Source organism: Pantoea sp. OXWO6B1 (assembly GCF_001641135.1).
Taxonomy (GTDB): Bacteria; Pseudomonadota; Gammaproteobacteria; order Enterobacterales; family Enterobacteriaceae; genus Pantoea; species Pantoea allii.
This window is the reverse complement of the sequence record NZ_LWLR01000001.1, coordinates 2,324,143-2,381,615: the sequence shown is the minus strand read 5'-3', so window position 1 is coordinate 2,381,615 and position 57,473 is coordinate 2,324,143. Positions and strand designations below refer to the sequence as shown.

Sequence of the window (57,473 nt, the reverse complement as noted above, 5' to 3'; positions counted from 1 at the left end):
CTGCCAGCGGTTGTACGCGCGGGTCGCGCCGTGGTTCCCGAATGGTCCATCATCGATGCTTCGGGCCGCGTGCGCACTTATCTCCCACAGCCAGTCATGTGCCTGTCGACGCCCTTTATGGCGCGCGATGCGGTACTTGCTGGCGCTGGCGTGGCCGTATTACCTCGCTCTGCCGTTGCTGACGCGTTAGCCTCGGGCCGGTTGGTCGAGTGGGGCACGGCGCAGGTGCCTGCTATCGAAGGTTGGGTACTGCACGCGTCGCGCCGACTGGTGAGTCCTAAGGTGAGCGCGTTCGTGACGTTCCTGTGCGAGCACTTCGCCTGATGCGCGCATCGACGCCGGTGACTGTGTCCACCCAGCCCAGCCATACCAGACTCAAGGCAGCCACGTCCCGATGGCGCCGCGTTGACGTCCGCAACCTTTTGCGCACGTCAACGCAGAAGTCACGCGTGCAGAAGCTGCCCTGAAACAGGCCGCCGCGGCATGTGTTCCGCCTACTGATCGGGAGGGATACGACGTCAGGCACTCTCCAGATGCACCGCGAGCCAGCGTCCGTGTTCATAGCGCAGCAAGCCGGATGCCTCAAAGCGCCAGAGGTGAAGCCAGCCATTATCCAGCAGTTGCCGGATGACCTCATGCTTTGCGATTACCGCTTCAATGGCAGTTTGCGGAGCATCGATGACCACGGTCAGGCGCAGCGGCTCGTGCATCCAACGCTTGCCGTCATGGAGCGACTGCAGTGCCAGACCGATGCGCAGATCGCCACCGTTGCCCTCGAAGACGCCAATGCGTCCACCCACGACGTTATGCAACACCTTGTTGCCGCTGCCCAGCCTCTGCGGATCGCAAGTGGACGCGTGATACTGCCAGTTGATCCAGTGTGTGACCAGCATCGGGGCGGTCATCAGACCTTCCAGCAGGCTACCGTCAACATCCTGACTGGCATCGTAGTCATGCAGGAAACTGCGCCCGCTCAGGACTACGCCACGGCTGCGCTGACGAGGCGCGATCAGAAAGGCGGCGTTGCCAGCAAGCCCCCATTCAGGCCGGGTTTGTGCACCGTCGTTAGCGCGACGACGTAACTGCCCCAGTAACTCATCTTTAGGCGCTCGCGGGTCCAGTTGAAGATCGGGCGCGCGGGCGCGGCGAACCTGGTCACAGGCTTGATTAAAAATGGGTTGCAACCATGCACAGCGCGCACGCGCACCTTGTGGCAACAGGTCGAGATCAAACCACTCGATTTCATCGGTGGTGGTATTGTGCAGCGCCGCCACAAACGCCGTGGAATCCGGGACGTTCACCCCCTGCAATTTCAGCCCCTGGCGAACCGCTGGTTCGTTGAGCAACTGCGCCAGGCTGCGCGCATTCACTTCGCCGGTCTGGCCACAGCATGCACCGCAGTCCAGTGCCGCTGCGTGGGCATTGTTGGCTGACTGGCTGCCATGCCCAACGAGAAGCACTATCGGTGCCAGACGTTGTGTCAGTCCCATGGCATGGAGAATGCCTGCCGCCAGCTTAACTTTGGCCGCTGTATCCAGCCCAACCAGTTGAGGACGGCAGATCTCGCGGTAGCGCGCGGGCAAGCCATCCAGGTCGTCCCGGGGACGTGCTTTTTTGCCTGGCAGTAACCTGTTCATCAGCTTGACGGAGTAGCTTAACCCGGCCGCTTCCACAAAAGAGAAAGCGGCACCCGGCCAGTGGCTAATGGCATGCCACTGATCGGCCATGGCAAACCGGGTCTGACGCGATCTGCTGGCTGCGTTTTGCCGTGCGGTATCGGCTTCGCACTGCGACGAATCAGCACAGACAATACGGTCGTTGACCTCTATGGAAGGCGCAAGTAAGCCAGGTAACTGGGGACGCCGGGCTTGCGTAGCCAGCGGCGTGTAGGCAATCGGAAGGCCGAAGAATCCTGCACAGCCGATGGTCTGCACGCCAGGACTGGCGGCCTCCAGGGCGCGGCGCAGCGGTTCACTACGCACATCAATGCAGAAGGCGGCCTGGACGTCGACAGCCTGCGCGCCCACCTCCTGGCCCTTTATCGAAGTCAGCCGATGCGCCAACTCACGCTGATAGCCGGTTTCCAGAGCCAGCTGCCAGACTTCGTCAATCAGCATGGCCTGTTCGGCCTCTTCCAGCACCTGAGGGGCTTGTGTCCAGGCGTGCTGAAGCGAGATAAATGCCTGCCGGGTAGCCGCATCATCTTTGCATTCTAAAAGGATCATGCCCCAGGCTAAACGAATAGCCAGCAAGTCGCGCAGGTGCGTATCCTTGCCGCCCGCCAACTCAGCCTGCCAGCCCAGATAAGCGCACCAGGATGCCCACCCATTGACGGTAAGTAACACCGATTCCAGATAATCTGCCCACACCGCTTCAGGCAGGCCCAAACGCTCGATGACCCAGCGCCCGGCATCCATGGCGTTATCCGGCAACGTCTTGATAGCCTTGTGGATGTTCGGTAAGCCCATTAACAAACCAATACCATGGTCATGCTTCAGAGTATCTCGCCAGAAGGTGTACAACCCCTGGTGGCGATCGGGCTGCCAGCTCGCCTGATGTTCGTCGAAGTAAGCGGCGCAGGTCTGGCTAACCTGATGCGTGATCGCTTGCCGCCAGGATAACCTTTTGTGGCGATGGGGATCGTTGTCGAGCATATCGATGAGTAGCGGTAATTGTCCCTGCCGGGCGCTTGCGTGCAGCGCCTGGGTGCACTGTTCAGCCGTCAGGCCGGCCGCTTGCGCCTCAGGTAGCTGACGCAGCGCCTGGGTCAGATCGGCCATGCTAATGCGACCTTCGCGCCAGGCCAGGCTCTGCCGATCTCGCGGTGGGAAGACCTGAATACCGCCGAGCACCGCCATCCGGGCAGCCACCTTGCGCACCGGCATGCCGATACGCGACCAATGCGGATTGACAGCGATAGCGCGATCCAGTGGCCATGCAGGTGCAATCGCATGGCAGGCCTGCTGGCAGGCTTGCTCGATCGCAACCTGCCGTGAATCTGCATTGGCTGCGGATTGCGCCAGGCTCGCCGAAACGGGTTTCTCTTTGTGGGTCAGTGTATCCATCAGGAAACTCTCCAGTTTAATGGTGTTAGTCAGCGCGGCCTGTCGACAACAGGTGCATCAGGGACGTCAGACTCAGCGGGCGTGGACGTTGTGGAAACCCCGTGCGCGGGCCATATGAGCAGCGTCAGACGCGTATAGGCTTCGTCCAGGTAAAAACCCGCGTAGCTCCACCGACGCCAGCGCGACAAGCGTTGTGGCTGCTTTTGCAGTAACACCTGACAGACATACAGTGCTGCCATACCTGCCAGCGCGATCAGGCCCAGACGATCATCAGGAGCGTCCTGCAAACCGAGCGGCAGCGTATGCAAAGCCAGGGCAATCATCGTCAGGCCGATAACCGTGAAGAGTCCGAAAAGAGATTGCAGCGTACGTGTCGAACCGTCTTGCGCGTCAGGCAACCACAGCAAGGGCGCCCACGCCATGCTCAGCACAACACTCCACCACCAGGGCCAGGCGGCAAGACCTGCCAGCGTCAGCACCAGAAATACCGCTGAAATCGTTAATACCGGGGCAAGAAGCACGCTCACCGTGCCGGGCAAGGAAACCCGGTGCAGCGCCTGCTGGCGAGTGTGTCTTACGCCCTCTGACGCGGACAGAAAAGCATGTGCTTTGTAGAGCGAATGACCTATGAGATGCAGAGCCGCCAGGGTAGTCAGGCCAAGTGCGCACTCAAGCAGCATAAAGCCCATTTGCGCGACGGTAGACCAGGCCAGGCGTACTTTTATGCTGATGCGCGTCAACATGACCATGCCTGCCAGCACCGCGGTCGTCAGCCCAAAAACCAGTAACAAGACTCGCGCAGCACTGGCCTGTTCTATCATCGGTGCGAAGCGAATCAGCACAAAGCCACCAAGATTGACGACGCCGGCATGCAGCAGCGCAGATACCGGCGTTGGGGCTTCCATCACCTGTATCAGCCAGCCATGCACGGGCAGTAAGGCTGTGCGGAGAATAACTGCCATCACCAGTAATACGGCGCTCGCCTGCAAAGACACAGACGCACCCTGCTGGGCGATGTGCATCCACAGGGCTGACAGCGAGAAACTGCCGACATCCCACCAGGCCAGCGCGGAAGCGCCGAGCAACATCACGTCAGCCATCCGATCGGCAATGTACTTTTTGTGTGCCGCAAACAGGGCAAAGGGGCGATCCGGATAAAAGCAAAGCAGGTGCTGCAGCGCTATGCCTACAGCGGCCCAGGCCGCGATGAGCAGCAGCCAGTTATCGGCCAGCAAGAGCAGATGGACACTGCCCAGAACAGCGGTCAGTGCGCCCATGTAGCGTCGCTGGTTGGCTTCCCCTTCAAGATAACGCGCAGAAAACGACGCGATGACGTTGCCGAGCAGTTGCACCAGCAAAGCCAACACCAGGCCAAACGTCGTGGCTTTGACTATGCCGGGCCATTGCACGACACGGATGTCCGCGGTAAGAGACAGTCCGGTGAAGACAATGGAGCCATACGACAGAATCTGCAAAACACGCCAAAGCGTCGGTGTAGGCACCCCGCCCCACCGCGTCAGTGCCGTTAACCCGAACATTAAAATTGCCGGTGCTAAAAAACAAACCAGGTAAAAAGCTTCAAGGATATTCATCGCCTAGCCCTTATGAATGTGACTGAGGGTATGTTCCTTGACGCAAACTATTCTGTAAAATATATTTATTTGAATAATTCGATACTTAAAAACGAACGATGAACCTTAACCAGTTAAATTTCCATCACCTTTTTTATTTTTGGCGCGTCGCCAAACTCGGGCACCTGACGCGGGCTGCCGAAGAGTTGGCGACCTCTCAATCGGCCGTTTCGGTGCAAATCCGACAGCTTGAGGAACGGCTTGGCGAAAGTTTGTTAATCCGCAAAGGCCGCCGCCTGATCCTCACGGACACAGGTCAGCTGGTCATGGCTTATGCCGACAATATTTTTGGACTTAGCCAGGAGATGCTGGGACGCTTAAAAGGCCGTTCAGCCGGTGTCACACGGTTACGTGTGGGCAGCGTGGCAACCCTGTCGCGCAATTATCAGGAAAACTGGATTCGGCCTGCGCTTACCGACCCTACTGTCTTGCTGACACTGGAGTCCGGATTGCTGGAAGGCCTGCTGGTCAGGTTGATGCAACATCAGCTCGATGTGGTGCTGGCCAATGAGACCGTTCCCGTGGACCCCGATCGTCCTTTGCACTTCGTGTATCTGGGCAGTCAGTCCATCTCTTTAGTCGGCCCGGCGAGCAAATGGGCATCGCGCCGTCTGCGCATCCCGGAAGATCTGGATAACGTGGAAATTGCCTTGCCCGGCCCACGTCATGCCTTGCGCGCGCAGTTTGATGTGCTGTGTTCTGCGGCGGGCGTAACGCCCAGAGTGCGCGCTGAAGTGGACGACATGGCTATGCTGCGTCTGATCGCTCGCGACAGCGGCTGGCTCACCGTATTGCCCGAGGTCGTGGTTCAGGATGAACTGCGTACCGGTATCCTTGTCACCGTAGGCCAATCGGCGGAGTTGCAGGAGCGCTTCTACGCCATTACCACGCCACACCGGCACCGTATCGACGTGCTGGAGCAACTCCTTACGGGGGCGCAAAAACGCCAGGCACAAGGCTAAGCATCGCGCCGAGACAGGCAGCCTGACAATGTGCAGATGGCAGGCAACCTGCGCGCGATGATCTCGCCCTTGTTTAGCGTGTTTCTCTGCCGGAAGCGGTCCGCTTCGTGAAAAAGGGTGATTTCATTTGGGATTCCCCCATTGCGTAACAGCTTGCTGTAATGCTTTTCGCAAAGCGGATCACAAATCGGCGCGTCAGATAACCCACTGCACAATTTAATATTGAATCTCCATTTTCACAGTGCCAGGATAAATCGGCATCACGCTTGTTACCGATTATCGGGCAAAACCTGAATGCAGGCTGGGGGATATTCCCTTCACCGCTGTATTTATGTTTTGCCCGATTTTGTTTCAGGAGTGAGCGATGCTGGTCAGACAAATACTGAATAATAATGTGGTCAGTGCGATTGATGATAACGGCCTTGAAGTTATTTTGACCGGACGCGGTCTGGGATTTAATACGCACAACGGTGCCAGTATTCATCCTCACGAGGCAGAAAAAATATTTCGTCTGGAAGATTCATCGATCTCTGCACGCTTTAAAGATCTGGTCAGTGAAGTCCCTATCGATATTCTCCAGCTTACCGCCGATATTGTCAGCCTGGCGCGCGAAAAGCTGAATCATAAATTAAGTGAAGGGCTGTATGTTACGCTGGCCGACCATCTTCATTTTGCCCTGGAACGTCATAAAAATAACGCGCTGCTCGCGAATCCACTGGAGTGGGAAGTGCGCCACTTTTACACCGCTGAGTATGCGATTGGCCGTCAGGCGCTGGGCATGGTGGTCGCCCGCACCGGCATGCTGTTACCGGACAGTGAAGCCTGTAGCATTGCACTGCATATCGTTAACGCCGGGCTTAACGACACGCTGGGAAAAACCGCAAAAATTACCCAACTCCTTTATCAGCTGCAACAAATCGTAAAATACTTTTTTACCCTTCATACCGATGAACACAGCCTGAATTACCAGCGTTTTATTACGCACCTGAAATTTTTTGCCCAGCGGGTCATCGATGGCGAGGTGTTAAATAATAACGATGACGAGTTTTTTGCGCTGGCGCAGCAGCGTTACGCGCGCACCCTTAAATGCGTTGACGCCATTAATGAGTTTGTTAAAAAACATTATCACCACAGCATGAGCAACTCTGAAAAACTCTATTTGACAGTGCACATCGAAAATATTGTGCAGCGCAGCGCGCCCGAGGTTTTACCCCCTAAAACGTAATGAAAAACCCATTCCGGCTTGTGACTGTTCAATCAGGCAAACCCCAGAAGCCTACCCACCCGGTTAACCCCGGTCATTGTGGATGACGTCATATTGACTTCAGTCTGGAGGGATTTATGAATTATCAGGACACCGCACAGCAAATCATTACACTGATTGGCGGGAAAGATAACGTACTGTCTTTATTTCACTGCATTACTCGCCTGCGTTTTTTACTTAAAGATAACAGCCTGGCCGACCGTCAGGCGCTTGAAGCGCTGGATGGCGTGATGGGCGTTAACCTTTCTGGCGATCAGTTTCAGCTAATCATTGGCAATGAGGTTGACCCCTTGTGCAAGGCGCTGCTGAGCCAGTTGCCATTACAGGACACCCCGCAGCGCGCCACGTCGCGCAGCCATCCCGTTTCGGCGCTGCTGGAGGGATTATCCAGCATCTTTTCGCCCATTATTCCCGCCATTGCCGGTGCCGGTATCCTCAAGGGAATACTGGCGCTGTTGGTGGCGTTTCACTGGCTTGAAGCGCATAACCAGAGCTATCAGGTGCTGTTAGCCATCAGCGACGGCGTGTTTTATTTCCTGCCGCTGGCGCTGGCGTTCAGTGCGGCCAGGCGGTTTGGTGCCAATCCTTACGTCGCCGTGGCGCTGGCGGCCTCGCTCTTTCACCCTGCCCTGCAAACCCTGTTCAACGCCGGTGAGCCGATCCACTTTCTGGGATTACCCGTGCCCGCGGTGAATTATGCCTCGACGGTGATTCCGGTGCTGCTGTCGATATGGCTGCTGAGCTATGTGGAACGCCTGATCGACAGCCTGATGCCCGCGGCGCTGAAAACCATGTTTGTTCCGCTCCTGAGCCTGCTGATTGTCACACCCATTACGCTTATCGCCATCGGCCCGTTGGGGATCTTTGCCGGTAATGCGCTGACCGGCGGTATTATCTGGCTGGTCGAAAACATGGGGATTGTCGCCGGCATTGTGGTGGGCGGGACATTATCGCTGATTATTATTACCGGTATGCACTATGTGCTGGTGCCCGTGATGATCCACAACATCAGCCAACTGGGCTTCGACCCGTTTAAAATCCTGTTTTATGTTGCCAATCTCGGTCAGGCAGGTGCGGCATTCGGCGTATTCCTGCGGGCCAAAGATAAAAAGCTCAAGTCACTGGCGCTCACCACCAGCTTCAGCGCCGCAATGGGCATTACCGAACCCGCGATGTACGGCATCAATATTCGTTACAAACGGCCGTTTGCCGCCGCCCTGCTCGGCGGGGCCTGCGGCGGCGCATTTGCGATGGCTATGGGGGTAAAAACCTATGCGTTTGCGCTCAGCGGACTGCCCGGCATTCCCGCGCTGGTCGGCCCGACCTTTATCTATGCCCTGTTCAGTCTGGCAATCGCCTTTGGCAGCGCCGCCCTGCTCACCGTGCTGCTGGGTTTTGATGAGTCGACCCAGCAGTCCGCCGCCGATGTGGCGTCCGCACCCGGTCTTCATCGTCACGATCCCGAAAAACTCTTTGCGCCCGTGAGTGGTGAGATTACGCCGCTGAGTGCGCTGGCCGATCCGGTTTTTGCCGACGAGATTTTTGGTAAAGGACTGGCTATCTACCCGACAGTTGGCGAACTGCGTTCTCCGGTGGACGGCCGAGTCGAGTCGCTGTTTGAAACCCACCATGCGCTGGGGCTGAAGAGCGACACCGGTGCGGAAATCCTGATCCACATTGGCATCGACACCGTCAAACTCGGCGGCCGCCACTTCACCAGCCATATTCAGCCCGGGCAGTTTATCGGCACGGGCGATCTGTTAGTCACGTTCGATCTGGCCGCGCTTCAGGCCGAAGGCATCGACCCGAGCGTAATTGTGATTGTGACTAACAGCGAGCGCTATGGCGCTATCCACCCGGTCAAAGCCACCGGGAACATCGCCTGTCGCGATGCCTTTCTGACACTCACCGCCGCAGCGGTTTAAGGAGCAAAATATGACGTATCCAACAGCCTTTCCTGAGGGATTTTTGTGGGGCGGAGCAACCGCCGCGAATCAGCTTGAAGGTGCCTGGGATGTCGGTGGCAAAGGATTATCGGTTTCCGATGTGTATACTTTTGACACGGCTACCCCGCAATCACAATGGCTGGATCAGTGGCTCAGCATGACGCATGCTCAGGTCGCAGAAGCCCAGAACCCAGACAGTAAAAAGTATTATCCCAAGCGCAAAGGCAACGGCTTTTACACCCATTTCAAAGAGGATATCGCGCTGTTCGCCGGTATGGGATTTAAATGCTTTCGTATGTCGATTGCCTGGACGCGCATCTTTCCGCGCGGCGATGAGGCGGAACCCAACGAGGCGGGCCTGCAGTTTTATGATCAGGTACTGGATGCCCTGCTCGCACAGGGTATTGAACCCATTGTCTCGCTGTCGCATTACGAGATGCCGCTGGCGCTGGTGACAGACTACGGTGGCTGGCCGAACCGCCAACTGGTGGACTTTTATGTCCGCTTTGCCACCACGGTATTCACCCGCTATCGCAAAAAAGTGAAGTACTGGATGACCTTTAACGAGATCAACTGCGTGAAGCACCATCCATATGTGAGCGTGGGCGTGATTGAAGAAGGTCATCCTCACCTGGAGCAAGATAAATATCAGGGCGCGCACCATCAGTTTGTCGCCAGCGCGCTGGCCACCAAAGCGTGCCACGCGATTATCCCCGGTTCTCAGGTGGGCTGTATGATCAGCTATCAGATCCTCTATCCGCACACCTGCCATCCGGATGACGTACAGGCCTGTGAAGAGATGCAGCGCGTGTCGTTATTTTTTAGCGATGTGCAGGCGCGCGGTTATTATCCGGCTTATGCCGACAGAATGCTGGCGGAGAAAGGCGTGCAGCTCATTAAGGCCGTGGGCGACGATGAGATCCTGCGGCAACATCCGGTGGACTTTGTTTCCTTCAGCTATTACATGTCCAGCACCGTCAGCGCCCAGCCGGAAAAACTGACCGGCGCGCAGGGCAACCTGATTACCGGCGGGATTCGTAACCCGCATCTGGCGACCAGTGAATGGGGTTGGCAAATCGATCCCAAAGGCCTGCGGCTGGCCCTGAATCAGCTTTATGACCGCTATCAAAAGCCGCTCTTTATCGCCGAAAACGGTCTGGGTGCGGTGGATACCGTCAAGGCTGACGGCAGCATTGATGATGATTACCGTATCGACTACCTGCGCCAGCATGTGGCGCAGATGAAAGAAGCGATTGCCGACGGCGTTGCACTGTTTGGCTATACCTGGTGGGGGCCGATCGACGTCGTCAGTGCCGGCACCGGGCAGATGTCCAAACGCTATGGTTTTATTTACGTGGATCAGGATGATATGGGCAACGGCACCCAGACGCGTTCATTGAAAAAGAGCTATCACTGGTATAAAAAGTTGATTGCCTCTAACGGTGAAGACACCGGCTGCTGATCCGGTTTATCGCCATGACCATGACCTGCAGGCAGGCGCTGTCGGCAGGTCATGTTATTTCAGCCTCTGCCATGCTGATGCGGCAGACAGACTGACTGCCATCTGAACCCCAAGGAGAAGGTTGATTTGAACACCCTGCATCTGGTCGATCCCGAACTGCTGCCCGCCCTGGCAAACAGCGCGCCGCTTGAGCTTACCCCGGAAACCATTGTGGCGCTGCGCCGCGAACGCCAGGACGCCGCCGTAAAACAGGTTCAGACCTACCGTGACGGCGGACTGTACATTGAAGAACACAGCATCGATTCCCCCGACCATCCGCCCGTCAGAGTCTGTGTGATTACCCCGGTCAGCGCGACCCCAAGGCGAATGGGCATTTTGCATATTCATGGCGGCGGTCATCTGTTTGGCAGCCCGGAGCAATCCCTTTCACTGACCAGCGTAACGGCACTGCGCCACAACTGCGTCGTGGTCTCAGTGGACTATCGCCTGTCACCGGAAACGGTTTTTCCAGGTTCGCTGGAGGACTGCTATGTGGTACTGAACTGGATGGTGCGTCAGGCCGACATGCTGGGCATCGATCCGGCACACATTGGTTTAATGGGCGACAGCGCCTGTGCCGGGTTGGCCGCCTCGCTGGCGCTGCTGGCAAGGGATCGCGATGGCCCCAAACTGGCCTTCCAGAATCTGATGTTCCCGATGCTGGATGACCGCACGGTGACGGAAACGCATCCCAATCCCGTGACCGGCGAGTTTGCCTGGACGCGCGAATATAATCGTATTGGCTGGACCGCACTGCTGGGCGAGGAACCCGGCAGCGAAACGATCTCGCCTTATGCCGCACCGGCACGCGCCAGCAACCTCGCCGGGCTTCCGCCCGTCTGGATAGGTGTAGGAACGCTGGACCTGTTTCTGGATGAGAACCTCGACTACGCACAACGGCTGATCCGTGCCGGTGTCGCCGTGGAGCTGCACGTCTGGCCCGGTGCCTTTCATGGCTTTCATGCCAGCGACACGGCGGCAGTGTCGCGACAGGCCAGGGAACTGCGCCAGCGCTGGCTGTCGCGCTTTAATCCCTGCCCATGACGCCAGAATCAGCCCGGTTGGGCGATTGGCCTGCCCGGATTTACGACAGCCGTTAACTTACCCGGAGTCATCAATGCAAACGCTGCACATCGTGCCCCGCCTGATGAAAGCGCTGCGGGCGGGGGAAAAACGTCATACGATACGCTGGCAGGAAGCCAACATCACCCCAGGACCGCTGCGCTATATCAGCAGCGAAGACCCGGAATCCGTCGTCATCGTTAACGTTGAACGCGTGGTCACTCTGCCGCTGTCCTCCGTGGCGCAGTATCTGGGTAAAGACGATGAGTGGCCCGATGCGGTGCTGTTAGCAGGAATGCAGGCGCATTATCCGGCGATTCAGCTCAGGTCAGAGGTTGAGGTTATCCATCACTCAGCGCCGCTTGAGGATGAAACCTGACGACGCTGTTTTCACCGGAGAACGTCATGTTAGATGTGCTTAAACAGCTGGAATGCAGCCTGCATCATGAAAAGCGCCACGATTTAGCGTGGCTTGAACAGACACTGCATCCTGAATTTAAAGAGATCACCCTTTCAGGCACGCTGCTGAACCGTGAGCAAATCATCGCGGCGCTCATGAATGAAGAGCGCGCGCAGGCCATTATCAGCAGCGACTTTCAACTGATGGAGGTCGGAACCCAGCATGCCATTTTGCTTTACCGCACCTCACAGCCGGACGGCAGCCGTGCCGCATTACGTTCGTCCCACTGGGTTTTATCCGCAGCGCATGGCTGGCAGATGATTTTTCATCAGGGCAGCACGGCAGCCGTCGGGTCATAGTTTGGGGTTTGGGAAAAAAGCGTGGGCTGTCCACGCAGCCGTAAAACAGACCCACAACCTGTGGCAATCATGGCCGACAGGCAGCCATGCGCGTTATTTCACCACAGGATTTTTCTGCAGCGACAGCGCATCCATAAATGCGTCATCTAACTGGAGATGCGCTTTTACCAGCTCACGCGGCGTACCGGCCAGCCACTGATTGAGTGAGATATCGGCGTAATAGTCACTTTTGAATAACTCCAGGAAACGCAGCGGCCCCTTGCCGGTGTTTTCAACATAGTGGCCCATGGCGAAGGGCACATAGCCGACATCCCCTGCCCGATAATCAAATGTTCTTGCCTGACCCGATGAGGCAAAAACGCCCATGCGTCCTTCCCCTTCCAGGTAGTATTGCCATTCATCGTTATTCGGGTGCCAGTGCAACTCGCGTAATCCACCGGGGGCGATTTCAACCAGGGCTGCCGCGATGGTTTTGGACACCTTAAAGGTTGAGGAGTCGGTGATTCTGACCGTGCCGCCTGGTGCCTTTATGGGTTCCTGTGCCAGCATGTGGTGGGTAAAGGTGCGTTTGGCTTTGGTTGCGCCTTTCACCGCCACTGACTCCAGGCTGCCGGGCACCTTCGCGGCAAAAATATATTCATCCGCTGGCGAAGGCAGGTGGTCGAAGGTGGATACCGGGACGTTGAAGTTTTTCGCCAGAATGTCCGGCGGGATATGTTTGAACCAGTCGGATAACAGAAACGTGCTGTCCTCATCAAATCCGCCATCGTCGAAGGCCAGCAGAAACTCGCATCCATCAGGCCCGATGCCCTGAATTGAGTGCGGGATGCCCGGCGGAAAATACCATAAGTCTCCCGGGCCAATATCATCGATAAACCAACTGCCATCAGTATCAAACGCGGTGACGCGGGCGTTGCCGTAGGTCATGTAGGCCCATTCGCCCTCTTTATGCCAGTGTAATTCGCGGATGCCGCCGGCATTCAGGCGCATGTCCACGCCGGCAATGGTGGTCGAAATGGCTAATTCACGCTTGGTGACCTGGCGCGTCCATCCGCCGCTGCTTTTGCGCACGTGCGCATCACTGAATGAAAAACGCAGGTTCGGTAACGTCCCGCTGTCGGTCGAAGGTGGATTAACAATATCCGGATTTTCTGCTTCGCGGATGGGATCGTGCGGCCCGGGATCGCGACCACCGGTCGGAAAGGACTGAATGCTGTCATGCGCATGAACCTGTCCAGCCGCCAGCGCCACCGTCCCGCCTGCGGCAAACGCCATAAAACTTCTTCGGGTTAATTTACTCATTAATAAAATACCTCATTCCTTGCTGATAAAATCGCCGACATGCGCTGCCATAAGTAATCTATAGCGGGATAAGTTAAATTTTATTAATGGTATATGTAAATTTTGATGACATCCGCACGCCCGATCTGGCGCAGAAATTATCAACCGGTGCTAACTCTTTTCAGCTGGTTGATGAAAGGTTAACTTTTCTTATCGATATCAGCCCGCAACTGGCACAAAAGGGTAATTTTCGCGCGTAATGTCAATATCGACGCCGATCATACTTCGTTACAGGCCCGCTCCGTTTTCGCCGCGCTTGCGGGTTGATTGCTGGCACGGCGCAGTGCCGCAGGAAAGCCTTAACCCGGTCAGGCTGACAACCGCGCACGGGAATGATTGGGGATATTCAGCCAGGCGTCAACATCGCCGGGGTGCGGGCTAATGCATGACCGGGAAGAGGTGAAAGCCGGGAATCATACGGCGGGATTGCTGGGCTACACAGGGGCGCTGTGCGTCCGGCCAGGCCACATCTGCGCCAGCCAGACGACAGGGACAGGCTGTCAGAACAGGACATCCTGACGCGGCGATGAGGCTGCGGACTGCGGCGCGCGGGCTGAGAATGCTGCACCTTCAGCCTGCTGCGGACAAATCGGGTAAGCGCGGTGGCGCTCTGGCAAATTCACAATAATGATGCTGTCTTCAGGTCCATCAAGCACATCATCCATCAGGCTCAAATATTCATAAGGATTTTGCATAAATCGTCTCTGTTCCGTTATCCATAGTGAAGCAGGTCATACAGCAAACACAGGCACGATATGATCATTGCCAGGGATCGATAATAGCTGCTGAGCACCATGTCACAAGCAGATTACGCTTATATGACAGCCCACAGGCGAAAACAGCGGCGTGCGCCAGGCACGCCGCCCCCGGTCAGAAGAAGCCCAGCGGCTGAATGCTGTAGCTCACCAACAGGTTTTTGGTCTGCTGATAGTGATCGAGCATCATCTTATGTGTCTCGCGCCCAATGCCTGATTTTTTATAGCCTCCAAAGGCGGCATGAGCGGGATAAAGGTGATAGCAGTTGGTCCAGACGCGACCGGCTTTAATCGCCCGTCCGACGCGATAGGCCCGGTTGATATCACGTGTCCAGACACCCGCGCCCAGGCCATAGATGGAGTCGTTAGCAATGGCGATGGCCTCCGCTTCGTCCTTAAAGGTGGTAATGCCCACCACCGGACCAAAGATCTCTTCCTGGAACACCCGCATGCTGTTGTTGCCTTTCAGCAACGTGGGCTGGATGTAGTAACCGCTGGCAAGCGAGTCATCGAGCTTCTCAACGCCCCCGCCGATCAGCACCTCGGCACCTTCCTGACGGGCGATTTCCAGATAAGAGAGGATTTTATCGAACTGCTGCTGAGAGGCCTGCGCGCCCACCATCGTCTCCGTATCCATGGGATCGCCGCGCTTGATGGTTTTGATACGTTTGAGCACCGCCGCCATAAAGGGTTCGTAAATCGACTCCTGCACCAGCGCCCGTGATGGACAGGTACAGACTTCGCCCTGATTGAGGAAGCCGAGCACAACGCCTTCCGCCGCTTTCTCAATAAAGCTCTCTTCGGCCTGCATAATGTCTTCGAAGAAGATGTTTGGCGATTTGCCGCCCAGCTCAACGGTAGACGGAATCAAGCTTTTCGCGGCCAGTTCCAGGATATGGCCGCCCGTGGCCGTCGATCCGGTAAAGGCCACTTTGGCAATGCCCGGATGTGAAGCCAGCGCCTCACCGGCTTCTTTACCATAACCGTGGACCACGTTAAGCACGCCCGGAGGAAGCAGATCTTTGATCAGGTCAACAAACAGGGTGATCGACAGCGGCGTCTGCTCTGCGGGCTTAAGCACTACGCAGTTGCCTGCCCCCAGTGCCGGTGCCAGCTTCCACGCCGCCATCAGCAGCGGAAAGTTCCACGGGATGATTTGCGCTACCACGCCCAGTGGCTCATGGAAGTGATAGGCGGCGGTAAATTCGTCGATCTCTGCGGCGCTGCCCTCCTGCGCTCTCACGCAACCGGCAAAATAGCGGAAGTGATCCACCGCCAGCGGCATATCAGCGGCCAGGGTTTCCCGCACCGGTTTACCGTTGTCCCAGGTTTCATTCACCGCCATATATTCAAGCTTCTCTTCCAGCCGGTCGGCAATCCTGAGCAGCACCAGCGCGCGCTGTTGAGGCGAGGTTTTCCCCCATGCGTCCGCCGCAGCCGCAGCGGCGGCGACCGCGTTATCGACATCGGCCTTGTCTGAGCGGGGAAAGGCGCCGGCGTCAGAGCCATTAACCGGCGAGGTATTGCTGAAGTAGTTGCCATTGACCGGCGCAACGAACTCACCGTTGATGAAATTGCCATAGTGCTTTTGCAACGTGATGAGAGAACCGGGTTCTCCTGGCGCAGCATAACGCATGTTGAATCTCCTTACGCAGTAGGATGTGAAACAACTTTGAAACCTATTGTTAACATATTAGATCAGCGTCAGCCTGACAGGTTTGTTATCCCTAAACTGTGACCGCGACGAAGGAAAATCCGCGATGGGCGCACTACAGATAATTCCGACTTTTTGCCGCTTCGCCAGTTAACTGGAAACTTTTGAGCACGATGGGGTCAATATGGGGATATGTTCACTCTGGAGGTAAGTAAGCATGTTAGCTTCGGCTTTCACCTTAATGCGCGCTAAAGCAGATTTCGTCCACCAGTTCATCCGTAATCCGCGCAAAATGGGCAGCATTACTCCTTCCTCTGATGCGCTGTGCCGCACCATGGTTGAATCGGTGGAATGGAACAGTCAGTTGCGGATTGCCGAGTTGGGTGCGGGAGACGGTGTGCTAACGCGTCGCCTGCTGGCTCAGATGGCCCCGAACGCGACGCTGGATGTGTTTGAAATCAGCAGCACGCTGGCGCAAAAGCTGAGCGCGCTGGATGACGCGCGAATGACGGTGCGCACCTGTTCAGCGGAGTACCTCAACGGCAGCTATGACGCCATCTTTTCTGGCCTGCCGCTGTTGTCGTTGTCGCCGGAACTGCGCGATGCCATTCTGCAGGCGGTTTATCACGCCCTGGGACCCAACGGCGTCTTTGTGCAGTTCCAGTACACCTCACTGACCCAGCCCGATCTGTCACGTTACTTTACCTGGGAACGCCGACGGGTATTAAAAAACGTTCCGCCAGCCTGGGTTTATCGCTGTACCCGCCACTATGCGCCCTGAGCGCTGTTAACCGCCGGGCGCGTTTGCAACCAGAAATGGTATAAGACGCTGCGCGCCCAGTCCGCCCCCTGCAGTTCTTCCCCGTCGCGCTCACAGGCTTCCGGCAGGCACGCGTCCATAATGCGGCGGTCAAACTCCGGATGAAACTGCACCGACAGCGCACAGGATGAATAGCGCAATATCTGGCAGCCATCCTTTTCCGATACGGCCAGCACCTTCGCGTGAGCTGGCGGCGTAATCACCGACTGACGATGTGAAAGCCAGGCCTCAAAGGTATCTGGCAAGGTGGCCAGCAGAGGATCGTGGCGGGCCTGCGGCGTCGTGGTTAACCTAATCAGCCCGCGCTCCCAGTCATTGGGGTTATCGTCCACCTTCCCCCCCAATGCATAAGCCATAAGCTGGTGTCCGTAGCAGACGCCGAGCAGCGGTAAACGCGCCTCCATTGCCGCCCGAATCCAGGCCGCCGTGCGTTCACTCCAGTCCGCATGATCGGTCACCATCGCCCACGAACCGCTCAACACCGCACCCGAGATTTCAGTAAACTGCGGCAGCGTTTCGCCCAGATGGGGACGGACAATAAGGTAATCGTCGGGTTGTAAATTCAGCGCCTCGATAAACCATACCGGTTGTTCACCGATTTTCTCGACCACGTTGGCGGGAGGAACATCTAACTGGATAAGGGCAAGGGGCAATACAGGCGTGGAAATCATACCGAATCGAATCCTCAAAAGGGTTGGCGTTTCGGAAGATCAGTCTGACAGTAACGATTGTAAAAGTCTTATGAATTTTTTTGGCGTTATTTTCTGCTTAACTAAATAAAAAATGTTAATCATTGCCAGAACATCGCAGGTTCGTGCCATGATTAGCAGGTATCGGGTTTATTTTTAAAGGATGACATTGTGGCAGTGCGGCATTTCTTTATGGTTCTGATGGTGGTTTGCATCTGGGCCTTTAATAACGTGGCAGTAAAATGGGGATTAGTTGAGTTACCGCCGTTGTTTCTCACGTGGATGCGTTTTGCGGTGGTGGCGATTGTGCTCGTCCCGTTTTGCCGTATTAACCGTCAGCAGCTGCCCTGGTTAGTGCTGCTGGCCTTCACGTTTGGTTTTATGCATTTCTCACTGCTGTTTGTCGGCATGCGTTATACCGATGCCGGAACGGGTGCCATTGTGGTGCAGTTGGGTACGCCGATTGCCATGCTGTTGGCGATGGTGGTGCTGAAAGAGAAGCTGCGGCTGATTCAGCTGATCGGCATTATGATCTCGCTCAGTGGCGTGGTGGTGCTGTCCGGTAGCCCGACCATTCCTGCCTGGTGGGTGCTGTGTATACTGCTGTGCAGCGCCACCGGCTGGGCCATCAGCAACCTGATTGTGAAAAAATCGCCGCCGATTAAGCCTCTGACGCTGACAGGGTGGATCGCCTTCCTTGCCCTGCCGATTGTTGGTGCCGCCAGCTTTATGCTGGAGTCCAATCAGCTCTATGCGCTGCAACATGCGGGCTGGCGCGGCTGGTTTGCCATTCTCTATAGTGCTATCGCCTCCTCGGTTGTGGCGTACACCTTATGGTATGCGTTGCTGAAGAAATACAACGTTAACCTGATCATGCCCTACTCGCTGCTAACGCCGGTTCTCGCGGTATTAATGGGCATCGTGGTGTTGGGTGACAGCCTGAACAGCTTCAAAATCATTGGTGCCTCGCTGGTCATCCTGGGAACCACCATTGCGGTGATTAACCTGCGCAATCTGCGAATGCACGCCCGGTTCCCGCGCCTGCGACGCCGTTAGTTCAGGCTGCTATGCTTCAGAGAAGGTGTTAACTCTGGAGCCTGTTGCATGAATACGTTGACCAGCTCGCTGTGGCAGCAGATGTGGCAAGGATTGCATGGCAATCATGCGCCGCAGCCGCTGCCCTTATTGACCGATCCCGCCACTTTTTCTTCCGCTTATGCCGTCAGTGAACTGGCGGCGACCAGCCTGGGCTTAGCCATGCAGGGCGTGGCCGATCTGCTTAACCGTCCTGCCCGCGCACAGGTTAACGTCCGGCTGGCATCCCGCTGGTTTCAGCACAGCTTTATGCCGCTTAATCGCAGTGCGCCCGCACTGTGGGACCCTTTTGCGGGGGATTACGCCTGTCAAAACGGCTGGATTCGCCTGCATACCAATGCTCCCCATCATCGCCTGGCAATGGAAAGTATCCTTGGCCGTCACCCGGACCGGACGGCGCTGGCGCGTGAAGTGGCTCACTGGCAGGCCGCCGAACTGGAACAGGCGGTGATTGAGGCCGGCGGTTGCGCGGCGGAAATGCGCAGCGCCGACGCATGGCAGCAGCATCCGCAGGGGATGGCCGTCATACATGAACCGCTGTTCGCCCGACAACCCCTGGCCGACGGTCCCGCCGTCGAGTGGGCATTGCCCGAGGCGCGCCCGTTACTCGGCATTAACGTCCTGGATCTGACGCGCATTATTGCCGGTCCGGTGGCGACGCGGTTTCTTGCCAGCCTGGGCGCAAACGTCTTACGGATCGATCCGCCCGGCTGGCAAGAGCCTGGAGTGGACGAGGAGCTGTCCTGCGGCAAACGTCGGGCCGTGCTGGATTTAAAACAGCCTGCCGACCGGGCGCAGTTTGTCTGGTTGCTGAAACAAGCGGATGTGATTGTGCACGGCTACCGCGCCGACGCACTGGAAAAGCTGGGATTAGATGCGGAATCGCGACAGGCGCTCTGCCCCGGCCTGGTCGACGTCAGTTTAAACGCCTGGGGCTGGCAGGGACCGTGGCGTAACCGGCGCGGTTTCGACAGTCTGGTGCAGATGGGTTGTGGCATTGCCGAACAGGGAATGCGATGGAAACAGCATGATGCGCCGCTACCGCTTCCGGTACAGGCGCTGGATCATGCCACCGGCTACCTGATGGCCGCCGCAGTGCTGGCGGGACTGCGCCAGCGACTCCAGCACGGCAACGGCAGTCAGATGCGCCTGTCGCTGGCGCGCACCGCCTGGCTACTTGAGCAGCACCGCTACGGCGCGAACGCGCAGCAGACCGGCATTACGCCGCAGCGCAGGGACAATCAGCCCTGTTTAGAGCTGACGCCGTGGGGCATTGGTATCAGGTTGCGATCCGCCGCCTGGCTGCCTGGCACCACATTACAGTGCGCCACGCCAGGAAGCCCGCCGGGTACGCATCCGGCGCAATGGTGAATCAGGCGTCGTCGCCCTGCTCGCTGGCGCTTTCCACCAGCTCATCGTACATGGCCTGAATCGCCTCACGGCTCAGTAGCGCCAGGGTACGATAAAACGCCGTGGTGGCATGGGCTTCAACTTTGCCGAGAAACGCGCCGCACCATGGCATAAGGTACTCGTCAAACAGCGCCAGCTGGGCCGCGTTTTCATCCGCTGCCGACTGATCTTCCAGCCATGACGCCGCCAGCAACAGGCCACCAAAGTGGTCGGCCGGTGCATCACCCAGCGGCATGCCGCGCGCGGTCAAAAACGCGCGGATGTCGGACTCCGGCTTTCCTTCCGGCCAGTCAGACGCAAACGGCGACACCTTGCAGTCGCTGCCCACAAACAGGGCATCGTAGTCTGCCGCCAGCGCCTGCGGATCGCTGTTTTGCTGTAAGCGCGTCAACAGCTCATCCTGCTCCAGCGGCCACTGCGCCGCCAGTTTACCTTCACGAATCAGCGTAAACAGCGGGGCCAGCAGCGCATCCTGCGGATGGCGGTTAAACAGCGAACCGATAATACGGCACAGAATGGAAAACTCATTCATGCATCAACATTCCTTGAGGGAGAGAAATTAAAAGTCCGCCAGCTCGGCGATAGGTTTGCCGGTACGCATTGCCAGAAAGTCCAGCAGGCGGCGCGGCGTGACATTTAACACGCGATCTTCGGGAAAATCCACTTCTCTGGCGATGCGCAGGCAGTGCTCGAAGTTGCCGAGGGTCATGTTACAGGCATTTCTAACATCGCGGTGTATGAATCAACGGGGGAGTTGCACAAGCTATCAGGCAGCCGGTGAACTACTGAAACTCATTATTCCTTATGCTCTCCCCTGACTTTACCGAGGAAATAAGCAGCACCATAGCCGATGATAAAAGCGCCAAAGAAGCCGCACAGTTTCAAAGCCAAGCTATCAAAAATATACAGTGAAGCAAGCGCTAAAAAACTCATAATAATTGTAATAGTACCCTCGAGAAGATGCGCCGAGAGTTTACCCAGCCATTTTACAAATTTCATTATTGATCCTTTTGCACGTCTGAGAATGGCTGCTGATAAAATCGAGATAGGGTTTTAGTTGATCTTCAACGACGAAGTAGATCATATCAAGCCCTTGCGGCTGTACCTTCCAGTACATAGAACTATAATGATTCGCCATACGTCTGCTTGCTAAGGCAGCTTCCTCAATTAGCCTTTGCCATAAGGCGGTGCTGACAGAGAAACTGATACCATAACGAAACAATGATTTGTAAGCGTAAGTACTGCGAGCGTTTTTGACGATTGCCATTGTTAATGCCTGAGATACAGCTAATTGACCGCCCATTCTCCCACCAATACGTCCCGCACCGTAGGCCAACTGATTGTGAACGGCTTCTTTACCCTGCTCATCAAGTTTGTCGTAGAACTCAGTGATAACTATGGTTACAAGTCGACGAAGGGGTTCTTCATTGCTGGCAAGTGATTTTACCACGTAATAGAACCGATCGTTCTCACGTTCGTTACGCAACTTACGGTCATAACCCAACGCACCTGTATTTATATAGGTGCGTTTAGCTCCATAATATGCACTCTGAGGAATTTACTTAATACTGTCCCATATACCATGAGCAATCATTTTAGCGTCCATATCTTCAACCTTCAGTTGAGCAATGATTAATCTTATCTGATATATCGGAACGTTTTCAAACCGGTGTAAATTGCGGTTTGGCAATATCGTCGGGGCAACGTGTCAACTAAACGGGAAGCAAGTCACGAGAACGATAAAGCGCGATAGTAACCTTGCAGTGTTGGTGCAAAACACCACTCTCCACGGCTATATATATTCGTTAAAAAAGCTATTCCCCTCCTTTATCTGTCACAGGCTGGCTCTTAAACCTTAGCGTCGTCAGATGCCGGGCGGCTAAAAAACAATCAGCCTGTAACTCAGTTAACTTAACGCCGAGAATATGCCTTCATGAATGAGCATCCAACAATACGGCACAGAATGAAAAACGCATTCATGCATCAACATTCCTTGAGGAAGCGAAGTTAAAAGTCCGCCAATTCCGGGATCGGTTTGCCGGTACGCATTGCCAGAAAGTCCAGCAGACGGCGCGGCGTGACATTTAACACGCGTTCCTCCGGAAAATCCACTTCTCTGGCGATGCGCAGGCAGTGCTCGAAGTTGCCGAGGGTGAAGGCCGTGTGGGAATCCGAGCCAAACGCCAGCCGCCCGCCCGCTTTGCCGACTGCCTCGGCAATCGCCCGACAGTTGGGTTCACTGCCGGGACGGGAATGGGTAAAGGAGGAGTTGTTGAGCTCCAGCGCCACATCGTAGTGCGCGGCGGCTTCGGTAATGGCGGGAATGTCGACGGGATATTTTGGGTTGCCGGGATGGCTGATGATGTGAACCAGTCCACCCGCCATGGCGGCAATCATCGCCTCGGTATTCTGCGTCAGATCGCGCGGGGCATAAACCGGTTCGTGAAAGCCCGCGACAATCAAATCCAGCGATTCCAGCATCGGTCCGGAGCAGTCAATCTCGCCCTGCTGGTTCTTAATATTGGCCTCGATACCGCGCAGAATCGCCACGCCATCAATGATCCGAGGCCAGATGCGCATATTGACGAAATGCCAGTAGTGCGGTGCATCGGCCATGTCCGGGCCGTGATCGGTAATGGCAAACAGCTTCAGGCCATTTAATTTAGCCTGCGCCACATAGTCATGCAGCGTGCTGTAGGCGTGGGTACTGGCAACCGTGTGCATATGGAGATCTACCGGATACATTATCTGCTCCTGCAAAAAGCCGGTTAAGGCATCAGTGATTAATAGCCACGCTGGCGATCGACGTAGCCCTGAGGATGTCCACCCGCTTCGAGCTGAACGATGGCACGGGCAATAAAGTCCATCGCTTCTTCTTTCAGCGTGACCGCCGCATTATGAGGCGTAATTGTTACGCGCGGATGGAACCATAAGGGATGATCGGCAGGCAGCGGCTCGGTCTGAAACACATCCAGTGCGGCGCCCTTCAGCTGTCCGCTATCAAGGGCGGCGAGTAAATCCGCTTCCACCACCTGATCCCCACGGGCGAGGTTAAGGAAAAACGCCCCCTGCGGCAACTGCTGTAACAGCTTATGATCAATCAAATTGCGCGTTTCCGCTGTGCTGGGCAGCAGGTTGATCAGCACCCGGGTTTCACGCAAAAAATCATCCCGCGCCGCCGGTCCGGCAAAGCTGGTCACGCCGGGGATCTGCTTCGCAGAGCGGCTCCAGACGCGCAGCGGAAATCCAAGGGCGCTAAGACTTTCGGCGACCTGCTGCCCAAGCACGCCTGCGCCTAAAATGCCGATGTGAAAGGTTTCACGCGGATATGACGGCAAAGGCTGCCACTGCGCCGACTGCTGCTGCTGTTGATAGTCGTCAAAGCGTCGGAACCAGCCTAATACGCGGCACAGTGCGTACTCCTGCATTTGCCGCGCCATGCCGGTGTCTTCCAGCCGATAGAGCGGGACGTTGTCCGTCAGCATATCCGGGTACTGCTGCAGTTGACGCAAGATCTCATCCACACCCGCGCCAAGGGCAAACACGCCCTTCAGATCGTGGTGGCCGCGCAGCATCTCTGGCGGCGGCGAGCGCACCAGCGCATAGTCTGCCGGGGCGTTATCCCCTGGAGCCCACAGGCGCACGCGGGCCTGGGGCAAACGTTGCTGCAGGCCATGTATCCAGTCCGGTGCGCTCTGCGACGGATGAAACCAGACGATCTCCATACTGCTCTCCTTTTATTTCAGCTTCGGATAAATGTGCACAAGGGCAAGCGGTGCCCTGTAAAAGCATCTTTTTTCTAACATACCGCAAATAAATAATTCCTGCCGCTTCACATTTCCGTCGCACTGAAGGGTGAAAATTGCGGTTAAGGTCTAAAGTTGTTGGGTGGTCAATGCGTTACACAGGGCCGCATTTCGGACAAGGAGAAACACCGATGATGAACACTGAGGTAAAAACGAATAAACGGCCTCAACGCCATGCACCCATTCTGCTTAGCGTGCTACTGAGCGCCAGCGTATTCAGCACCTGGGCAGCAGAGGATTCCCGATTACTGAACACGCAACCGCAGCCGCCGGATGTCCGTTTAGGGCCGCTGTTTAATGCCGTGCAACAGGCAAAATTCTACCCCGATCAAAAAACCTTTGCCGACGCGGTACCTAAGTACGATCCCTCGTCAATTCTCGCCGACTGGCAGATGCAGAAAAACCAGCGCGGCTTCGATTTAAAACGTTTTGTCGCAGCAAATTTCACCCTGCCCACCGATGGCGATAAATATGTGCCACCAGCAGGCCAGAACCTGCGCGACCATATTAATGGCCTGTGGCCGGTGTTAACGCGTACCACCAACAGCGTGGGAAAATATGACTCCCTGCTGTCGCTGCCTAAACCTTATGTGGTGCCGGGCGGGCGATTCCGTGAGGTCTATTACTGGGACAGCTATTTCACCATGCTGGGCCTGGCAGAAAGCGGCCACTGGGACAAAGTGCAGGATATGGTCGATAACTTTGCTTCCCTGCTGGATCGCTATGGCCACATTCCTAATGGCAACCGGACTTACTACCTGAGCCGGTCACAACCGCCGTTCTTTAGCCTGATGGTTGACCTGCTGGCAACGCATGAGGGCGACAAAGCCTACACGCGCTATTTGCCCCAGTTGCAAAAAGAGTACGACTACTGGATGGCAGACAGCGACAGCGTTGCGGCGGGCAACGCCAGCAAACGGGTGATCAAGCTGGCCGACGGCACGCTGTTAAATCGCTACTGGGATGCGCGCGACGTTCCGCGCACGGAATCCTGGATGGATGATATTACGACGGCGAATAAAGCCCCGCAGCGTAACAAGGCAGAGATGTACCGCGAACTGCGTGCCGGTGCCGCCTCGGGCTGGGACTTCAGTTCACGCTGGTTTACCGACGCGCACAATCTTTCCACCATCCGCACGACACAGCTGGCACCGGTGGATCTCAACAGCCTGATGTTCCATCTGGAAAAAACCCTGTCCACCGCTTACCGCCTGAACAAGCAGGACGATCGGGCGAGGTTTTTTGCTGACCGGGCAGAGAAACGTCAGGCGGCGATCAACCGTTACCTGTGGGACAGCAAACAGGGCTGGTACGCGGACTATGACTGGAAGAAACGCCAGATCCATCCACAGCTCACCGCTGCCACGCTGTTTCCGCTCTATATGCAGATCGCCAGTGATAAACAGGCTGACAGCACCGCCAGCGCAGTGGAAAAACAGCTGCTGAAACCGGGCGGTCTGGTGACCACCACGGTGAACAACGGTCAACAGTGGGATGCGCCTAATGGCTGGGCTCCGCTGCAGTGGGTTGCGGTAGAAGGCCTGGAGCACTATAAAAAGCCCCAGCTTGCACAGCAGGTTGGCTTACGTTTCCTGCGTAACGTACAGCTGACCTATGACAAGGAACATAAGCTGGTCGAAAAATATGTGGTGGAGGGCGCGAACCTGGGCGGCGGTGGCGGCGGTGAATATCCGTTGCAGGATGGCTTTGGCTGGACCAACGGCGTCACCCTGAAACTGCTGGATAAATATTGCCCGAAAGATAAAACCTGTAACAGCGCACACGATATTCCCGAGGCGCAAAGCAACGCGAAGTAACCGATAGCTGACCTTCGCCACGATAAAAAAAGGCCCGCAGTCACCTGCGGGCCCTTTTTTACGTCAAGTTCTGCGTTAACTGCGCACTTTGCGGTAGATAAACAGCACAACGATGGCGCCAATTACCGCGACAACGAAGCTACCGAAGTTGAACCCGTCCACACGGCCAAAGCCGAAGAAGGTACTGATCCAACCACCGACTACGGCACCGATAATACCCAGAATCACGGTAATGATGAAGCCACCACCATCTTTACCTGGCATGATCCACTTCGCCAGGATACCGGCGATTAAACCAAAGATGATCCATGAAATAATACCCATCCGTTACTCCTTCCTTTTGTTAGTCAATGGCGATCGCCTGATTAATCAAGCGGTTCACTGCGCATAGTATAGACATGTTTTTTAAAAATGTAGCGCAAGCAGGTAATGATAGTGGTTATTGTGTTAAAGCTTTATTATTCTCCGCCGATAACGTACGGGTAGTAACAGGATAATTACATGAAAAAGCGTTGCTCATCTGGAGCCAGCAAGTGAAAGAAAACGATAAAGAACAGTACCTGAAACGTGGCACGCTGGCCGTGCTTGGCGTGATGAAGGACCTGCTTCAGTTACAAACACCTTTGCTGGTGAATTTTTCACGCGGGCAGTTTATTAGCCGTATGCTCGCTGCCGATGAAACACGTATCGTTTTTGATCTGGGGAGCAATAACCTGGATAACGACTACGCGCTGCACTGCAATGAAATCACGATTTTTGCCGAAACCCACGGTGCCAAAATTGAATTCGCCCTGGGAACACTGGAAAAAACCGACTTTGAGGGACTGCCTGCTTTTCAGGCCGCCCTGCCGGACGTCCTTTGGCAAATCCAGCGTCGGGAATTTTTCCGTATCAGCGCCCCGATGGACCCGGAGTTTTGGTGCCATTGCCAGTGGCCTGATGGCTCGCCGGCTCGCCTGCGCTTGCAAGATCTGTCCCTGGGCGGGATTGGCGTGCTGGTCGAAGAGACAATGCCGGAGGGGCTAAAAAGCGGGGATGATTTTAGCAGCCTGCAGGTCGAACTGGGTGAATTCGGTCAGTTCAACGTCAGCGCTAAGCTGATGCATATTGGCGAGCGCAGCATTATTACCAATAAAAATGAGACGAAAGTAACCCCTCGCCTGAGTTTCCGTTTTACCGCGCTTGAACCCCATCAGGAACGGCAGTTACAGCAAATTATTTTTGCCTTAGAGCGCCAGGCGCGCGACAAAGCACAACGCTTCCAGTAACCCGCGATTCACCCTGCGCCGCACACCGGCGGCGCATCCAGGCTATGCTTTCCCTTGCTTTCTCGTTTAACCGGAACCAGCAAGGAGAACATCCCCAATGGAAAACTGGCTCAATTCGCGTCATTTTCAGTCAATTTTTTTCAATCAAACGCTCTGGATCAACAGCGCTGTCGTCATCGTTGCCACCCTGGTCATTTACTGGTTGCTGCGCAGCCTGATTCGTTTTACCTCTAACCGTATTGCCCACTACAGCGAAGCACGCCACGTCCGTTTTACCGGCATTCTGGTCGAGATCTTACGCAGCACCAGCCAGTTGCTGCTGCTGATTTTTTCCCTGCTCATTGCCCTGCGCTTTATCGATTTACCCGACGCCTGGCGCGCCACGATCTCTCACAGTTGGTTTCTGGCCTTGATTGTGCAGATCACCCTGTGGATCGACGGCGGTATTCGTCTGTGGTTAAAAAGCCTGCTGCGCGATCCGCTGCATGTGCGCAACCCTGTCACCACCGTGATTCTGGGGATTTTGCTGCGCATGCTGGTGTGGGTGATGATGCTGTTGGCCATTTTGTCGAACATGGGCATCGACATTACGGCGCTGGTTGCCAGTCTGGGCGTGGGCGGTATTGCTATTGCCCTGGCGATTCAGACGGTACTGAGTGACGTGTTTGCCTCGCTGGCGATTGGTTTCGACAAGCCTTTTGAACACGGTGATTTTATTGTGTTTGGCGACATCGCCGGGACAATTGAACATATTGGCCTGAAAACCACGCGACTGCGCAGCCTGAGCGGCGAACAGATTGTCTGTTCAAATACCATTCTTCTGCAGCAAACGATCCATAACTACAAGCGCATGCAGCAACGCCGCATCGTGTTTAAGTTTGGTATCAGCTATGCCACCTCTTCTGAGCAGGTGCGCGAGATCAGCGAGCTGGTGAAAACCATCATTCAGGGCATTGAGATGACGCGCTTCGACCGCGCGCATTTTCTGGCGTTTGATGATTCAAAGCTGACGTTCGAAGTGGTCTATTTTGTGTTGAGTGCCGACTATAACCAGTACATGGATATTCAGCAGGAAATCAACCTGCAGCTGATGGCGGCACTCGAAGAACGCAATGTGCGCTTTGCCTTCCCTATCCGTCAGGTCGAATTCAGCGGGGGCAGTTTGCCGCCGGTCGATCTCAAGCCGGTTCCCGATGATGACGCGGCCCAGCTACGCCGCGCGAATCGTTAAGCGCCGGGACGAACGGAGGATCGCGGCACGCTGTCCGATCCTCCGCCCTTACCCAGGCTGATAGCGACAGCGGGCGACGGCCTGAAGCCAGCCCTGATAGCTGTCCTGCATTTTCTGCGCCAGCTGCGGGCGCGGCATCACGACGTTACCGCCCTGTAATGCCTGCATATCACCGCCCTGCTGCCACCATCCCAGCTGTTTACCTGCCAGCAGTGCCGCCCCCAGCGCCGACGCTTCAGCGGTGGGCGCGCAATGCAGCGGACGCTGCAGAACGTCAGCCTGAAACTGCATCAGCCAGCGGTTTTGTGTCGCACTGCCGTCGACGCACAGCGCAGGCAGCGGCTCACCGCTCGCCTTTTCCATGGCGAAAAAGACATCGGCAATTTGCCAGGTAATCGACTCCAGCGCCACCCGCGCCAGCACTGCCGGGGTCGCCGCATCGGTGAGGCCACAGAGCATACCGCGGGCTTTTAAATCCCACCAGGGCGCGCCCAGTCCGGACAGTGCCGGGACAAAATAGCAGCCCTGATTATCATCACAGCTTTCGGCCAACGCCGTTAACTGCTGTGGGTCCGTCACACCCAGCATTTTTCCCAGCCAGGCCGCGCCTGAGCCGGTGTGGGTAATATTGCCTTCAAACGCAAAGCGCGGTTGCCCGTCGTGCCACGCCACGGTAGTGCTGAGGCCATTGTCGGTCAGGATTGGCGTTGCCATTGACATCATGAGCGAGGAGCCGGTGCCATAGGTTGCCTTGACCACTTCGGCCTCGCCACGCCGCTGGGCATAGAGCGCCGCGTGGGAGTCGCCAATACGTGCCAGAATTGGGGTGCCTGGCGTCAGACCGGCCATATCGGTTAAGGCGACGACGCCTGCATGACCGGCTGACGCGCTAATCTGTGGCAGCGCGGCGCGCGGCAGACTGAACAGGGACAACAGTTCATCATCCCAGTCGTTACTATGCAGACTGTAAAGCTGCGTGCGTGCCGCATTCGCATGGTCGGTGACGAAGCTTTCTCCTGCCGTCAGTTGCCAGGTCAGCCAGCTGTCCACTGTGCCAATGCATAATTCGCCCGCCGCTGCTCTGGCGAAGCCATCAGGCAAGGACACCAGCATACCGGTCAGCTTGGCGGCAGGAAACATGGGATCGACCGCCAGTCCGGTCAAGGCGGTAATCGTCGCGGCGCGGCCTGACAGATGAAGATCGCGGCAAAACGCTTCCGAACGTCGGTCCTGCCAGCTTACCAGCGGGGTTAACGGCACGCCGTCGCGGCGCTGCCAGATCAAAACGGATTCGCGCTGATTACTGAGGGCGATCGCCGCCACCGGCGATCCGGCGCACTGGGCCAGGCAGTCGGTTATCGCCTGCCTGACCGCCTGCCAGATAGCCATCGGGTCCTGCTCGGCCAGGCCGGGCTGCGGGTGCAGCAGCGTCAGGCCCTGACTGCCCCGCGCCACCACCTTTCCCTGCCGATCCACCGCCACCGCTTTAGCGTTGGTAGTGCCTTCATCGATAGCAAGAATCACCGGCTCATGCATCGTCAGCCTCCTGTGCAGAGGCGCAACGCCTGGGCCGCTACGCTGCTGGCGTCAATGCCATGACAGGCCCGGGTTGAGGCGCGATCGCCCGCTATGGCGTACTCCCCATCGGCAATGCCCAGGCGCAGCAGCCTGACCGCTAAACCATTTTCAGCCAGTACCTCTGCAACCAGGCTGCCCACGCCGCCATTCACGTTATGCTCTTCAACCGTAATCACCGCACGGTAGTGGCTCAGCAGATTATGTAACTGCTGAGTATCACAGGGACGAATGGAAGGCACGGCGATCACCGCGGCGGAAACGCCCTGCGTTTTCAGTTGCTCTGCTGCGGTAACGGCTTCGTGTACCGTCGAGCCCATGGCAACAAGGGCGATGTCATGGCCTTCGCGCAGCACATCGATCTTGCCGGGTTCAAAGCGGTAATCCTCAGCGTGGAGCTGCGGCAATGCTTTTCCATCCAGCCGGATGTAAACCGGCCCGACGTGATCAAGGGCATAGTCGATGATTTGGCGGCACTCCACCGGACAGGAAGGCGCGTAAATTTCAATATTGCCAAACCCGCGCAGGATGGCGATATCGTCAATACTGTGGTGCGTGCTGGCAAGTGGGCCATAGCTGGTCCCCGCATTCAGCCCAAACAGCTTGACGTTGGTATTGTTATAACAGACGTCGATCTTCACCTGTTCGTTGGCGCGCGAGATCAGAAACGGCGCGGCGTTGCAGGTCACGGCCACTTTTCCGCCCAGCGCCAGACCGGCAGCCGTGCCCACCAGCGCCTGCTCGGCGATACCTACGTTGACTAACCGGCCGGGAAAGGCCTTGATGAACGGCGCAATTTTGGCCGTTGAGGTGGAGTCAGCCACCACAGGAACCACATCGATACCGCGTTCAACGGCCGCCATCAGTGCCTCTACCATCACCTCAGCCAGATGTTGTGCATTACTCATCGTTTAACTCCTCCAGTGCCCGGTCGATTTCTTCCCCCTTGGGCACCCGGTGGTGCCATTCAGCTTTGCCCTGAATAAAGGAGATGCCAAAACCTTTTTCCGTGTGCGCGATAATCACCTGCGGCTTGCCATTTACCGCTGGTTGTTCCAGGGCGCTGACCACCGACGCCATGTCATTGCCGTTGCATTCACTGACCGCCAGGCCAAAGGCGCGCCATTTCTCTGCCAGCGGGTCGGTATTCATAATGTCACGTGTCGATCCCGCCAGCTGTAGCTTGTTTTTGTCGTTAATCACAATCAGGTTATCCAGCCCGTAATGGGCAGCGACCAGCGCGGCTTCCCAGTTACTGCCTTCTGCCAGCTCGCCGTCGCCGGTGACGACAAAAATACGCCGCCGACTGTTGCTCTTCTTCGCCGCCAGCGCAATGCCCACAGCCACGGGCAATCCATGTCCCAGCGCACCGGTGTTGAGCTCCACGCCGGGCGTTTTTTGCCGCACCGGATGCCCCGGTAAAGCCGAATTCGCCTGTTGATAGGTTGCCAGCCAGTCCAGTGGAAAATAACCGGCCTCCGCCAGCACGCAGTAATACCCGCCTACCGCGTGCCCTTTTGACTGAATGTAGATATCACGCTCGTCATCTTTCATACGGTCTGGTGCGCAGTTAAGGATGCGGAAGTAGAGCGCGGTCAGGATCTCCACCTGCGACAGGTCGGCCCCGGTATGGCCGCCTGCCGGGCTGCCGGCATTAAGCTGAATAATGCGACGGCGCACTGACCGCGCCCGTTTTTCAAGCTCATCTACTGAAAGCGTAAAAGGATTCATATCTCACCTTTTGAATTTTAAGTCGACACCGAATATATATTCAGACTGGGCGCAAAACGCCCATCGCTGACAGCGAACACATGCACCGATCAGCGCGATCGGAGCTGTCAGGTGAATATCCTTTCCCTTTATGAATATATATTCAATAATGATTTTATATTCATTGCCACTATGCGCTTTGCGGTCAGTCACGTCTACGGATGAAGTGATAAAAAGCGAAAAGGATCACAAATTGCCGTGGATTGTGATTTTCACGCGAGTGGTTAACAATGACGGCCAGGACACGAGAGGAAAAACTGATGGCGAAACAGGATGAACAGCGGCTCATGGTAAAAATTGCCACGCTTTACTATGTCGAAGGCAAGAAGCAGTCCGACATTGCACAGTTACTCAAGCTGTCTCAATCGTTTGTGTCGCGCATCCTGAACCGCAGCGTGAAAGAAGGCGTGGTTAAAATCAGCGTCGTTCCCCCCGCCAATGTCTTTCCGGAACTGGAAAAAGCCCTGGAGCAACGTTATCAACTGCCGCAGGCCATCGTGGTGGACGTGCCTGAACACGCCTCCGCCGGAGAGATCAAACAGGCGATTGGTTCGGCGGCGGCCCACTATCTGGAAACCCGGGTGCGCGCGGATGAACTCATTGGCATCTCCTCATGGAGCGGCACCATTCGCTGTATGGTGGACGCCTTGCATCCCCTTAATACCTCATGTAAAGGCGTGATTCAGTTGCTGGGCGGCGTGGGTGCCAACGGAAACGTGCAGGCCACGATACTGACGCAAAACCTTGCTGCACTGCTGAATTGCCCGGCCTGGCTGCTGCCCTCTCAGTCGATTGAGCACTCAGTGACAGACCGCCAGCGACTGGCCGCCAATGCGGACGTCGCCGAGGTGCTGAATAAATTTAATGAGGTGGATTTAGCCATTGTCGGGATTGGCGATCTTGAACCCTCTGCGCTGCTGCGTAATTCGGGTAACTATTACGATGCGACCATGTTACGTACTTTGGCCGGGCGCGGGGCAGTCGGCGATATTTGTCTCCACTACTTCGATGAGCAAGGTCAGCCTGTACTGGATGCCGATGAAGATCCGGTAATTGGTATGGAACTGGAACAGGTCCGACAGTGTGCGCAGGTTGTGGCGCTGGCGGGCGGTAAAGAGAAGGCGCAGGCGATTCGCGGGGCGCTGCGTGGCGGCTATGTGAATGTGCTTATCGTGGATTACCCTACCGCAAGGCTGCTGACAGCTTAACGGTTCTCTCCTCACCTGCCGGAAAGGAAGGTGAGGAGAAAACACGGGATCAGCTGTTTGCGCGGTAAGCCGTAGTGACTTTCCACAAGTAACGGGGTGCCTGGGCGGCAGGATGTTTATTTTGCACGTGCTGATAAAACTCGTCCGGCGTCATAGAATTAATCATGGCGATTGCCCGGTCACGATTGCTGGAGAAGGTGCGCAGTAAGGCACCGGCGCCGTTAGCATAGGAAACGATGGTGGCGTAACGCAGCGTGAGAGGATCGCGAATCCCTGAAAGCGCCGACTGCTGCAGAATTTTGATGTAGGCAGTACCAATATCAATATTTCTGGCCGGATCGCGCAGCTCTGCGTTGCTCGGCTGACCGTGACGGCCCTGGGTGCGGTACACTTCCCGGCCTGCGGTCGATGCTTTGATCTGCATTAATCCCACCGCATTGGAACGACTGACTACGCCGGGGTTTCCACCGGACTCCACATTAATAATGGCGCTGATCAGTTTTTCGTCCACACCATACTGGTTGGCGGCCGTTTCGGTAAAGAGTGACCAGGTTCCGCTGATGCGTGAAGGCGCGGCCTGAGTTAACGGCGTATTCTTCTCTTTAACGTAGGTATGCGGCGGTTCACTGGCACAGCCCGTCAGCAGCATGGCTGAAATGACAAAGTAGCGAATTTTAAGCAATTTTTTATCTCGTCGCAGAAGTGGCGGAAGCTATCATACCGAGCCGGCAGAATTGCAAAATTACCGTTTATCCTAATTACAGCAGTCTGATGACATATTTGCGGTTTTTCGCCATTATCGTGATGTCTGTCACTGACTAATTTCAGGAATTTACTATGACGTCACGTTCTATCCGTCTTATTGCCCCTTCAGGCTATTGTCATAATCAGCCCGCTGCCCTGCTCGGGGTGGAACGCCTGCGTGCGGAAGGACATCGCGTCGACAATGACGCCGTTATCGCGCGTCGTTTTCAGCGCTTTGCCGGCACCGACGATGAGCGACTGGGCGATATTAATGAACTGGCTGATTTAGCGACCTTACCCGATATTGTGCTGGCGGTGCGCGGCGGCTATGGCGCGACCCGCCTGCTGCCGTCGGTGGACTATGCGGGCCTGAAGCGCCGTTTTGCGCACCAGCCGCTGGCGCTCTGTGGGCACAGCGATTTCACCGTACTCCAGTTAGCCCTGCTGCAACATGCTGGCGTCATCAGCTTCAGTGGACCGATGCTGGCGGGCAATTTTGGCGCTGAGGTTTTATCCGAATTTACGCTGCAGCACTTTTGGCATGCGCTGACATCACCTACAGTCAAGGTGGCCTGGCAGAGCACGACGCCCGATCAGGGTCGCTGGCAGGGGACGCTGTGGGGCGGGAATCTGGCGATGATCAGCTCATTGATTGGCACGCCGTGGATGCCGCAGATTGAGAACGGCATTCTGGTAATTGAAGATGTTAACGAGCATCCGTTCCGCATTGAACGCATGCTGCTTCAGTTACAGCAGTGCGGCATTCTGGCCCGGCAGCAGGCGATTATTACCGGCAGTTTCACCAGCACCGCCCTGTCTGAGTACGACAACGGATTTGATTTTTCCACGGTCTGGCAGCGCATTCGTGACATTAGCGGTCTGCCGGTCATCAGCGATCTGGACTTCGGTCACGGTCCGGATACCGTCACGTTACCTTTGGGTGCCACGGCAACGTTGCAGGTGAATCAGGGTCAGGTGGCGTTACAGGCAAGCGGACATCCCGTATTGCACACATAGCTGAAGTTGCAGGAGATCGACATTGAAGCCGCTGTATGACGATTTGTGGATCTCAACGCCGGAATTCCCGGAAGAAGATACCGAAGACATAATGATGCATGGTTTTTTACTGCGTCATCCGCGCGGCAATTTACTGATTGGCCGGGTTGAAAACCCGCTGGATCATGAGGTGCTGGCCGATGATAACGGTGTGATTCGGCATTATCTGACCCACTGGCACGAATCCGCGCCCGGTGCGGCGCGCATTCAGCAACGCTTTAACAGCGCGCTCTATTGTCACAGCCGCTCACTGGGGCAGATTAGCCGTTTTGTGGAGCCGGACGACACCTTTACCCAGCAGGAAACCCATTTCGGTGATTTTCATCTGTTGCCGACGCCCGGTCATACGCCGGGCAGTTGCAGCTACCTTTACCATTCACCTGGCGGTCTGACTTACTTATTTGTTGGCGATACGCTGACGCGTCATCATGACCGCTGGGTCACTGTGCTGGTGCCCGAGAGTAATCCTGCCGAATTAGCCGCTTCGCTGGAGCTTTACCGCACCCTGCGCCCGGATGTGGTGCTGATGAGCACCACACGCGGTCACCTGTCCTGGCAGAAAGTGACCCTGCCCGGCTGGCTGGCTGCTATCGATGAGGCAGAATTGCAACCGCTGGATCTGCGCCAGCAGGTGCTGCTGTAATTACAGGACTTTGGTCAGATAGTGACGCTGATGATGACGGATATACTGGTCGAGCGTTAAACGGACGCCGTAACCCAACTTTTCATAAAACGGCCGCGCCTGAAAACTGCCGGTATCCACCTGGGCAAAACGACATCCTCGCTGGCGCGCTTCCTGCTCGGCCGCCAGCACCAGACGGCTGCCGGTGCCCTGCCCACGAAGTGTATGACTGACCCAGAGTAAATCGATACGTAGCCAGTTACCGGTCGTAGTACCGGTCAGTCCTGCCAGCTTCTTCCCCTGCGGATCACAGATAAACAGCCCCAGCGGTTGAATTAACGCCGCATCATAAAACTTGCTGTTATGGGCATTCAGGCCCAGCCGGAGTTCATCCAGATCTTTACTGGTCACCTTGTCAGTAACGGTAATCTGCATTGGCCTTCCTTATCGCGGCGGATCAAGAGTCGTTACGCTGCCTGTCGTCATAACGTTCCAGGCTCAGGGCGTCCACGTCACGCATCGCGCTGCGGCTGCATGGCACCAGCTTGTCGCTGTCATGGTAAACGAAGAAAGTATCGAGGTTGCTTTTGTTGACGATAAGCTGGTCGCCGTTGCGAAAGCGCGTAATGGCAACATTATCGCCCCCATTAATACGGGTGTGCAACTGCCCCGCCGCAATCTGGAAATGCTGTTGAGGCCAGGAAAGGGTACTCAGGCCATATTCCGCCCGTGAAATGGTCATGGTGGGTCGTCCGGGACAATGAAGCTGGAATTCGCTTTCGCTCCACGCTGACGCGCTGTAACAGGCCAACAGGCACAGGGCAAGACGGGCTGCTTTCATCTGATTCCTCCGCTGAATAGGTGATTCCACACTGTCAGAGGAGTTTACCACAGACAAAGCCAGGCGAAGAAAGAGCGGAAAGATTACCGCAGTGGATGGGGCATAGCGGATGGCTATGCGTTCAGATGCGCTTTGCAACAACGAAAAACGGAACCGGCGGCAGGGTAGCTGTCAGGCCACCAATGCCCTATTCTGCCGCAACTTCAGCCGCGACCAGCATCAACGCCAGACCGGCCTCTTCGCTGTCGAAGCTGCTCATGACGTCGCGAATGTCAGATGCACAGGCAATCACCTGCTGCCTTTTTTCTGCATCCAGTGCTTCGATGGCGTGGCGAATAATCATCAGGCTGGCTTCTTCTTCTTTCATCATTTATCCCTGAATTTGCTTAAGCGATACGCAAAGATGGCAAGAATAACGTTTATTCGACCTCAAAGTCATCTTTTGCATTTCTGTTGCTTAACGATTGAACAAAGCGCAAATCAGCCTGTGTAGCAGAACTGCTATGATCATGTTATTTGTGGCGTTACACGATAGAATCGTTCACCGCTTTCATGGACTCGGGCAGGAACAGGATATGTTGCGATCGCTGGTTTTCATTTTTATGGCACTGCTCACGGGCTGCTCATCGTCGCCGAAAGGCGTGGACTGTCCGGGTGAAGTCAGTACCCTTTACGGGCAGTCGCTGGGCCAGACCCAGGGCACTATTTTCGATCTGGTGACATCCTTTCGCGTCAGTCGTGACGGCGCCAGCGTGCAGAGCGGCCCGCTGCAGTCGCAGGATCGCTTTCAGTACATTCCTTCCGCCGTGACGCGCGAAGGTTACTACGCGCAACGTCTGTCGGATAAACAGTTCCGGTTGATCAATCCCTATCAGGACACCCTGATCACCTGGACCTGCCCGTAAAGGGGTGATTCCTGTCACGGGATGATATAGTGTCAGGAAACGTCAAGCGACAGGTCATCCTTCACATGGAAAAGCGTCTGGATAACAACGGCTATATCGATTTCCCCTTCCCTGCGACCCGCAATGAAGATGGCACCCTGAACCCGTGCGGCATCGATTTAACGCTGGAGACGGAACGCCTGGAAGAAATTCTTGTGCTTCGTCATTCCGCTAACCTGCAGCGCCTGGTCGAAGAGGTGAATCTTCAGGACGGGTTATTTATGACGCTGGCCTGCGACTGGCAGCAGCAGGAAAACGCCGTGTGCGGTTTTATCGATGTTGCCTTTCGTCCCGAATTGCCTGGCCATTCCCATGATGAGGCGCTGCAGCTGGAAGCCGCGTTTTATGCCTATCTGAAAGAACAGGCGCAACAGCATGCGCTGGCAGACGATGCTCTGGTTAACTATGCCCGATCCGTGCTTGACTGGGGCTGGTCACCGCTGCAGCAACGCCAGCGCCGCTTCGAAAAAATCACTATTCAGTATTACTGCCCGCAGTCTGATGATGCGGAATGGTGCTTTGACCATCTCCGTCACTTTCTGGTGAGCTGGTATCCTAAACACATCGCGTCCCCCCATCGTCTCGTGGAATGAAACAGCTGGTAATGATTTTTCTCCGCCCCCATTCGCGCGGTGTTCGTCATCGCGTTTCCCCGCTTCACGCCCCTGCCTGAGCGCCTTGTGGGGTAAAAAAGGCCCCTTGCGACCGGTGTTTTCATCTGGTCATCGCGCACTCAACAGAAGATTAATGCGCCCTGGAGCAGCACGACGGCAAAGGTTTGCTACGCTTTAAATGACTGTGATAACCAAGGAGATGAAGCATGTCAGGAAAAATTGAAGATGCAGTAAAAGAAGTCGCCGGTGCCGCAGAGCAACAATGGGGTGAGGTTACCGACTCCCCGCGTCATCGTGCCCGTGGTGCAGCTCGCCGCTACACCAACCAGGCATCCTACGCCGCTCGTGATGCCGCTGATTGCATCAAAGATCAGGTACAGTCTAACCCGTTTGCGGGTCTGGCCGTGGCCGCCGGTGTTGGCGTGGTGCTTGGCTTCCTGCTGAGCCGCAAATAAGTATCAAAAACGGGAGCGCTTGCTCCCGTTTTACCCTCACGCCAGATCCCGCAGATGATCGTCTTTATTTAACGTCATCAGTGCCGGTATAGAGACCAGCGCGGTCGCCATCATATACCACGCCGGAATATCCAGATTTCCCGTCTGCTTAATCAACCCGGTAATAATCAGCCCGGCACAGCCTGAAAAAACGGCATTCGAGAGTGAATACGCCAGCCCCAGTCCGGTATAACGCACCCGCGTAGGAAACATTTCAGCCAGCATCGCCGGCCCCGGCCCTGCCAGCAAGCCCACCACACCGCCAGCCATAAATACCACCAGCGCTTTGCTGTATAGCGTGGCCGTTTCCGCCTGCAGCACTTTCAGCAGCGGCATCGCTAATACCAGTAACAGCAAACTGGCCACCACCATCACCCGACGTCGCCCCACTCTGTCACTCAGCATGCCCGCCGGAATAATGGTGACCGCGAATCCCAGATTAGAGATCACGGCAATCAGCAACGCCTGATGCTGCCCGGTGTGCAGCGCGGACTGCAGATAGGTTGGCATAATTACCAGGCAGGTATAACCCGCCGCTGACCACAGCATCACGCGCGCAATCGCCAGCAGAATGCTTTTTAATGTTTGTCCCCGGTCCGCGTGAATGACCTGCTGCTGTTGCTGGCGCACAAAGCCCGGTGTTTCGTCCATAGCCAGCCGCAACCAGAGCGTGACCATCCCCAGCGGCAACGCCAGGATAAAGGGAATCCGCCAGCCCCAGGCCAGCATGGCTGGCGGACTGAGCGTATACGACAGCAGCGCCACCAGCCCGATCCCTGCCAGCAGGCCGAGTGCGACGGTCAGCGACTGCCATGCGCCATACAGGCCGCGCTTGCCGCGCGGCGCAAACTCGGTCATCAGAGACACCGCGCCGCCGTATTCGCCCCCGGCAAAAAGCCCCTGCAGGATGCGCAGCCCGGTCAGCATCAGCGGTGCCGCAATGCCCACCGAGGCATAGGTGGGCACGAGGCCGATGGCCGCGGTCGCCAGCGTCATCAATACCAGCACCATAATCAGCGTGGGTTTACGTCCGATCCGGTCGCCAATTCGACCAAACACCAGCGCGCCCAGTGGCCGAAAGAAAAACGCGACCGCAAATGAGGCCCAGGTCAGAATCAGCCCGCTCAGCGCCGACTCGCCCTGTAACTGAAAAAAGTTTTGGGCAATCAGCGTGGCGAGAAAGCCATAAATGGCGAACTCATACCATTCAATAAAGTTGCCCACCGAACCCGCAACCAGTGCGCGTCGGTGTTGCTTTACCTGGGGTGAAGCGGTTTCCATTTGACTCTCCTCACGTTGCCGTCTGCAAAACCAGTACGGTGATAAGAGAGATAGTATAGAATTCCAGCAGATAAGGTTATGTATCCCAGACGAGAATAATGACATCACAACATCACGCCCTTTTCAGCCACCTGAGCCGCGTGCTCAGCGCCGAGAGCAATACTCCGCTCTATAAACGTTTTACGCAGGTCATTAAAGATGCCGTGCGCGACGGATTGCTGCGTAATGAAGAGGTGCTGCCCAGCGAACGCGAATTTTCTCAACAACTGGGTATTTCACGCATCACGGTGCGTAAGGCGATGGATGCGCTTGCTCAGGAAGGGATCGTTCACCGCTCGCGTGGCTATGGCACGCAGATTTGTAGCGCACTGGAATACTCGCTGAAAGAGCCACAAGGGTTTTCACAACAGGTGGTCTTGCGCGGTAAAAAGCCCGACACGGAATGGCTGCAAAAGCATCGCATCCGCTGTGAACATGCGATCGCACAAAAGTTGCAGTTGCCGCCGGGCAGCGAGGTGTATTTGCTGAAGCGGCTGCGTTATGTCGATCAGCAGGCTGTGTCGGTGGAAACCTCCTGGGTGCCGTGCGAATTAATCAACGATGCCAGCGACATCGGCATTTCGCTGTACGACTACTTTCGCCGCCACCAGATTCAGCCGGTAAAAACGCAAAGCCGCGTCAGCGCGCAGATGCCCGATGCTGAATTACAGCGCCTGATTGCCCTGCCCGAGCTGATCCCGGTACTGGTGATTAAGCAGCTGGCGCTGGATGCACATGAGCGCCCACTGGAATACAGCATCAGCTACTGCCGCAGTGATATGTACGTGTTTATTGCCGAGTAAGGCACTGCTGCCAGTGGTGGATCAGGGCTGCCCGATCGGGGGCGCTGTCGCCGCCACGCTGCGACACCACAAAGGATGCGACCGCGTTGCCCAGCGCCACGGCGTTTTCAAGTGGCCAGTCAGATGCCAGCGCGGCCAGTAAGCCCGCGCTATGGCTGTCGCCGGCACCGATGGAATCGACCACTGTTGTTTTGAATGCCGCTCGCCAGCCATGCTGTCCGTGATGGCTGAACCCGGCACCTTCACTGTCCAGCCGCACCACCAGCGGGCTGGAAAAATAGTCAGACCACCGGGCGATCAACGCCTGCGCACTAAAACGCTCAGGTATCGCCAAACGCTGGTGCCAGACGTGTTCCGCTTCCTGTCGGTTAAGGGTAATCACGGGCTGCAGCGCCATCAGCCGCTGCCAGTGATGCTGGCTGATATGCGGCAGACGCGGGCCAAAATCGATCAGCAGCCGTTGCCTGTTCGCCACTTCCTCCAGCCACGGCACCAGGATTTCTGCATTTTTACCGCTGAGTTGATAACCCGACACATACAGCCAGCCGTCCCTTTGCAGGGGGACAGACGCCAGCATCGCCTCATCCCACTGGTTTTCCACCCCGGCCATCGACAGAAACGTCCGCTCACCGTCGGGTTCGACCAGCGCCAGGCACCAACCGTTGTCGCCCTTACGGGTTTCCGTGACGCTCGTCAGGCCACAGGACGCCAGTTTTTTCCGCACCTGATCGGCCCAGATGCCCTGGCCCAGCGGTAACGCGTTTACGGCATCCAGCCCCAGCCGATGCAGGGCCAGCGCCACGTTTAGCGCGCAGCCACCCACGCTCAGGCTTTGCTGCTGAAGCTCGCTGTCACCGCCGCGCTGGGGAAGCTGTTCGGTGCGCGCGATAACATCCACGACAGCCGCGCCCAGTACACAGATTGCGGCCTTATTATGTAATGTCGCTACGCTGCGCGGATCAAGCATATGCCGCCTCCCGCTTCTGGCGAAAAGCAGTAAACGCACGGCTGTACGCTTCAAAGTCCAGTTGATTGACGCTGTCCAGCTGCTGCCTCAACGCGGGATCGATAGCGTCGATACCGTTAAGCGCGCCACAGATGGCAACGGCCATTGCACCAATGGTGTCCGTATCTCCGCCAAGGTTCGCGCAAAGAATGGCACAGCGATTGGGATCGGTCTTTGCCAGCTCAACCATGGCAATGGCGGCGGGCACCGACTCGATGGTGCTGGTGCCCGTTCCCACCAGCGCATAGATTTGCGCCATAGTGGATTCAATACCGCGTCCCTGCTCAACCACCGAAAACGCCAGTTCCAGACGCGCGGCCATCGACGCACTAAAGGTGGTTATCTGTCGTTCCTGCGCCGCCCGGGCAACGGCGGGCAGTGCGTCGCGTATTTGCCCCCAGCCTGCGCCCTCCACGGCACGTGAAACAGCCCAGGCAATCACGGTCGCCCCGGCAATCGCCACATCGGCCTTGTGCGTAGGGCTGGATGCCAGCGCGACCGCATCAATAAAACCCGCTAAATCACGCGCGGGCAACAGGCAGCCCAGCGGAGAAATGCGCATGGCCGCACCATTCGTCAGGCCGTTATTTTCCAGCGCGCTAATCGGCTGACCGGCCTGTAAGGCACGCAGGGCAATTTTTGAGGTTGGTCCCAACACATTTTTATTAAAAGCATCAAACCCTTCCGCCCAGCGCAGGATATTCATCCCAATCGTTTCAGCGACGATCTCGCCATCGTGGCTAATGATGGCATCTGCCAGCGCCAGCGCCATGGAGGTATCGTCGGTGAATTCGGCGCGGCCAAAATAGCAGGCGGCGTTGTTCTCCGCCGGGCCGGGCAAAAAGCGATCTATCCAGCCAAAGTGCTGTTTCACGCGGCTACGCGGCCACAGCTCTGACGGCATGCCCATGGCATCGCCAAGTGCCTGACCATAAAACGCGCCGGTAATCCGTTGTTGTGGGGTAATCATTTTTTCTTCCTTATTTTTGGCTTTCCGTCACGGCGGCAGGCTCCACCACGTTGAGCTCATCGCTGCGCTTTTTGGCATCGCGGAACAGCAGAATAAACGCCACGGTAATTAAAACGATCATCACGCAACCAAACAGCCACATCCCTGCCCAGTTGAACGTCAGGCCGTTGCGCGGCTGACTATAGGCAAACATCTCCTGCATCAGGTAACCGCCCAGACGATAGCCCAGCAGGCTGCCTATCCCCTGACAGGCCAGGGTAATTAATCCCTGCGCTGCATTACGCATGCTGACCGGGGATTTTTTATCGACGTAGATGTAGGCGGTAATAAAGTAGAAGTCATAGCTGACACCGTGCAGCAGGATGCCCATAAATAACAGGCCATAGGTGAGCAGGTTCTGGTCGCTGCCGAAGACAAAAAACAGATAGCGCAACGCGGCCGTTACCAGGCCCAACAGCAGCACGTTTCCGATCCCAAAGCGTTTGATAAAAAACGGCAGCGCCAGTAAAAACAGAATTTCGGACATCTGCCCCAGCGTCATCCAGCCGGTGGCATGGGCCAGGCCGACCTCGGTCAGATATCCTTCCGCAAAGATGTAATAAAATGCCAGTGGCATGCTGAACAGGAAGGAACAGACAAAAAAGACGAGGAAGCTGCGATCTTTCAGCAGATGCAGGGCATCCAGCCCCAACGCCGTTCGCAGACTAAACTTGCCCGTGCTTTTAGGCTGGGTGGCGGGAAGCATAAAGGCGAACAGGCCCAACAGTAGTGAGCTGGCGGCGGTGATCAGCAAAGGAATATTACTGGCGGAGATATCGCCAAAGCCCAGTAGTGACGGCAGAAAACCACAGACGATACCGGATGCGATCCAGCCAAGCGTACCCAGTACGCGGATGCGTGGATAATCGCGCTCGACATCTGCCACGTGTGAAAACGCAATACTGTTGGTGAGCGCAATGGTGGGCATATAGGTCAGCGCATAAAGCAGCAACAGGGGAAAGAAACCACTGAAGTGCGTTTGCTGCGCCGCGAAATACATCAGCCCGGCGCCCACGATCATCAGCACGCCCAGCACCTTCTGCGCCTGAAAGAAACGGTCTGCCAGGGAGCCCACCAGAATCGGTGACAGGATGGCGGCAAGGGAGGTACAGGCATAGCACCACGCAATTTCGACGGGCGTGAAACCATTTTTGCTGAGAAAGGCCCAGAGCGGGACAAACCACGCGCCCCAGATAAACCATTCCACAAACATCATAAATGACAGGCTGGCCGTTTTCGTTTTCATTATAGTGTGTTCCCTGGTGTTGGTAAGGCCAATCTAACACCACGTACATAACCTTTATAATACCTTTAGCTGAAATTTTGAGCTACATCGCACTATCTTTCCTGCCGTTGGCGACCTTATACGCTGTTAAAGACGTCCTCTCGGTGAGGCGAAACATGACGGCTGATTACGTCAACGGGCTTTGTTGCATCAGGACGCAAGCGGCGCGCGGGCCAAAGCGGTTATCCGTGAGTATGGTGCGATTAGCAGTATAAACGCTAAAACGATGGGCGATGAGTGGTAAGCAGTAGGTTGTGGGCTGTGGGCTGTGGGCTGTGAGCTGTGGGCTGTGGGCTGTGAGCTGTGGGCTGTGGGCTGTGGGCTGTGAGCTGTGGGCTGTGGGTTGTGGGTTGTGGGTTGTGGGTTGTGGGTTGTGGGTTGTGGGTTGTGGGTTGTGGGTTGTGGGTTGTGGGTTGTGGGTTGTGGGTTGTGGGTTGTGGGTTGTGGGTTGTAGGTTTTAGGTTGTGGGTGACAGTAAGCCGTAAACAGTGAACCTTAAACATAAAGCCCAGCCCACGCCTGGCTTCAGGCTGATGGCGGGACTTGTCAGGCTCAAAGGAAACACCGGGTGCGGTAAAGCGCCGTCATCCACGACAGCGCCGCATCCCAGAATCAACACACCTTCAGTTGTGAAATCTGCGTGGCTTTTCCATACGGAATCCCATCCCGATGAGTCGGCCAAAAATAAAGCGCAGAAAGGGATACTTACGGATGATGTCAGGCATTTTACTTTTGCCCTCACTGCCCGGTTTCTTTTTACTGCTCATTTTGATTTGCAGGAACTGCGTTGCAACGGTGGGAAACTGGCGACGCTTCTGCACTTTTTCCAGATCCCTTAACGTGATCTTTCCCTTTAACAACGGCAGGGTCAGCAGGTTCGCCGTGGCAACGGCATCCTGGATAGCAAGATTAACGCCAACGCCACCAATCGGAGACATGGCATGAGCCGCATCACCAATACAGAGCACGCCCGGCTTCGCCCACTGGTTGAGCCTGTCGATCCGGATAGACAGCAGTTTGAATTGATCCCAGTTGTCAATTTCCGCCAGGCGCGCAGGACAAAAGGGAGACGCGCTGGCAATCTTGTGTTTCATCGCCTCAAGCCCCTCGGCCTGGAGCGCATCAAACTGCCCTTTCTCGATGGTTAGCCCGCACTGCCAGTAATCGCCCCTGTCGATGACGATAAAGTTGTTGCGCGGCCCGGTATGGCCCATGCCTGACTGGGGATCGTCAGACTTTTTGTCCAGACGAAACCACACCACATCACGCGGCGAGCCAAAATGCTGACTCACCAGGCCGGCCTGTGCACGTACGTTAGAGTTACGACCGTCAGCACCAATCACCAGACGGGTACGGATCTCAACCGGCTGGCCTGCCTGTGACGCGACAACACCGCTTACCTCACCCTCTTCTGTTAGCAGCTGGTTTAAGGTTGTGGATTTCAACAGGGTAAAGCCGGGAAACTGTGCGCTGCGTTCCGCCATGAAATTCAGGAAATCCCACTGTGGCATGAATGCGATAAAACGACACTGGAGCGGCAGACGCGAAAAATCGGCCATCGTCACCTCCTGGCCGCCCATTTCCGCCTGCAGCTTTTCTGCGCGCTGGTGAGGCAGTTTCAGCAGGTCATCCAGCAGACCCAGATGGTGCATCACCTCAAGGGTGGAAGGGTGAATAGTGTCACCACGGAAGTCGCGGAGAAAGTCGGCATGCTTCTCGATCACCACAACCTGCAAACCGGCACGCGCCAGTAAATAACCCAGCATCAGACCGGCCGGGCCGCCGCCGACAATACAGCAGTCAGACATAATGTGTTCAGTAGATGACATGGCTTACCCCTTAAAATGTACGTTGTCAGTGTAGGCCAGCACGGATGATTTAAGTACCGAGGGAGTACAGGGATATTGCACAGGTCGCTGCCAGAAACCGCGCGCTGACGCTGTCAGCCGGGGTGATCTTCTTTTATTTCAACCAGCACCAGCGGGCATTTTCTGACCTTACAGGCGTGATGGTAAGCCATGGAGCACACCGAACAATAATCGGCAGAATCGGACTGGTATTCATACTCCTGAAAATAGCGGAAGCCGCCGCTGTCCGCGTCGGCGCGTGCGCTGTAAAACGCGTGGTCAGCAAGCTGCTCATCCAGTTGCATGAACGTCAGTGCTGAAGGGTTGTGGTAACCCACTTTAATGCGATATGTCGTCATACCTCCATAATTACCCTGATGGAACCGGGTAGCAAATTGTTATCATTGTTGATTGTGATAGACAGCGGTTATCAGAACATCCCTTATCAGAGGCAGATGCACAGCTATAACATTTTAGCCGAGCAATTATAACAATAGTTACAAAGCTGCTGGGTAAGTGCGTCTTATTATGTTATTCCCTCGTTCGACCTCCATCAAAATTGATAACTTATTGTTGTTAACCTGAAAAAAATGGCGTTTAGCTCTTACATTTAGCGATCAAATAACATCTCGATAAATGACAACATTGTCAAAAAGATTAAATAAATTTCATTGAATTGTAAGTGAACACACAAAGATCAAATCGCGTTGACTATCTCGTGCATCATTGCGTAAAAATTAAGCAAGCAACATATTGCTATCATACTTAAAATATACCATTAATATTATGATCATAATTCATCTTTAGCCTCACAGGAATTAACAACACATTAACGCCACCTGTTATTGATATGTTGTTTTTACAAAAATTTAATCAATGGACCGTTTTTATCTTAAAGTGCGATAATTTTATTGATCGCATCCTTAATATTAATAGAAAAATCCTGGGGAGGATGAAATTATCTGAATTCATAAAAAGTATACTGTCTTTTTAAGTTCACAATAAATGGCACTGTTGTGGGATAAATTTCCTTTTTGCGTTAAAAATAAATGAAACATGACACTTTAGGATTATTCCATGTCCATTGCGCCATGCAATCGCCCAACGCGTTGAATTAGAAGGTTTAATAATGCTATGTTTATCTCACCTTCCTTAACGAGCAGCAAAACAAGCTTATGAGAAGGATTACGAGAGAAAGTATATATTGCTTTAGTTGTCGCTACCGGTGTGAATTAGCCAATGAGCTAACAGAAGAAATTAAACGGTGCCCGATACAAAAAGTGGTTATTTGGCCAGCGCGGAACTACTACTTAATTAATGGCATTCTTTCCGTCGTTTCTGGTCGATATGAAAGCTTATTTACAAAAGGTTGTATATTTGTGGATTTTTCAACACACAACATACGCTTTTTTACCAGTCATAACTGGCTGGATTATTTGAAATCACAGAGTTTAATTATCATCCTGGTTTGCGACCGCAGACTGGCATCCTTAGCTGCTTTCTGGAAAAAACAGGATAAAAGTATTAATACGGTCATTTACCCAGGAACAGCCATCGTCGATATTAAAAAATCAATTAACGCATGTTACTACGGTTTAAAAGGAGGTGAAAAAAAAGGGATTAATCCGTTAACCACTGATGAGGTTAAGTTTCTTGATCTGGTCAATCACGGATTTTCTCTGAGTGAAATATCAAAAAAAATGGAGCTTAGCGTTAAAAAAATTTACTGCATCAAAGATTCGGTTCGTAGGAAGACGGGAAGCAGCCTGAATCAGTTGTTCTCCAGTTAAAAATGTAAAAGGAAAATACCTCATGTTAAAAACCAAAGCTATGGCCTTATCCCTGTTAATCAGTGCGACGCTGGTATCAGGACAAGCATTCGCGAATTCTGATAACACCATTAACTTTCAGGGTGAAGTGAGCGATGAAACTTGCTCAGTCAACGTGAATGGTAATAACAGTGCACCGCTGGTGTTGATGCCGACAGTGGGCGTGAACGAACTGGATGCAAGCGGAAAAGTCGCGGGCAAAACGGACTTCTCCGTCGCTATCAGTGGCTGTACCGGCTCGACTAATTCAACGCGCGTGTCCACCGTATTTATTGGTAACAACGTGAGCGACAACGGTAATCTGAAAAACAGTGGTAATGCTGAAAACGTCGAAATTCAGTTACTGGACCCCACCGGTGCAGAGATTAATTTAACCAGTACCTATATCGGTGATGGTGATTTAACCCTGAGCTCCGGCGAAACCGAAAAATCGGCTACCTATGCCGCGCAGTATCTGGCGACCGACGTAGCAACGGCGGGTACCGTTAGTGCTTCACTTCAATATGCGGTGACTTACCAGTAATACTGATCCGGTGCACGTCAGTTGTCTGGCGTGCACCATAAACTATTGAGAACTGATTTATGTTTATTCGCAGACTGTTATTGGCGTTGACGCTCTCGCTAGCAGTAACCCCCGCATTAACATTGCCCTTTTACGCAAACGCCAGCGTGACGATTATGGGCAGCCGTATTATTTACCCTGGGCAGGCGCGTTCTATGGATGTGCAATTTAAAAATAACGATGCCATTCCCTATGTTATTCAGAGCTGGTTTGATAACGGTGACGAAAACTCACAGCCAGAAAATCGCGTAAATACGCCTTTTATCATTACACCGCCGGTATTCCGCATTCAGCCGAAGGCAGGTCAGATCGCGAAGGTTATGGTGAATAACACCGTTGCACAGCCTCAGGATCGTGAATCTGTTTACTGGTTTAATACCCTGCAAATTCCGCCATCAAATATAAATCAGGATAAGACACAGAATGTCATGTTGGTGGTATTGCGTAATCGCATGAAGGTTTTTTATCGCCCTGAGCGTATTGGCGCACCAAAAAACATCCTGAAAGGCATAACAGTCACTCCCCTGTATCAGGCGAATAAAGGCAATGGGATTGAAATTGACAACCCACAACCCTGGCATGCTTCCCTGGTGGATGTTGTTTTAAAAGTGGGGAATCACACCTTTAAAAGTGAGGCCGATATGGTCTCGCCCTTTGCAAAGCAAACCTATTGGTTTAACAACAGCAAACGTTTGCAGGGTGCAGGCGTAGTTTCAGTCTCGGCAGTTAACGATCAGGGAGCTAAAATCAGTGAAAACTTTACGGTTGACGTTAATTAGCCCGAAACTTATTGCTTTTACCGTCTCGGCCTGTTTTTCGTGTTATGCCTGCAGTGAAGATTATTATTTCGACGCCTCACTGTTTAAAGGGGCGACATTTGGGAAAAACATTGAACAATTCAACCAAAATGCAATTCCTGAAGGAAGTTATCTTGTTGATATTTACCTCAACGATAAAATAATTAAATCCGGCGTCAAAATTAACTTCAAAAAATTCAGTGACGAGGGAGAGGTGGAACCTTGCCTGCCGGAAGAGATCATCAGGTTAATGCAGTTAAAAAACCAGCGGATGGAACAAACGACAGCCCACTGTCAGCCATTATCAGACTGGACGGAAGCAGGCAGCTGGCGTTTCGACCAGGCTTCACTTCGTTTGCAGTATATGTTTCCTCTGGCCAGCCTGAACCGGGTTCCCCGTGGCTATATCCCCGTTTCTGAATGGGATGAAGGCATTACAGCGTTATTTCTGCGTCACAACACTAACTTCACCTGGTCGGAAAACCGATCGTCTGATTATCGTTATCAATATTTGTGGAGCGGCATTACCGCAGGCACGAATCTGGACAAGTGGCAGTTTCGTCATCAGGGCAATATGCGCTATCTGCGCAACAGTCATAGCGGAAGCCGTTATCAGTATAATCAGGTGAGAAGCTGGGTGCAGCGTCCTGTGGAGAGCATAAACAGTCAGCTCTCATTAGGTGACAATTATACCAACAACTCGCTGTTCGGCAGTCTTGCCTTTAACGGCATTAAACTCGCCTCAGAAGAACGGATGTGGCCGCAGGGTAAACGGGGCTATGCGCCGGAAGTCCATGGTGTAGCCACCTCTGATGCCCGCGTTGTCGTTCGGCAGCTCAACAACGTGATTTACGAAACCAGCGTTCCCCCCGGCCCCTTTGTTATTGATGACTTATATAACACCAGCGGTCAGGGCGATCTTGACGTTGAGATTATTGAAGCCAACGGCAAGCGGTCCACTTTTACAGTGCCCTACTCGTCCGTGCCGGACTCTGTTCGTCCAGGAAACTGGAAATACGCGCTGGCGCTGGGGCGAGTGCGACAATATTACAGCGTGGAAAACACGTTTTTTGAGGGGGTTTTACAGCGCGGCATCAGTAACCGTTTTACGGCAACGATCGGCTCGCGGCTGGCGAAGGACTACCAGGCCTGGCTGGCTGGCGGCGTATGGGGTTCACCGATGGGTGCCGTGGGGATGAACACCATTTTTTCACAGGCGCGCGTTGAGCAAAATAAAAACACCTCGGGCTGGCGCGCGGAGTTGAGTTACAGCAAAACGTTTGAAACTGGCACTAATCTGGTGTTGGCGGCCTACCGTTATTCCACCAGCGGCTTCCGCGATCTGCAGGACGTGTTGGGCGTCAGAAGGCAGAATGATACCGGCATCAGCTACTACTCCGATTCGATGAATCAGCGCAATCGGTTATCCGCCACCCTGAGCCAGTCATTTGATAACCTCGGCATGATCAGCCTGAGTGGCAGCACGGCTGACTACTATAACAACAAGTCACGCATCACCCAGTTACAGCTCGGTTATAACAATAGCTGGAAAAAGATTAGCTACGGTTTCAATGTCGCGCGTCAGCGCACCACATGGAATACGACGCGCGCCGAGCTAAATGTCTTCGATCAGCCGGATGACAGCCGCCAGCAGCGTTACACAGAAAATACCTTTTCATTTACGGTTTCGATGCCTCTGACCTGGCACAACACCGCTTCTGTTTCCTATCACTACAACCAGTCGAAGCAGACACAAAGCTCATCACTCTCCCTGTCGGGCTCAGCAGGTGACAACCGCGATATCGCCTATTCCCTTTATGGCGGTAGCGAGCACTACCGCAACGGCAACAGTGGACATGCACTGAACGTCGGTGGAAATGTTCAGCAGAATACCCGACTTGGGGCGTTCCGTGCCAATTACGGCCAGGGCGAAAGCTATCGCCAGGCTGGACTGGGTGCTTCCGGCAGCCTGGTTCTTCACCGGGGAGGCATCACACTTGGTCCTTACAGCAGTGATACTTTCGCCCTGGTGCAGGCCGATGGCGCACAGGGCGCACGCGTGCGTAATGGTCAGGGCGCCGTTATCGATCGCTTCGGCTATGCCATTCTGCCCTCCCTGAGCGCGTATCGCGAAAACAACATTAGCCTGGACACGCTGGATATGAACGCCGATGCCGAGCTAAGCGGAGGGAGTCATCGGGTTGTGCCTTACGCTGGCGCGGTGGTGCAGGTGAACTTCGCCACGATCAAAGGCAAAGCAGTCTTGATCTCGCTCACCAGTAATGAGGGGGAAACGCCACCTATGGGCGCGGAAGTCCGTGATGCGGATAACACCGTCATCGGCGTTGTTGGCCAGGGCGGCCAGCTGTACGCACGCGTACCTCATGACTCCGGCACGCTCAAAGTCATCTGGAATAACGACGGTCAACAAACCTGCCTGGTGAATTATCAAATTACCGGAAAGCACAACGATCAGATGATCCATCTTCCCGGCTTGTGTAATAAGGAGTAACGCGTGTTGCTTAGAATAACGCTTTTGTTGATCGCCACCGGACTGATTCCGCTTCCGTTACTGGCAAACTGTACGGTCGTATCCAGTCAGAGTCAGCTTTCTACGGCGGCTAAAAATGCTGGCTATACCGCGAAGTTATGGACAGGGGCCTGTGATGAATGCACGGGGAAACTGCCGTTACCGGCAATAATTAATATCAATACAGGTAGCCTGTTTCAGCCGGCAGGCACATTACTGGCCAGTGCGGTGGGTGATCCCGTCAACACGCCCATGCGGGATGCCTTTACGCCGAATCAGATTCTGTTCCGCTGCGATGCGGGCGATGTAGATAAACTCTATGAAATGTATTCCACCAATGGCGATTGGGATACAGCGGGCAAATATGCCACGAATGAAGTTGAAGGCGCTTATTATGATAAGGCCAAAAACGTGGCGGTCAGAATGACCAACCTCTCTACGGGGGAATATTACAGTCGCTACTGGAAAGCACGACAGCTTAATGCCAGCGACTGGTATTCTGACGGGGATAAAATCTATATTCCTGCCAGCGCGTTCAGCCGTGTGCTGTACGAAATGTTTAAAATTGATGGAACTGAGCGTTTCATGAATAGTGAGGCGTATTATCCTGATAAGAACAACCAACCTCGTGGCTATATCGCGTTTAAAGGTCCCGGACTACAAAGCGATGATCTGAAACCCGGTGACGACCATAGCACTAAGTATAGTGGATGGCATTTTAACTGGCCTGTTGGCTGGAGCTCCTTCAATACGGTCACCTACGTTCGCGGCGCTGCCTGCGAGGTGCAGGATTATCCTGCTGTAGTATCCCTGCCGGTGATCAGTGTAGGCGCTCTGGCTGATGGTGGCAGTAGTCAGGCGCCTTTTTCTGTCAATTTGCGCTGTGAGGCCGGGGCGATCTCCAGTATCAACAACTCCACCAAAACATCAGCCAACGTCGCGATGGGGTTTCTGGTAAACCAGCCCCGGGCCGTTACGATGGCCAACACACTCGGCCTGACCACCAGCAGCGGCGGATTAACCTGGCTGCTCGACACAAACTATGGTGATGACAATGACAGCGCCGCCTCGGGCGTGGGGATAAAAATTTATAACAGCGCTGGTGCCGCACTCAACCTGTTACCGGATATGACCAGCACCGGCACAGGCAATGCACGCGGGTGGTATGCCTATAAAGATCTGACCACGCTTGCGTCATCAGACAACGGCGAGATCTACAGCGGCGATTTTACTGCCTCTCTTGAGGCTATTCCCGGACAAGTTATCACTTCAGGAACCGTTAATGCACAGTTACAAGTGGTGGTCAGCTTTCAGTAGCAGCCTGTTTTTCCTCACGGCGATGCTGTCAGCCCAGGCAACGGCCGTTGTGAACATTGATAAAACACGTATTGTTTTCAACGCTAACGAAATGGCGCAGTCCATTAACCTGGTCAATAGCGAGAGCAGCCCTGCCGTTTTGCAAATCTGGACGGACGATGGCGACATTCATGCTTCGCCGGATAAAAGTAAGACACCGGTCATGGCCATACCGCCGGTATTGAAAATGCTGCCTGGCGAATTACGCTCACTTAAGCTGATGCTGACCTCGCGGGCGAAACTAAGAGCGGGTAAAGAGACGTTGTACTGGTTGAATATTTACCAGATACCCGCGCTCAAAAAATCGGATAACCCGGGCGACCAAAAAGTGATTCTGCCGCTGCGTTTGCGCCTGAAAGTGTTTATACGGCCGACAGGGCTTGGTGCGCCTCAACCGGAAGATGCACAAAAGCTACGCTTTACCCGACAAAGCCAGCAAATCATGATTTCTAATCCAACGCCCTGGTATATGAGCCTGAACGTCAAAGTAGAAAAAGAGGTGCTGAGAGATATTATGGTAGAACCACAGTCTTATGTTGCGGTACCAGTCACCACACCGCTTAATCCTGGGGCAAACGTGGAATATGAAGTGATTGATGACAGGGGTAATGCTGATAAATATTACAGCATGCTTCACCCTACACCTGGGACGTAGGTGAATTAAGTATTTTTGGCACAAAGTTATATTATATAGAATTATAATGAGGCACTGAGACGCGGTGCCTCTAACAAGGTACAGTCCTCAAGGAAGCGCAGGTTTCATCTGATTAACTTTTCGTAAGCGGACAGAGCACAGCATTTAACCGGAAAGCATCATATTCGATATTATCTCTCTGATCCTCTTCATTTTCATACACCATGATTTCCATGACTGCCTCGGTAAATAGATAGCCATTAATTGGCAAAATAAACATATTTTCATTAATTATCCCCTGTTAACGAGATTATGGTAAATTTTAACATTCTCCTTTTGATATTCCAGAAAATCGCCGACAGTGTCGAGCTTGTCAACCGAAGTCCCATAAGTTAAAATATTTCGCGTACCGTTGTAGTTAATGAATACATATCCGGGGCTAACAAATGGACCTCCGTGCCAGTTTATTATTCCAGTATCACATCCAACGTTTTCAAGTCGCATTGCTACTTTATATTTTTTTTGCTCTTCTGTAACGTCAGGATTGATTTCTACTGCACCTATCGAAAGAGTCTGTCCAGGAATGTTGTCGGTCAAGCTCCATGGGATCATTTTAGCATTTCTGAAAAACCACATGTATTGCTCCTTAATGTAATAATAAATCCTATTTTATAAAATTTTTACAACGACAATGTTCAACATTTCTTAACCTCATATAACCCTTTGAGTTCATATAGCGCATAAGAAATAATTATTACTTAGTCGTTTAAAATATAATTTTTTAGATAAAAAACCTCCTAATTATTACAGTTTAGCCATCCACTCTGGATGCGATTAATGTATGAATTAAATAACTGGTTAAACCTCTCTGTCTTTTACAGACGTTAAGAAGCGAAACCGTCAACATTTCATCTAACCAACATACATCATCATTTAAATTTTTTATTGTTCAAAATCAGTAAAGCCTTGTAATGATGGAAAATAAAAATGACACCCAATGATGAAAGTGGCATGAAGTACCCCCCTAAATTACTTATCCACCAGACTATCTATACAGATACCGGTATAACCAAGAAAAATCAAAACAGTCATATTGCATAGCGCAAAAGTAATGCAAATACATCACTTTTATTTGAATAAATTCTTTATAATTTCCAAAAAAAATTCAAGATGGTAAATTGGTTTTATAGAGGTGGACTGACATTAAGCGATTAATGGGTATACAATATAGAGTGAACATGACAGATATAAAGGCTTTAGATAATCGGTCAGGACTTTACTCATGCTCGATTATAGTATTACCGGCGCATCATTTTACTCCCCTAGATGTCAATATTTCCTGGAAAGATGTAGTTAAAAAACCAATCTCCACATTCCGTTAGCTGCGAGCGCTGACCGGATAAACTGGTATATGAGCCTAAACGTTAAGTGAGTGATAACGTGCTGAAAGATCTTATGGTCGCACCTTGCGCATCCATATCCATCCCCGGTCGCGACTCTCATCACCCCAGCGATACTATTATGTGTCACGTAAGACGTGGTTGATAACTGCGATAATACGATGCATCAACAATAGGGGCTCAGACAGCGTCGTAAAGCTGATGGGGCCAGGCAGCGGGATGAACCGACCATGCCTGGCACTCAAGAGAAATTAGTGCTCAGAAAGATTACGCTCAACGGCCTCATATACCTCATTGCAGCTTATCGCACGTAATCCTGCCTGCTCTTCTGCGGGGCGCAAAACCTGATGGAGATGCGGATCTTGCAAAGGAGCTGCACCATCGATGGTGCTCTGGTTACTGAACAAGGCCACCGTCGGTGTTTGCACCGCCACGGCCAGATGCAAAGGCCCCGTGTCTCCCACCACTAACGTCGCAAAACCGGAGATTTTTTCAGCCAGCTGAATCAGGTTGGTGGTACCCGCGACGTTGATGACGCGATCGCTGGATATCCCCATACCATCAATGATCCGTTGATTCAGCGCCTTTTCTCCCTGTGCCCCGATGAGTTCAATAATGAGATCGTCATGCAGGGCTATTAATTTCTCAATAAGCTGCGAATAGAAGGCTTCTGGCCAGCACCGTTCGGAACTGGACGCGCCAGCATGAATGCCAATAACCGGGACGGTATTCTGTTGACGTTTGAAGGGCGCAGGAATAAACATGGCGTCCGATGGCACATCAATACCGACCGCGGTGAGCATGTCTTTTTTCTGACGAATGAGATGAATGTTGCCGTTCTTTCTGTTGTCATAAAATGCAGATAAACAGCCGGCCAGAATAAAGTTTTCTTTGCCCTGGTAATCCGCATAGTAAACGTCTTTGAATATGTATTTTGAACGTGCCAGTGAGGCGGTGACAATGTCGTAAGGCGTGCGGGAGTGCAGGATAAACGTGGCATCCACCTGATCTTTCCTTAAGGCCCGGGCCAGCGACAACATGCCGGGAAATTTTCCATCCCAGTACAGGACCTTATCGATCATTTCACTTTCTGCCACCAGGGCATGATTTCGCGGCTGAATAACCAGTATGATTCTGGCATCAGGCCAGCGTTTTTTTATCGCACCAATTGCTGGCGTGTTAAACAAAAAGTCGCCAAGCGCCGTATTCGAAATAATAGCGATATTTTTCAGGTCATCCTGTTCAGAAAAACGGTCAATTTTTTTGACGCGATAACCTGTCACCTGCCACAACGAAAGGAACAATCTGGCGGCTAGTTGTTTTGCAATTTTACTCATAGTAGTCCTGACTGACGCCTCATTATCCTTACTGTTTGTCACTGGAAAACCCATTTATCACGCCGTTAAGGCGGCAACAACACGGGGGTTTTCGTGGTCACAGGCGAAAACTAAGGGCGCAGTATATATGATAAATCGCCAGGGGCGAAGCTACCCCGTCGGTGCCAGAAACCGGCCTGCTATCATTGACTGGCATTCTCAGCAAACCACACCGCCTGTGATGTCCTTAAGCAACCTTCACACACAAGCGACCGCACGATAACATCCTCATTCTGGAATTAGCCCAGGGTCAATTCAGCCTGTCTTTTTCTAAAAATTCATGGCGAGATTTACTGATAAAACACAGGAAAGAACTTTTGTTAGGGATGCGGGATGATCCCATGATGTCTGAAATCCAGCGAGCTTCCCCCCTGATTCCAAATAGGATGGGTGCATATCTTAATCAGAGGTTCAATTATCACTGTCAGGCAGAGGCTCTTAAGCGCGCTATTATTATGTAAAACAAGCGCCGCAGGATGTTCTAAGAAACGGGTCAACGAACCTGACATTTTTTGGCCTCTTCCCCCTATGATGCTGATACGATCTTCTATCGTATATTTAACCCAGAGGTGATTATTAATGCCATTAGGGGATTTTTAAATGGCTCAACGAAAAGATCCACGCAGTAGCCTGATGAGAGCCAAAAGCCAGCCCCTCAAATCCAGCTGTCTATCTTAATCCCCCATCCAGCCTCACCAGGCCGCTTCAATAAATCCTTAGGCCATCATAAATTCAGTGTGGATCACTCTCTTCGATAGCATTACTTTGCGGCCCGAGGCGCTAAAATGTACCTTTAATATAATGATCTACGAGTAACCTATGCTCATCCGCACACTTCTGCTTGAGAATGCTACGCAGGTATGGTGACCAACCAGGTAAAAATTGATGTCCGAAAAATGCCATCCTGCCTGTTCTTTACGTCACAGTCTGGCATTGACTGAAGGAAACGTGGGGAAGCTTCAGGGCTGAAGAAGTGTTTTTTCCCAGTCGGTGATTTTATCTTTACGGTAGTAGTATTCGCGTAAGTGCATGCGATTTTCACGGAAAGTTAAAAACTCTATCGATACGGGTATTACTTTGTAGCCGCCCCAGCGCGCCGGTTTCTCTACGGGTCCGTCAGTTGTCTCAGCCTGTGCTCGACGGTACATATCATAAAGTTCATCTTCCGAATCAAGAGGCTGGCTTTGTTTAAAACAAAGGGTAGCAAGCTGGGCGTCACGTGACCGCGAAGCCCATTCCTTTTTTGACTCCTGCTCACTGACCTGTTCAACCGTACCTTCAACTCTTACCTGCCAGCCTTTTTCTTCCCACCAAAAGGTTAGCGCGATTTTTGGGTTCTGGTTCAAATCCTTACCTTTGGGAGAATCAAACCACGTGCAAAATACGAACCCATCCTCATCAGCAGATTTGAGACCGACGAACCGGGCGCGCGGCGCGCCACTTTCTGAAACCGTTGATACACATACTGCGCCCGGATGGGCAGGAGACACATCTCGTTTGTACTCTGTCCACCATTGATGAAACTTTGCCATAGGATTTTCTGCCATAACGCTTATCTCCTGACTTTTCGGGATGTTGATGTAGGTATTAGTTGTTATCTGACAGTCTGTCAGCTATTCCCTGCAGTTCCCTGTTCAGGGTTTCACTGATAGTTTCAATAACAGAGCCTTCAGCCACTGAATTGTTATATCTGATATCAATATGCAGTGCGTCCTTGTAGGAACAGTAGAAAAATGAAAGTGCATTTTTCGCGATCACCGGCCCTGCTAAATCAA

Annotated in this window: 56 protein-coding genes and 1 pseudogene (2 of these 57 only partly in view); 27 read left to right on the top strand and 30 right to left on the bottom strand. The window is 54.1% G+C overall.

Going from position 1 to position 57,473, the window contains the following annotated elements; translation table 11 throughout:
- Positions 1-324, top strand: the final stretch of a protein-coding gene (locus A6A26_RS13330; RefSeq protein WP_063879174.1) for a LysR family transcriptional regulator. Its footprint begins 555 nt before the window's first position; only the last 324 of its 879 coding nucleotides appear in the window; its start codon lies beyond the left edge, outside the window; the stop codon is at positions 322-324.
- Between the two features lie 194 nt (positions 325-518).
- Here A6A26_RS13330 and A6A26_RS13325 read toward each other — a convergent pair whose 3' ends face one another.
- Positions 519-3,065 (bottom strand): YbcC family protein, encoded by a 2,547-nt coding sequence (locus tag A6A26_RS13325; protein ID WP_082875180.1) that lies wholly within the window; start codon positions 3,063-3,065, stop codon positions 519-521.
- Between the two features lie 29 nt (positions 3,066-3,094).
- The gene (locus A6A26_RS13320; protein ID WP_063879172.1) at positions 3,095-4,657 is read right to left on the bottom strand and encodes an NADH-quinone oxidoreductase subunit L; all 1,563 of its coding nucleotides are present in this window, start codon (positions 4,655-4,657) and stop codon (positions 3,095-3,097) included.
- A 98-nt stretch (positions 4,658-4,755) separates the two neighbouring features.
- Between A6A26_RS13320 and A6A26_RS13315 the strand changes: the two genes are divergently transcribed.
- From A6A26_RS13315 to A6A26_RS26000, 7 genes are all read left to right on the top strand, one after another.
- The gene (locus A6A26_RS13315; RefSeq protein WP_063879171.1) at positions 4,756-5,658 is read left to right on the top strand and encodes a LysR family transcriptional regulator; all 903 of its coding nucleotides are present in this window, start codon (positions 4,756-4,758) and stop codon (positions 5,656-5,658) included.
- A 364-nt stretch (positions 5,659-6,022) separates the two neighbouring features.
- The gene (gene licT, locus A6A26_RS13310) at positions 6,023-6,883 is read left to right on the top strand and encodes a BglG family transcription antiterminator LicT (protein WP_063879170.1); all 861 of its coding nucleotides are present in this window, start codon (positions 6,023-6,025) and stop codon (positions 6,881-6,883) included.
- A gap of 116 nt (positions 6,884-6,999) precedes the next feature.
- On the top strand, positions 7,000-8,847 hold the full coding sequence (locus A6A26_RS13305) for a beta-glucoside-specific PTS transporter subunit IIABC (protein ID WP_063879169.1): 1,848 nt from the start codon (positions 7,000-7,002) through the stop codon (positions 8,845-8,847).
- A gap of 10 nt (positions 8,848-8,857) precedes the next feature.
- Complete coding sequence (locus A6A26_RS13300) at positions 8,858-10,330, top strand: glycoside hydrolase family 1 protein (RefSeq protein WP_063879168.1); 1,473 nt, start codon at positions 8,858-8,860, stop codon at positions 10,328-10,330.
- A 126-nt stretch (positions 10,331-10,456) separates the two neighbouring features.
- Entirely contained in the window at positions 10,457-11,413 is a 957-nt protein-coding gene (locus A6A26_RS13295; RefSeq protein ID WP_063879167.1) for an alpha/beta hydrolase, read from the top strand.
- 73 nt (positions 11,414-11,486) lie between these two features.
- Positions 11,487-11,810 (top strand): ASCH domain-containing protein, encoded by a 324-nt coding sequence (locus tag A6A26_RS26005; protein ID WP_063879166.1) that lies wholly within the window; start codon positions 11,487-11,489, stop codon positions 11,808-11,810.
- 26 nt (positions 11,811-11,836) lie between these two features.
- On the top strand, positions 11,837-12,190 hold the full coding sequence (locus A6A26_RS26000) for a nuclear transport factor 2 family protein (protein ID WP_063879165.1): 354 nt from the start codon (positions 11,837-11,839) through the stop codon (positions 12,188-12,190).
- A 93-nt stretch (positions 12,191-12,283) separates the two neighbouring features.
- On the opposite strand, the gene A6A26_RS13280 is transcribed toward A6A26_RS26000, so the two are convergent.
- The 3 genes from A6A26_RS13280 to A6A26_RS13270 form a co-directional block, all read right to left on the bottom strand.
- Positions 12,284-13,492: an oxalate decarboxylase family bicupin gene (locus tag A6A26_RS13280; RefSeq protein WP_063879164.1), complete on the bottom strand. Its 1,209-nt coding sequence runs from the start codon at positions 13,490-13,492 to the stop codon at positions 12,284-12,286.
- A 539-nt stretch (positions 13,493-14,031) separates the two neighbouring features.
- Positions 14,032-14,226, bottom strand: coding sequence for a hypothetical protein (locus tag A6A26_RS13275; protein ID WP_063879163.1), 195 nt, complete (start codon positions 14,224-14,226; stop codon positions 14,032-14,034).
- 175 nt (positions 14,227-14,401) lie between these two features.
- Positions 14,402-15,922, bottom strand: coding sequence for an acetaldehyde dehydrogenase ExaC (locus A6A26_RS13270; RefSeq protein WP_063879162.1), 1,521 nt, complete (start codon positions 15,920-15,922; stop codon positions 14,402-14,404).
- Between the two features lie 235 nt (positions 15,923-16,157).
- On the opposite strand from A6A26_RS13270, the gene A6A26_RS13265 reads away from it, so the two are divergent.
- Positions 16,158-16,721 (top strand): class I SAM-dependent methyltransferase, encoded by a 564-nt coding sequence (locus A6A26_RS13265; protein ID WP_063879161.1) that lies wholly within the window; start codon positions 16,158-16,160, stop codon positions 16,719-16,721.
- On the opposite strand, the gene A6A26_RS13260 is transcribed toward A6A26_RS13265, so the two are convergent.
- Positions 16,709-17,431 (bottom strand): glutamine amidotransferase, encoded by a 723-nt coding sequence (locus A6A26_RS13260; protein WP_063879160.1) that lies wholly within the window; start codon positions 17,429-17,431, stop codon positions 16,709-16,711. The two genes, A6A26_RS13265 and A6A26_RS13260, sit on opposite strands and share 13 nt — an antisense overlap.
- A 189-nt stretch (positions 17,432-17,620) precedes the next feature.
- Here A6A26_RS13260 and A6A26_RS13255 point away from each other — a divergent pair, with 189 nt between their 5' ends.
- Together A6A26_RS13255 and A6A26_RS13250 are read left to right on the top strand one after the other, a co-directional pair.
- Positions 17,621-18,505: a DMT family transporter gene (locus A6A26_RS13255; protein ID WP_063879159.1), complete on the top strand. Its 885-nt coding sequence runs from the start codon at positions 17,621-17,623 to the stop codon at positions 18,503-18,505.
- Between the two features lie 48 nt (positions 18,506-18,553).
- Positions 18,554-19,915, top strand: coding sequence for a CoA transferase (locus A6A26_RS13250; RefSeq protein ID WP_063879158.1), 1,362 nt, complete (start codon positions 18,554-18,556; stop codon positions 19,913-19,915).
- A 1-nt stretch (position 19,916) separates the two neighbouring features.
- Here the strand turns inward: A6A26_RS13250 and A6A26_RS13245 are convergent, their stop codons facing one another.
- The 6 genes and pseudogenes from A6A26_RS13245 to ghrA form a co-directional block, all read right to left on the bottom strand.
- Positions 19,917-20,486 (bottom strand): TorD/DmsD family molecular chaperone, encoded by a 570-nt coding sequence (locus A6A26_RS13245; RefSeq protein ID WP_063879157.1) that lies wholly within the window; start codon positions 20,484-20,486, stop codon positions 19,917-19,919.
- A 27-nt stretch (positions 20,487-20,513) separates the two neighbouring features.
- A pseudogene (locus tag A6A26_RS13240) lies at positions 20,514-20,660 on the bottom strand (phosphatase); the annotation flags it as partial.
- Between the two features lie 89 nt (positions 20,661-20,749).
- Complete coding sequence (locus A6A26_RS13235; RefSeq protein WP_063879155.1) at positions 20,750-20,953, bottom strand: hypothetical protein; 204 nt, start codon at positions 20,951-20,953, stop codon at positions 20,750-20,752.
- Complete coding sequence (locus tag A6A26_RS13230) at positions 20,928-21,458, bottom strand: hypothetical protein (protein ID WP_063879154.1); 531 nt, start codon at positions 21,456-21,458, stop codon at positions 20,928-20,930. The genes A6A26_RS13235 and A6A26_RS13230 overlap by 26 nt, the downstream gene beginning before the upstream one ends.
- A 503-nt stretch (positions 21,459-21,961) precedes the next feature.
- Positions 21,962-22,699, bottom strand: a complete 738-nt coding sequence (locus A6A26_RS13225) for a phosphatase (protein ID WP_063879153.1) — start codon at positions 22,697-22,699, stop codon at positions 21,962-21,964.
- A gap of 38 nt (positions 22,700-22,737) precedes the next feature.
- Complete coding sequence (ghrA, locus tag A6A26_RS13220; protein WP_063879152.1) at positions 22,738-23,679, bottom strand: glyoxylate/hydroxypyruvate reductase GhrA; 942 nt, start codon at positions 23,677-23,679, stop codon at positions 22,738-22,740.
- Between the two features lie 212 nt (positions 23,680-23,891).
- Between ghrA and treA the strand changes: the two genes are divergently transcribed.
- Entirely contained in the window at positions 23,892-25,577 is a 1,686-nt protein-coding gene (gene treA, locus A6A26_RS13215; RefSeq protein ID WP_063879151.1) for an alpha,alpha-trehalase TreA, read from the top strand.
- Between the two features lie 75 nt (positions 25,578-25,652).
- Here treA and A6A26_RS13210 read toward each other — a convergent pair whose 3' ends face one another.
- Positions 25,653-25,901 carry a GlsB/YeaQ/YmgE family stress response membrane protein gene (locus A6A26_RS13210; RefSeq protein WP_063879150.1) on the bottom strand — a complete coding sequence of 83 codons (249 nt, stop codon included), beginning with the start codon at positions 25,899-25,901 and terminating at the stop codon, positions 25,653-25,655.
- Between the two features lie 209 nt (positions 25,902-26,110).
- On the opposite strand from A6A26_RS13210, the gene A6A26_RS13205 reads away from it, so the two are divergent.
- Together A6A26_RS13205 and A6A26_RS13200 are read left to right on the top strand one after the other, a co-directional pair.
- Entirely contained in the window at positions 26,111-26,845 is a 735-nt protein-coding gene (locus A6A26_RS13205; RefSeq protein WP_063879149.1) for a flagellar brake protein, read from the top strand.
- A 97-nt stretch (positions 26,846-26,942) separates the two neighbouring features.
- On the top strand, positions 26,943-28,076 hold the full coding sequence (locus A6A26_RS13200) for a mechanosensitive ion channel family protein (protein WP_063879148.1): 1,134 nt from the start codon (positions 26,943-26,945) through the stop codon (positions 28,074-28,076).
- Between the two features lie 48 nt (positions 28,077-28,124).
- On the opposite strand, the gene A6A26_RS13195 is transcribed toward A6A26_RS13200, so the two are convergent.
- The 3 genes from A6A26_RS13195 to A6A26_RS13185 are packed head-to-tail and all read right to left on the bottom strand — an operon-like array spanning position 28,125 to position 31,382.
- The gene (locus A6A26_RS13195) at positions 28,125-29,612 is read right to left on the bottom strand and encodes an FGGY family carbohydrate kinase (RefSeq protein ID WP_063879147.1); all 1,488 of its coding nucleotides are present in this window, start codon (positions 29,610-29,612) and stop codon (positions 28,125-28,127) included.
- Positions 29,613-29,614: 2 nt separating this feature from the next.
- Complete coding sequence (locus A6A26_RS13190; protein ID WP_063879146.1) at positions 29,615-30,559, bottom strand: transketolase family protein; 945 nt, start codon at positions 30,557-30,559, stop codon at positions 29,615-29,617.
- Entirely contained in the window at positions 30,552-31,382 is an 831-nt protein-coding gene (locus A6A26_RS13185; RefSeq protein ID WP_063879145.1) for a transketolase, read from the bottom strand. Before A6A26_RS13185 ends, A6A26_RS13190 begins: the two co-directional genes overlap by 8 nt.
- 299 nt (positions 31,383-31,681) lie before the next feature.
- Between A6A26_RS13185 and A6A26_RS13180 the strand changes: the two genes are divergently transcribed.
- Positions 31,682-32,629 (top strand): sugar-binding transcriptional regulator, encoded by a 948-nt coding sequence (locus A6A26_RS13180; RefSeq protein ID WP_063879144.1) that lies wholly within the window; start codon positions 31,682-31,684, stop codon positions 32,627-32,629.
- 49 nt (positions 32,630-32,678) lie between these two features.
- On the opposite strand, the gene emtA is transcribed toward A6A26_RS13180, so the two are convergent.
- The gene (emtA, locus tag A6A26_RS13175) at positions 32,679-33,311 is read right to left on the bottom strand and encodes a membrane-bound lytic murein transglycosylase EmtA (RefSeq protein WP_074181008.1); all 633 of its coding nucleotides are present in this window, start codon (positions 33,309-33,311) and stop codon (positions 32,679-32,681) included.
- Positions 33,312-33,466: 155 nt separating this feature from the next.
- Between emtA and ldcA the strand changes: the two genes are divergently transcribed.
- Both ldcA and A6A26_RS13165 read left to right on the top strand, forming a co-directional pair.
- Positions 33,467-34,390 (top strand): muramoyltetrapeptide carboxypeptidase, encoded by a 924-nt coding sequence (ldcA, locus tag A6A26_RS13170; RefSeq protein WP_063879143.1) that lies wholly within the window; start codon positions 33,467-33,469, stop codon positions 34,388-34,390.
- 22 nt (positions 34,391-34,412) lie between these two features.
- Positions 34,413-35,072, top strand: coding sequence for an MBL fold metallo-hydrolase (locus A6A26_RS13165; protein ID WP_063879142.1), 660 nt, complete (start codon positions 34,413-34,415; stop codon positions 35,070-35,072).
- Here A6A26_RS13165 and A6A26_RS13160 read toward each other — a convergent pair whose 3' ends face one another.
- From A6A26_RS13160 to A6A26_RS13150, 3 genes are all read right to left on the bottom strand, one after another.
- The gene (locus A6A26_RS13160) at positions 35,073-35,486 is read right to left on the bottom strand and encodes a GNAT family N-acetyltransferase (protein ID WP_063879141.1); all 414 of its coding nucleotides are present in this window, start codon (positions 35,484-35,486) and stop codon (positions 35,073-35,075) included. It lies immediately after the preceding gene.
- 22 nt (positions 35,487-35,508) lie between these two features.
- Positions 35,509-35,892, bottom strand: a complete 384-nt coding sequence (locus A6A26_RS13155) for a hypothetical protein (RefSeq protein WP_063879140.1) — start codon at positions 35,890-35,892, stop codon at positions 35,509-35,511.
- Positions 35,893-36,079: 187 nt separating this feature from the next.
- The gene (locus A6A26_RS13150) at positions 36,080-36,259 is read right to left on the bottom strand and encodes a hypothetical protein (protein ID WP_063879139.1); all 180 of its coding nucleotides are present in this window, start codon (positions 36,257-36,259) and stop codon (positions 36,080-36,082) included.
- Positions 36,260-36,467: 208 nt separating this feature from the next.
- On the opposite strand from A6A26_RS13150, the gene A6A26_RS13145 reads away from it, so the two are divergent.
- From A6A26_RS13145 to A6A26_RS13135, 3 genes are all read left to right on the top strand, one after another.
- A complete protein-coding gene (locus tag A6A26_RS13145; protein WP_063879138.1) occupies positions 36,468-36,797 on the top strand; it encodes a hypothetical protein in 330 nt (109 codons plus the stop codon).
- Positions 36,798-36,862: 65 nt separating this feature from the next.
- On the top strand, positions 36,863-37,429 hold the full coding sequence (locus tag A6A26_RS13140; RefSeq protein ID WP_063879137.1) for a hypothetical protein: 567 nt from the start codon (positions 36,863-36,865) through the stop codon (positions 37,427-37,429).
- A gap of 227 nt (positions 37,430-37,656) precedes the next feature.
- The gene (locus tag A6A26_RS13135) at positions 37,657-37,905 is read left to right on the top strand and encodes an ElaB/YgaM/YqjD family protein (protein ID WP_063879136.1); all 249 of its coding nucleotides are present in this window, start codon (positions 37,657-37,659) and stop codon (positions 37,903-37,905) included.
- 36 nt (positions 37,906-37,941) lie between these two features.
- On the opposite strand, the gene A6A26_RS13130 is transcribed toward A6A26_RS13135, so the two are convergent.
- Positions 37,942-39,225 (bottom strand): MFS transporter, encoded by a 1,284-nt coding sequence (locus A6A26_RS13130; RefSeq protein ID WP_063879135.1) that lies wholly within the window; start codon positions 39,223-39,225, stop codon positions 37,942-37,944.
- Positions 39,226-39,323: 98 nt separating this feature from the next.
- Here A6A26_RS13130 and A6A26_RS13125 point away from each other — a divergent pair, with 98 nt between their 5' ends.
- Positions 39,324-40,067 (top strand): GntR family transcriptional regulator, encoded by a 744-nt coding sequence (locus A6A26_RS13125; protein ID WP_063879134.1) that lies wholly within the window; start codon positions 39,324-39,326, stop codon positions 40,065-40,067.
- On the opposite strand, the gene A6A26_RS13120 is transcribed toward A6A26_RS13125, so the two are convergent.
- The 5 genes from A6A26_RS13120 to A6A26_RS13100 all read right to left on the bottom strand — a co-directional run bounded on the left by A6A26_RS13120 (position 40,054) and on the right by A6A26_RS13100 (position 45,573).
- Positions 40,054-41,034, bottom strand: a complete 981-nt coding sequence (locus tag A6A26_RS13120; protein WP_063879133.1) for a PfkB family carbohydrate kinase — start codon at positions 41,032-41,034, stop codon at positions 40,054-40,056. The two genes, A6A26_RS13125 and A6A26_RS13120, sit on opposite strands and share 14 nt — an antisense overlap.
- Positions 41,027-42,043 (bottom strand): ADP-ribosylglycohydrolase family protein, encoded by a 1,017-nt coding sequence (locus A6A26_RS13115; protein WP_063879132.1) that lies wholly within the window; start codon positions 42,041-42,043, stop codon positions 41,027-41,029. Before A6A26_RS13115 ends, A6A26_RS13120 begins: the two co-directional genes overlap by 8 nt.
- 10 nt (positions 42,044-42,053) lie before the next feature.
- Positions 42,054-43,328, bottom strand: coding sequence for a nucleoside permease (locus A6A26_RS13110; protein ID WP_063879131.1), 1,275 nt, complete (start codon positions 43,326-43,328; stop codon positions 42,054-42,056).
- Between the two features lie 662 nt (positions 43,329-43,990).
- Positions 43,991-45,196: an FAD-dependent oxidoreductase gene (locus A6A26_RS13105; protein ID WP_063879130.1), complete on the bottom strand. Its 1,206-nt coding sequence runs from the start codon at positions 45,194-45,196 to the stop codon at positions 43,991-43,993.
- A 113-nt stretch (positions 45,197-45,309) separates the two neighbouring features.
- Positions 45,310-45,573, bottom strand: coding sequence for a hypothetical protein (locus A6A26_RS13100; RefSeq protein ID WP_063879129.1), 264 nt, complete (start codon positions 45,571-45,573; stop codon positions 45,310-45,312).
- A gap of 816 nt (positions 45,574-46,389) precedes the next feature.
- On the opposite strand from A6A26_RS13100, the gene A6A26_RS25995 reads away from it, so the two are divergent.
- Genes A6A26_RS25995 through A6A26_RS13070 form a run of 6 tightly spaced genes read left to right on the top strand, consistent with a single transcriptional unit; the run spans position 46,390 to position 52,943 of the window.
- The gene (locus tag A6A26_RS25995) at positions 46,390-47,004 is read left to right on the top strand and encodes a LuxR family transcriptional regulator (protein WP_241536735.1); all 615 of its coding nucleotides are present in this window, start codon (positions 46,390-46,392) and stop codon (positions 47,002-47,004) included.
- Between the two features lie 22 nt (positions 47,005-47,026).
- The gene (locus A6A26_RS13090; RefSeq protein WP_063879128.1) at positions 47,027-47,566 is read left to right on the top strand and encodes a fimbrial protein; all 540 of its coding nucleotides are present in this window, start codon (positions 47,027-47,029) and stop codon (positions 47,564-47,566) included.
- Positions 47,567-47,625: 59 nt separating this feature from the next.
- Positions 47,626-48,384 carry a fimbria/pilus periplasmic chaperone gene (locus A6A26_RS13085; protein WP_063879127.1) on the top strand — a complete coding sequence of 253 codons (759 nt, stop codon included), beginning with the start codon at positions 47,626-47,628 and terminating at the stop codon, positions 48,382-48,384.
- Positions 48,356-50,914, top strand: coding sequence for a fimbrial outer membrane usher protein (locus A6A26_RS13080; protein ID WP_063879126.1), 2,559 nt, complete (start codon positions 48,356-48,358; stop codon positions 50,912-50,914). Before A6A26_RS13085 ends, A6A26_RS13080 begins: the two co-directional genes overlap by 29 nt.
- Positions 50,915-50,917: 3 nt before the next feature.
- On the top strand, positions 50,918-52,249 hold the full coding sequence (stbD, locus tag A6A26_RS13075) for a fimbrial usher protein StbD (protein WP_063879125.1): 1,332 nt from the start codon (positions 50,918-50,920) through the stop codon (positions 52,247-52,249).
- Positions 52,215-52,943 (top strand): fimbrial assembly chaperone, encoded by a 729-nt coding sequence (locus A6A26_RS13070; RefSeq protein WP_063879124.1) that lies wholly within the window; start codon positions 52,215-52,217, stop codon positions 52,941-52,943. Before stbD ends, A6A26_RS13070 begins: the two co-directional genes overlap by 35 nt.
- A gap of 270 nt (positions 52,944-53,213) precedes the next feature.
- Here the strand turns inward: A6A26_RS13070 and A6A26_RS13065 are convergent, their stop codons facing one another.
- The 4 genes from A6A26_RS13065 to A6A26_RS13050 all read right to left on the bottom strand — a co-directional run.
- The gene (locus A6A26_RS13065) at positions 53,214-53,558 is read right to left on the bottom strand and encodes a hypothetical protein (RefSeq protein WP_063879123.1); all 345 of its coding nucleotides are present in this window, start codon (positions 53,556-53,558) and stop codon (positions 53,214-53,216) included.
- A 1,015-nt stretch (positions 53,559-54,573) separates the two neighbouring features.
- Positions 54,574-55,659: a glycosyltransferase family 9 protein gene (locus A6A26_RS13060; protein WP_063879122.1), complete on the bottom strand. Its 1,086-nt coding sequence runs from the start codon at positions 55,657-55,659 to the stop codon at positions 54,574-54,576.
- A 998-nt stretch (positions 55,660-56,657) separates the two neighbouring features.
- The gene (locus A6A26_RS13055) at positions 56,658-57,254 is read right to left on the bottom strand and encodes a pyridoxine/pyridoxamine 5'-phosphate oxidase (protein WP_256393073.1); all 597 of its coding nucleotides are present in this window, start codon (positions 57,252-57,254) and stop codon (positions 56,658-56,660) included.
- Positions 57,255-57,285: 31 nt separating this feature from the next.
- Positions 57,286-57,473: the final stretch of an AMP-binding protein gene (locus tag A6A26_RS13050; RefSeq protein WP_074181006.1), read on the bottom strand. It continues 2,722 nt past the right edge of the window; only the last 188 of its 2,910 coding nucleotides appear in the window; its start codon lies off the right edge, out of view; it ends in the stop codon at positions 57,286-57,288.

Bases quoted from the DNA above. Each gene is read 5' to 3' on its own strand.
- A6A26_RS25995 (WP_241536735.1), top strand. From the start codon at position 46,390: ATGAGAAGGATTACGAGAGAAAGTATATATTGCTTTAGTTGTCGCTAC.
- A6A26_RS13270 (WP_063879162.1), bottom strand. From the start codon at position 15,922: ATGCGTTATGCTGCGCCAGGAGAACCCGGTTCTCTCATCACGTTGCAA.
- A6A26_RS13305 (WP_063879169.1), top strand. From the start codon at position 7,000: ATGAATTATCAGGACACCGCACAGCAAATCATTACACTGATTGGCGGG.
- A6A26_RS13070 (WP_063879124.1), top strand. From the start codon at position 52,215: ATGCACAGTTACAAGTGGTGGTCAGCTTTCAGTAGCAGCCTGTTTTTC.
- A6A26_RS26005 (WP_063879166.1), top strand. From the start codon at position 11,487: ATGCAAACGCTGCACATCGTGCCCCGCCTGATGAAAGCGCTGCGGGCG.
- ghrA (WP_063879152.1), bottom strand. From the start codon at position 23,679: ATGGAGATCGTCTGGTTTCATCCGTCGCAGAGCGCACCGGACTGGATA.
- A6A26_RS13185 (WP_063879145.1), bottom strand. From the start codon at position 31,382: ATGAATCCTTTTACGCTTTCAGTAGATGAGCTTGAAAAACGGGCGCGG.
- A6A26_RS13190 (WP_063879146.1), bottom strand. From the start codon at position 30,559: ATGAGTAATGCACAACATCTGGCTGAGGTGATGGTAGAGGCACTGATG.
- treA (WP_063879151.1), top strand. From the start codon at position 23,892: ATGATGAACACTGAGGTAAAAACGAATAAACGGCCTCAACGCCATGCA.
- A6A26_RS13325 (WP_082875180.1), bottom strand. From the start codon at position 3,065: ATGGATACACTGACCCACAAAGAGAAACCCGTTTCGGCGAGCCTGGCG.
- A6A26_RS13300 (WP_063879168.1), top strand. From the start codon at position 8,858: ATGACGTATCCAACAGCCTTTCCTGAGGGATTTTTGTGGGGCGGAGCA.
- A6A26_RS13100 (WP_063879129.1), bottom strand. From the start codon at position 45,573: ATGACGACATATCGCATTAAAGTGGGTTACCACAACCCTTCAGCACTG.
- A6A26_RS13195 (WP_063879147.1), bottom strand. From the start codon at position 29,612: ATGCATGAGCCGGTGATTCTTGCTATCGATGAAGGCACTACCAACGCT.
- A6A26_RS13120 (WP_063879133.1), bottom strand. From the start codon at position 41,034: ATGCTTGATCCGCGCAGCGTAGCGACATTACATAATAAGGCCGCAATC.
- A6A26_RS13065 (WP_063879123.1), bottom strand. From the start codon at position 53,558: ATGTGGTTTTTCAGAAATGCTAAAATGATCCCATGGAGCTTGACCGAC.
- A6A26_RS13260 (WP_063879160.1), bottom strand. From the start codon at position 17,431: ATGATTTCCACGCCTGTATTGCCCCTTGCCCTTATCCAGTTAGATGTT.
- A6A26_RS13125 (WP_063879134.1), top strand. From the start codon at position 39,324: ATGACATCACAACATCACGCCCTTTTCAGCCACCTGAGCCGCGTGCTC.
- A6A26_RS13200 (WP_063879148.1), top strand. From the start codon at position 26,943: ATGGAAAACTGGCTCAATTCGCGTCATTTTCAGTCAATTTTTTTCAAT.
- A6A26_RS13210 (WP_063879150.1), bottom strand. From the start codon at position 25,901: ATGGGTATTATTTCATGGATCATCTTTGGTTTAATCGCCGGTATCCTG.
- A6A26_RS13245 (WP_063879157.1), bottom strand. From the start codon at position 20,486: ATGAATGAGTTTTCCATTCTGTGCCGTATTATCGGTTCGCTGTTTAAC.
- A6A26_RS13180 (WP_063879144.1), top strand. From the start codon at position 31,682: ATGGCGAAACAGGATGAACAGCGGCTCATGGTAAAAATTGCCACGCTT.
- A6A26_RS13250 (WP_063879158.1), top strand. From the start codon at position 18,554: ATGAATACGTTGACCAGCTCGCTGTGGCAGCAGATGTGGCAAGGATTG.
- A6A26_RS13140 (WP_063879137.1), top strand. From the start codon at position 36,863: ATGGAAAAGCGTCTGGATAACAACGGCTATATCGATTTCCCCTTCCCT.
- A6A26_RS13090 (WP_063879128.1), top strand. From the start codon at position 47,027: ATGTTAAAAACCAAAGCTATGGCCTTATCCCTGTTAATCAGTGCGACG.
- A6A26_RS13155 (WP_063879140.1), bottom strand. From the start codon at position 35,892: ATGAAAGCAGCCCGTCTTGCCCTGTGCCTGTTGGCCTGTTACAGCGCG.
- A6A26_RS13135 (WP_063879136.1), top strand. From the start codon at position 37,657: ATGTCAGGAAAAATTGAAGATGCAGTAAAAGAAGTCGCCGGTGCCGCA.
- A6A26_RS13110 (WP_063879131.1), bottom strand. From the start codon at position 43,328: ATGAAAACGAAAACGGCCAGCCTGTCATTTATGATGTTTGTGGAATGG.
- A6A26_RS13085 (WP_063879127.1), top strand. From the start codon at position 47,626: ATGTTTATTCGCAGACTGTTATTGGCGTTGACGCTCTCGCTAGCAGTA.
- A6A26_RS13130 (WP_063879135.1), bottom strand. From the start codon at position 39,225: ATGGAAACCGCTTCACCCCAGGTAAAGCAACACCGACGCGCACTGGTT.
- A6A26_RS13320 (WP_063879172.1), bottom strand. From the start codon at position 4,657: ATGAATATCCTTGAAGCTTTTTACCTGGTTTGTTTTTTAGCACCGGCA.
- A6A26_RS13160 (WP_063879141.1), bottom strand. From the start codon at position 35,486: ATGCAGATTACCGTTACTGACAAGGTGACCAGTAAAGATCTGGATGAA.
- A6A26_RS13060 (WP_063879122.1), bottom strand. From the start codon at position 55,659: ATGAGTAAAATTGCAAAACAACTAGCCGCCAGATTGTTCCTTTCGTTG.
- ldcA (WP_063879143.1), top strand. From the start codon at position 33,467: ATGACGTCACGTTCTATCCGTCTTATTGCCCCTTCAGGCTATTGTCAT.
- A6A26_RS13150 (WP_063879139.1), bottom strand. From the start codon at position 36,259: ATGAAAGAAGAAGAAGCCAGCCTGATGATTATTCGCCACGCCATCGAA.
- A6A26_RS26000 (WP_063879165.1), top strand. From the start codon at position 11,837: ATGTTAGATGTGCTTAAACAGCTGGAATGCAGCCTGCATCATGAAAAG.
- A6A26_RS13225 (WP_063879153.1), bottom strand. From the start codon at position 22,699: ATGTATCCGGTAGATCTCCATATGCACACGGTTGCCAGTACCCACGCC.
- A6A26_RS13235 (WP_063879155.1), bottom strand. From the start codon at position 20,953: ATGAAATTTGTAAAATGGCTGGGTAAACTCTCGGCGCATCTTCTCGAG.
- A6A26_RS13315 (WP_063879171.1), top strand. From the start codon at position 4,756: ATGAACCTTAACCAGTTAAATTTCCATCACCTTTTTTATTTTTGGCGC.
- A6A26_RS13145 (WP_063879138.1), top strand. From the start codon at position 36,468: ATGTTGCGATCGCTGGTTTTCATTTTTATGGCACTGCTCACGGGCTGC.
- licT (WP_063879170.1), top strand. From the start codon at position 6,023: ATGCTGGTCAGACAAATACTGAATAATAATGTGGTCAGTGCGATTGAT.
- A6A26_RS13115 (WP_063879132.1), bottom strand. From the start codon at position 42,043: ATGATTACCCCACAACAACGGATTACCGGCGCGTTTTATGGTCAGGCA.
- A6A26_RS13280 (WP_063879164.1), bottom strand. From the start codon at position 13,492: ATGAGTAAATTAACCCGAAGAAGTTTTATGGCGTTTGCCGCAGGCGGG.
- A6A26_RS13105 (WP_063879130.1), bottom strand. From the start codon at position 45,196: ATGTCATCTACTGAACACATTATGTCTGACTGCTGTATTGTCGGCGGC.
- A6A26_RS13265 (WP_063879161.1), top strand. From the start codon at position 16,158: ATGTTAGCTTCGGCTTTCACCTTAATGCGCGCTAAAGCAGATTTCGTC.
- A6A26_RS13275 (WP_063879163.1), bottom strand. From the start codon at position 14,226: ATGCAAAATCCTTATGAATATTTGAGCCTGATGGATGATGTGCTTGAT.